Origin of the sequence: Rhodoferax sp., assembly GCF_028688795.1 — a bacterium.
GTDB lineage: Bacteria > Pseudomonadota > Gammaproteobacteria > Burkholderiales > Burkholderiaceae_C > Rhodoferax.
Map to the genome: position 1 here is coordinate 1 of NZ_JAQTXM010000004.1, position 57,671 is coordinate 57,671.

Below are 57,671 nucleotides of genomic sequence, written 5' to 3' on the forward strand. Positions count from 1 at the left end.
AGCAAGCGACCGCTGCCGCACAAACGGCCGCGCAAGCGGCCGTAGCTGCTCTGGCTGCCAAGGCAGCAGCGCCGGCTGCCGCACCGGCCGCTAAGGCCGATTGGCTGGACTCCACGCCGGTGAAGATCGGCTTGGGCGTGGCCGCGGCCGGCGTAGTGGTCGGAGCTGGGTACTTCGCGTACAACCGCTTCTTCGGCAACAACGCCGAGTAAGTGGTTTTTTGGCCAGGTGAGAAATCACCTGGCTTTTTTGTGTTTTCTAAGAAGGAGAGTTTCATGGCTGATTTCAACTTCACCACTCCGGTGGTGTCCCTATCGACCTCGGACGCTGCGTCCGAGGCAAGGAAATCGAAGTACGACGCGATTGCGTCGTCCTCTTTTGTATCCAACCTTGGCACTGCTGCCAAAGTTGGGTTGTATGTTGGCGTCGCCGTTGGCGTCGCCACCATCGTGGCAGGCGGCGCACGCTGCCTGTCAAACTCGATCTTCGGCAACGGCGATTGAGACACATTAGAATCGAGTAACCCAATTCGATTCTAAAAAACTACAGGAACATATCACTATGTTGGTGTAATAGGAAACACAGTTTCCTACTGCATCGATACGTGATATGTTCCTGCCTTCCTTTTATTTTTCTTTTTCTTTTTAACTCAATGAGAAAAATCAAATTCAGAGACCAGGAGTACGATGCAGAAATGCTAGTTCGCCTGGCACCTTTTGGTCGCCAAGAAACTGTGGAGACCGCCAACTTAATAAGTTCTTTTACTTGTAAGTTGGACGAAACGAAAACCGCCATACTCCTGGACGGTAAATACCATCTGTTGACCGGGTCAGTTGACCGTACACAACCGACCCACTCCCTTCGTGTATTCAGCAAAGTGATCATGAAAAAAGCGTTGGTGGTGAAGGCTGCGCCAGCACCTACCGTGGCGGACGTGAGTCGCACAGAGCGCAGAAAGCAGTGGAATAACAATAGCCCTGCGCGAGCGGCACATTACTCGCAAGGATACGACAACGAGTATTATTAAAAAACTCCACAACCGTATAGTCTGGTCGGGGATAGCCTAGCGGTTAGGAAACCGGACTGAATCTCTCAATTGTTATCAAAGGAAAACACCATGTCGAAAATCAATGAAAACGTCGTTGCTCTGGCAGACAAGCTCAAGGGCCACATCACCTACGCAGACAAGAAGCTGACTGTGTCTCCGGACGCGTACATCCAGACGCTGCCGGAAGGCCTGACTGCAGAGCACGTCAACGCGCTGCATGAGCACCACTCCATCCTGTTCCCTGCTGTCACATTGGCTGGCGGCCAGGCCGGTCAGGGTGCGATGGAGAAAGAAAAAGACATCACGGCTCTGTCGCTCGAGTTCCCGATGATCGGCAAGGACCACTTCGACGTCCATTACAACCGCGAGCAAACGTTCCCGAACCCCGCCGGTGGCGAGCCCATCACCAAGTTCGGCACAGTCCGCACTGCACTGACCACGCACTCCGCCATCTCTTCGCGCGGTGAAATGAACAAGGTCCGTGACTTCCTGAGCGCCGAAGCCCTCAAGGCATTCGCTGGCGAGTAAACACTCACAAACAAAATACACCCACACGACTTCAACGTCGTGTGGGTGTATGCCCTATCTATTTTTTTTGTTTTGGCAAGCGTCTCTTTTGTATGAGAAGGAGCGTAATCTTTCTCCCAGTGAACTTTCATTTACATTTAACGGAACTGCCTTGACAACCGAAATCCCGCTCTTTTCAGAAGAGCAATCCCATCTGAACATTTTTAGGCAACTCGATGAGATGCATACCAAACACGGGTATGGAAACTCACGTCTACTGAAGATGCGCAACTACATCCAATTCATCAAGGATGCAGCGCCTTCAGCAGTATGGTCTTGCCGTACCGGCATTGAAGAGAACTTCTTCAAAGAGGCTTGGGACATCACCATTGAAAACTATACGTACAGCCTTCTGGTTACCAGCCATAAGGCCACGAAGAGCCCTGCTAGCACCGTGCGCAACCCTGACACACCCAGGACCGTAGGGATCGTCCTGAAACACCTACAACACCATATTGCACCAGCTCAGAAAGAAATCGCTACACGACTGCTCAGCACGGCATTCAATTCACACTCTGCGGACTGTACTTACACCATCGATACGGATGACCAAGAATGGTCGCTGCTCATGTATGACAACAAGAACCACACCCATGCCATGATTGACGTGTTCATGAATCGTTAAATTACAGCATAAAGCCCTGGGGTTACTCCCAGGGCTTTATGCTGCAGTGATATGATCAGCTGCGGGCGACAGCAGTGGCACCCAACGACGTGGCGTTGTTCTCGTAGCCTTGTTCAGCACGAACCACATCAGGAGCGATTTCCTGAACGAAGGCCGGACGCAGGTACGGGTTGGCGTTGGTCATGTTGATGGTATCCAAGATGCGCTGAGCGAAGTCGCGCACACCTTGACCCGTTTGCGAAACACCAGCGAAAGTGATCGACAGTTCAGCTTGTTCACCGGCTGATTGCAGGTCACGCTTGCCAGTGATGTCACCAGTACCCTTGGGGTACATGTTGGTCGTCAGCCAGGCTTTTGACACACTGGTGTGGCTCGAGTCCGGCTCGAAGAACAGCATGGTGGCACCGTACATGTCAGCAGCCAGGTCCTTCGGACGAATGTCGTTACCGATAGTGGCAATGCCGGGCACCTTGGTGTCGGGGTCCATGATCAGCATAGTAATCCACTCGTGCAGCAGGTGCTGCATCGGGCGACCATACTTGTCAACCAAGGTGAAGACCGGTTCCGAGCGTGCGCGCGTCACGTTGGTCGGATCTTGCATCTTTTCACCGCCGCCACCCACGTCGGTTTCAGTCCAATCCACTTCGAGGCCAGCATTGAAGCCTTCGATGCTCTTGGGATGCAACTCGACCATGGACTTGAGTGCACCCACCCAGAAATCCGGATTGGGCAGGTACTGGAAGCCCTTAGGCGCTTCAATCAGCAAACACACCAAATTGCGGCGGATGTAGGCTTGGTTGCTCACCCATTCGGTCAGGTTGGGCGAGTAGCCGCCCATACCGCCGTACCGCAGGTCGAACATAGGTGCTTTGCCACTGGCATAAGCACCATTTAAAATGGCATCAGACAGTCGTGTCATGTTTTCTTTCTTTGAATTGATTTAACATACACTTTAGGGACAGCTGCCCCTAAAGTGTGCATGCATCTTAGGCATTCAGGTCAGAGCTGCGGTACGCCTCAATGGAGAGCAGCTGCACTGTCTTCATGTTGTTGGCGTACAGCTTGATCGGCAGCGTCCAGGAGAAGCCGCGCTGACCATCAGCTTGCGAAATGCGAGCTGCGGGCACCACCTTGAACATGTTAGCAAACACGCCGGCAGTGAGTTCTTCGACCTTTTGGTTGACCTTCTCAACCAGCTGCGAATCAGTCAACGTAGTGACGCCCGAGAAAGCGCGGTGAACGCGTTCACCCACCTTCTGGATTTCGATGCAGGCCATCATCACGAAGAAGCTGTTGAGGACCGAGGTTTCGTCTTCGTAAACCGTCTTCAGCGCAGGGAAGTACAGCGTCTTGCGAGTGTGCGACAGCGGATAGTTCAGACCAGCATCCCAGTCTTTGTTGCGTTGCTTGGACGGTGTAAACGCAATGCTGACATCATCAAACATGGTGATGACGTTATTGGGCTCTTTGTCGAAGATGAACTCTTCTTTCCACTGGCCGTTCGAAGCGCCCATCATTCGGGCCGCCTTGTAGGCCAGCTCAATGGTCAACGGCAGGCGATCGTTGTATTGGCTGTTGCGCAAGATGCCGTTACGGCCCATGATCAAACCACGGAAAACTGGGGTACCGAAGTAGTCCGATTCCGGGTAGTTCTGAAGCTTGGTGCGCAGCGTAACCGCCAGCGAGTTTTCCTCAGAAGCCGACAGCTGTCGACCGCCCACCACGTGAGGGCAGAGCACTACGCCAGTGTCTTTTCGCTCTGCGATGAACTTGCACAGTTCATACTTCGTGCTCACAGGAAAGCCTGTGTCGTAAATGATGGATTCAACGTTGACAGCAGTGTTCATCAGGTGACTGTCGGGGTTGGCATATTCAGCCACAGCCTCACTCACCAGCTCTGCAAACAGCGTGTCATTCATGGTGCCGTCGCTGCCGCAACGAGCCATCAGGTTGCTGCTCTCCGACAGCTGCGCGCCATCGATAGCAGCGCTGTCGATCATCAGCGAATAGTACGGCACACCAGTGGACGTCTTGGCGCTGATGAAGTTCATCATGTAGGCTTCGTCGTCGTTGCCGAACGTCAGGTCACTGGTGTCCCAGACATTGTTAGTGTCCAGAGCATCTTTCTCAGCCTCGTAGAACTGCTTGACCAGCAAGTCGATGTTGGCCTCGTAGACATAAATGCCATTGAGGTCGCCGTACTTGGGAGCAAAGCGCAGATCGGTCGTGGTCTGATACTTGTTCAGGTAGATGTCTTTGAGCGTGATGCGCGCATCCGTATCCGTGTTGATTTGGTTCGGTTTGAACACGAAATCAAAGTACGGTTCGCCCGATTCAGTCTCCACCACGCGCGGCGCTGTGTTGGAGCTGGTGCGTCGCACTGCAGCCATACGGAACGGGTAAGCCTTGTTGCGCAGCAGCACGCCCGAGTTGACACCACCTGCGCTGTTCTCAGTGGGCGCCCAGATGCGCAGACCACAGTTGTTGAAGTACGAACCGTACGAGTTGGCCCAGAACTGCAGAATGGGGTAACGCTGGGACTGGGTCAGGCCTTCGACCTGATCGCCAGCCATGACCTTCGCTAAGCCGAACAGACTTTCGTCAGGGGCGCCGAACGTGTGGGTTGTAATCGCCGAGATCACCCACTTGGCTTTGTAGCAAGTCGCAGTCTTGCCGATACCGGCAGACAGTGCGGTGCCAGCAGGCAGTTCTTCGCCGGTGGAGGCATCCAGAACGATCGGGATCTCAATGCCAAACTGATCCAGCTTGTAATTGCCAAAGCGGTCCCGATGGTACTGCTGCACCGAAGTGCGCAGAACATCCAGCGACAGCAAGAAATTGGCCTTAGGACCAGCGTCCTTGGGGATGACGCGCTCAATCATTTGAGCGTTCGCTGCCTCGTTGAGCTTGTTGGACAACGCGGTTTGGTGCGTAGCAAATGCCTTACGCAGGTCAAACGTGTCATCACCGTACATCTGGTTTCGGCCATTGCCAACAACCAGCTGCGGAAGGGTAGGACCTTTGGCGGCATACAGGTACACCTTAGGAAGGTGCTTCGGAATGGCCTCCGGTGTGATGGCTGGGACGCGCGTGGACTTGTCTTGAGTCCCGAGCAATATGGTCATGGGCGCGCCATTGACTAAACTGGTATTTGACATACGCTTATCAGTTCCTTAAAGTGGAGGGTGAGAATGACACACAGTGCATCAAACAATTTGCTTTTTAAGCAGGGATAATGTATTCATACACGCCTCCTTGTTCGATGATGATGACTTAACTAAGGCATACAATTGCACTACCCTACATGATGAAATAAAAAACATAATGTTGGTAGTTTATTTTTTAACACAAAAAGGAATTCAAAATGGCAATTTATAAAACCGCGTACGACACCACAGCCTGTTCTGGCGCCCGTGTACTGGACCTACAAGACAAACTGGCACGCAGTGTCTTGATGGGTGGTCTTGAATACAATAACATTAAGCTCAACGACCGCGATGAGCCCGTTACGTTAATGCTCTTACAGGGTGGCAATTCGGCCGCTGATGTGGTGCCTTATTTTAACCATCCCATTGAGATTAAGACCTCGCAAAGTAGCGTGAATGGAAGCACGTACAACTATGCAGTAGATGTACGTAACTTTGGCAAGTGGTACGCACCCAATCAAAAATTTGTAGTGCGCAATCGCCCTGAATTTGAATGGGCAATTAAGCGCGCGCTATTGAATCATGTTTGGCTTAATGCGCGTCCAGAACTGCTGCGTGATATCTCTGCTTTACCTGCCTCAGTATATTCATCCCTGATCAGTGAATGCATTGCGCGGCGTTTTGTACTGGATGCAGCAGAGCAAGCCACTGTTGCGGTGTTGGCCTGTTACTTCTACTACGGCTTGTTCACCAACGACACCGAGTTTGACGAGTTCCAGAAAAACAAGATTGTGGGCTCTATTTCCAGAATCACACGCATTCCTGCAGAGAAGGTCTTCTCCATTGTGGACGATTTGCCTGTGCTGTTTTCCTTAGAAGAGCTGTGCGATGCGTGCCGTGAAAAAACAGGCAGTGTTTCGTTAAACGACTTCAACGTGGGTGTGCTGATTGCAGTTGTGGCTGGCAATTGGTTTGGTACCAATGCCCGTGAGAACTTGGCTGTAGGTCTGGAACACATCCCTACCTGGATCATGATCGTCAATGCTTCGTTAACCGAAGCGACATATAAACGCAGCGTGCTGGCCAAAATCTCTGCACGCTACGACAAGAACAATGCTGGCGAGAGCATGAACCGGTCGTTAAACCTCTTGCTGGGCGGTGCCAACATGGTGGAAGAAAACTTCATTAACCAAAACTAAATAAGCGCTATGAACAACTACCTTGTATCCCATGCGCTGGAGCAAGTGTGGTGTGCGCCTGACCAGGATAACCAATACATCGTCAGGCCTATGCGCATCACGCCGAACAACGGCGTCATTAACAGCTATTCGTTTTTGTGGACCCATATCGACTTGCCGAAATATGGCACGCGGTTCCACTTGTACCAAATTGGACAAATCCACCCTGCATTTCTTAACCTCCCGCATAAGGACGGAGAGTGGGTATTGTTCTCCGAGGTAGTTGACAAGAGCAGTGTGATTTGTGATTTGTACGACGACGCAGGCATTCACTTGCCATTGTCGCAAACATGGTTCACCGTAACCAGAGAAAAAGCACTGATCATTGCTGTTGTACGTAACCCAAAGTTGCCACTGGACTTTGATAAGGCCCAGCTATACCTTCGGGTGTATAACAATGCCTATTTTGCCAGCCAACGAGCAGCTAACCTGTTAGACAGTCTGCAGGCTAGTGGCGGTGTGATGGTAGATAACGCTACAGTTGTTCAACTGCAAACGGACTACGCCGCCAAGAAAACGCAAGTTGGCGGACTGTTTGCGTTTGTTAATGGTTGGTGGGTGCCAGCAATTGATCTGGTCACAACAAAGCCTGGCGATATCGCGGAGTTTGTTCATGACAGTTCTGTGATTCGAACCATTGAATTCAAACTGACCACATTGCCTACGTTTGAATCCACGCTGGATAAGAAGAAAAAGTACCTGTTACATTACACAGGTGCTGACAACGACACAATTGACTACATAGATGACCTGGATCTCTATTTGGTCAGTAAGAAAAACCAGCGTGGCGTTTACGTGCATCGCAATGCCAAAGACGCCATGCGCATGGTCACGCACAGAGACTATGCCGTACCCGTAGACTATGTCAGTGCCTACCTTAAGCATTTTCAAAATACAGAAGGTGTGGTCGAACTTGACGATTTGTACTTGCGACTGTATGTGCGCAATTCCGGCTTTAAACGAAAAGTGCTCAATGGCATCTCACGTCTTACGGAGTTGTACAAACTGTCAGACAAACTGCTTCTAGAAGCTATGCGTGGTGTTAATTCCAACGTCAAAGTGTGGCAAGCTGCTTCGCTAGAGGCCTCTGCTTATTCGCTGTTGATGAGTGAACAAGCCACCGCAGTGACGCCAGACCTAGTAGCTCAGGCTTATGGTTATAATACCGTAGCAAAGCTCACAGGCAACAGTGTTCACCAGGTCAATGCCGCAGGAGCGATAAAGAGCGTTGCCGTGCCTGTGGTTTATCAAAAGCAGGCCACTGTATTTGAATACGATGCAGGCGGCTTGTTACTGGAGTGGCATCTGCACACAGACAGCAATGTGTACATCTTTAAAAACACAAATACCGCCTATGTGGAATTTGTGTACGGTCAAGCCAGCGAAGCATTAGACGATCAAACCTCGTTGTCCACAATCACGATGAGCAAGGACTCTCTGTATCGTGTCTACGTCAATGATTCTGGTTGGGTCGACATAACAGGGACAACACGTTACTTTACTGAAAATAATAAACTGGTCTGGAAAGACACCTTGCCAACCCAAGCATTGGTGAGATCAGATTCCAAGTTCTTATGCCGTTCACTGGACTTACTGCCTCAAGACGGAGTATTGTCATTCCATCTTTCCGAAAAGAAGTGGAACGGTACGCAGTGGGTGATTGATGATTTAGAAATCCCATTAGGGGAGTTAGACGTATTTCTCAATGGTAACAGCTTGATAGAGGGTTTGGATTACTTGGTGAAATTTCCATTTGTGGCGATTATCAACAAGAAGTATCTGAAAAATGAAAACAACGTACCTGAGAAGGTGGTGTTTCGGTTTATGGGATTTTGTAATTCGACCCTCCAGCGAACGGCGGTTAATGAAACTGGTTTTATCCGAAACGGGATAGTGTCGATGAACCAGCAGTACGACCTGCGTGACGAGGAGGTCATCAGGATCGTTGTTGATGGCAGGCTCAAACACCCTGCTCAACTCACCTTTGATGAGACAGGCATGCCACTTGGCATTCACTCGGTGGACAACGGAAAGGCGTACCTCATCCGTGAAATGGTCGTACCGCTAACGCCAGTGCTTTCAACGGACTATTATCAGTACAGAGAAAAATCCGTTGAGACAGACAAGCAGATTTCTGACTACTTAACACTGAAATACCCTAAAGTACCCTATCAGGTCAACCCGATTGCTGACCGGTACAAGCTGATAAGTCCTTTCTTCTCAGCATTGACTGAAGGTTTGATCAACGATGGGTTTGATGAAACTGCGCTGGCTCAGCCTTACGACGATGAGGCCGTGCGAACATGGTGTCAACCCTATGTATACTTGCTGGAGGTTGATCCCGTCAACCTAGTCTTCGTGCTGCAGGTCGACTACATTGTCATACATCCGCATCGATTCAACACACTGGTCGCGCTGACACGTGCCCAGTACCGTTTCTTGAACAATGCGGTTCGGCTGTATGGAAACAAACGTATAGACCTGTCTGCCTATTACACGATAAATTAAACGAAAGATCAAACATGAATACCCTGGTCACGCCTGCAGCAGGCATCGTGGGAACCGATAACATCGCTCCCATTTACAATCCGAACGGCCGTTATCAAGTCTGGAGCATTGCTGAGATTTTCTTCGGTAAAGAAGGTGCGGGAAAGTACGTACCCAAAGTCAACGATCTCGTCAGCGAGGTGGCTGACAATTCCATGACGTGGTACGTCGTGGTGTCGCTCAATCAGGCTACTCTGGTGCCTACGTTGCGTGAAATCAGCATGCAACTACAAACACCTCCGCTGAGCCAAACCGACATCTTGCTGGGTGCTAACTATTGGTCAGACCCTTCAACCTACCGCGTCTATGTTGACACGTCGGTTTACCCGTACCGCGTTGATGTGGACAGTCGACTTAAAGTGTATGGCAGCATGTGCCACCATGCTAAACTTTTCAAAGGCCCGTACATCGATAAGGACAGCGTCGTCGTTTCTGAGACGTACGACCAAAACGGCCAACTGACAAGCGAGAACGTCTTACTTGAAAAGGTGCTTTACAAGGACCATATAACCTCTGAGGTGCGCGTAATCGGTGCGTGCCATACCACCCAGTCACTTGACGACGGAGAGCTTATAACGGCCGTTATTTACGACGTCGCAGGTGTTGTGGTTTCTAAGCGACAGTTGCTGGTTGAGAACACTGGCTTTATCCGATCCGCAGATGCCGATCGCCGGTACGTGACAGGCATTTCCTTAGAAACGCCGTTCCTGAGTACGTCGGCAACCAAGACCATCAATTACCCATTGAACGTGCCATTGTCTGGCATTAACATGCTGGGTGTGGTGCACTACAGCGATGGCAGTAAGGTTCGGTTACAGGTTGACGGCAATCGCTTTTCCGTAGCAGGACTCGACAGCTTCGTTCCTACTATCGTAGGGTTGCGTAATCAATTGGTTCTGAAATACGTGTTCCAAGATGGAGAATACGCTTACGGCGTCTCTACAACGAACGACAATCACATCAGCGAAGTCTATGACATCGTGACAGTGAACTCAGAAGGCACATACGCGGTTCAGCTTTACGGCTATCCAGTATGGGTTGATCAAGTCAGCGGCTATCGCTTAGAGTGGTACATGTACGACCTCGATCGCAGTGTCAGCTACAACGTAAGCCAATGGGTCGCGATCAACACCAACAAGTCGGTGTATAAGCCCACCGGTTATGGCACAAAACAATCCCTCTCTGTCTCATTGGACTTGAGCAAGGTGGATGGTCGTTACAAGAAATTTACGCACGTACAGCTGGTAGAGATCACCTTAAATCGTTCAGGCGATAATCGACCTTTCGGTGAAGACATCGGTAACTGGACAACCTGCGTGACAGACGGAAAGCCCGTTGCGTTTGGCGCATTGAGTTATGCCACTTTCTACAGAGAAGCCACTAACAAGTGGTTGGTCAATGTGGACGCCAATATCGCTTCACAAGGAGATTGGTTAGACCATGTGTACAAGCGGACTTACCCGATGTACGACAACCAAGTGGAGTCACAAGCACCACAGCCTACGCACTTCAGGCTCATTGCAGGCGGTAACATCGTGACGTATGCACTCAGTGAGTGGAACTCCCAACTCGTCTTGAGTCAATCACTTACGAATGGCAGTATGGTTTACTTGAAGTTCATCAAGCGCACAGCAGATGTGGATCTTCAATTGAGCATTGCAGGTTTACAATTGTTCCAAGTGGATCAAAGCGGTAACTTTGTGTAACAGCAAAAAGCATAAAGAGAAAGGGGAAACCCTTTCTCTTTATGTCGTATGTTAAAAAATATCAAACACGTATAAGAATATAGAGAGCCAATACTCCTAAACTACTAAATACTAGATCAATACTACGTATTTATACCCGTAGGGTTTATAATCTATTATTATAAGAAATAACACATCTACTACTAGCCTGGACTACTCCAGGCTCTTATGCTGTAAAAATATATGTATGATAACTCCTACTCACCTTCTCTTAACTCTTTAACCTGTTCCTTATGATCCTACATGAAGACGATTGGAAGAAATATCCCAGCTGTATCATCGATTACGAAACCCGTAACCGCAGTGCTTTAGCGATGGCGGTGAAGTATCGCAAGATGGGTGTTAGAAACAATGCTTTCTTCTTAGCGTTACACAATCCCTTACTGCAAGGGATTGACCCACATGACGACAACTTAAGCCCTGAAGTCATGCGGGCTATTGGTACGGAATGTCGGATTAACCCCTGGTATGTATTCCGAGAGGTGTTCAGAGCTCCTGCGCTCTCTGGCACAGGCTCTAGCATGGTAGAGTTCAACCGTGCTAACATCTCGCTGTGGTGGTGCTTCTTTAACCACGTCATCTACGTCCTTATCCAACCTCGACAAACGGGTAAGTCCTTCAGTACTGACTTGTTGATGACGTGTTTGTTTAACTTCATTTGCAGTAACACACAGATCAACTTGTTGACAAAAGACGACAAGCTGCGTACTGAGAACATCAAGCGACTCAAGAACATCTACGATGAATTGCCTGTTTACCTGAACTTCAAGACACGCAACGACGTCAACAACACGGAAGAGATATCCATCAATGCGCTGGGTAACTCTTACCTCACCAACGTGCCACAGCTCTCTCCTAAGCGCGCATACAACATGGGTCGTGGTCTGACCACTGGCATTGTGCACATCGACGAGCCACCTTTCCAGCCTAACATTGCGATTGCCATGCCCGCTGCATTGGCTGCCATGGGTGCGGCAATTGACAAGGCTAAAGAGAACGATGAGCCTTACGGCGTGATCCTCACTACCACTGCGGGTAAGAAGGATGACAAAGATGGTCGTTATGTATACAAGTACGCCAACGACTCTGCCAAATGGAGCGAGCGCTTTTACGATGCAGGCAATCAAGACGCACTCGAAGCAATGGTGCGTAAGAACTCCAGAACGGGCGTATACCGCATTTACGGACTGTTCCACTACCGACAGTTGGGTAAGGATGAAAAATGGCTTAGAAGCCAGCTAGAACGCACGGAAGGCACACCCGATGATGCCAACCGAGACTACTTTAACGTTTGGACCTCAGGTAGCCAACATTCACCCATTCCTACGCATCTGGCTGAACAGTTGTCTAAGTCGATTGTGGATGAAGACTATCAGCAAATCAATACACTGGGCGCTTACATCACTCGGTGGTATTTGCCAGAAGAGCAAATCCAGCAATACATGAAAGACAACAAAGTCGTTGCTTGCGTGGACACAAGCGATGGCGCAGATGGCGACTCCATTTCGTTTGTACTACTGGATGCGCGCACAGGTGCTGTCCTCGCAGTGGGGGAGTTCAACGAAACCAACCTGATTACTTTTGCGCAATGGCTGTTGTGGTTCTTGTGCACGTATTTGAACACCACCATGATCATTGAGCGACGCAGCTCAGGTGTCACGATTATCGACTACTTGCTCATGTTCCTGCCACAAAAAGGAATAGACCCCTTTGTGCGATTGTTTAACTGGGTGGTCAATGATCCTTTGGAACACAAAGAGCGATATGCGGAAGCCAAAACACCCTTGTCACGCCGCAGGGATGACGTGTATGTCAGGAGCAAGAAATACTTCGGGTTTGCTACGTCAGGCAGCGGTCAGACTTCTCGGTCGGAGCTGTATTCTACGACCTTGCAAAATGCGCTTAAGCGCTGCGCTGACAAGGTTAGGGATCGTGCGCTGACTGAACAGATGCTGTCGTTGGTGATCACAAACGGACGTGTTGACCATGAGGTCGGTGGACATGACGACTTGGTCATTTCGTGGCTGTTAGGTCACTGGTTCCTCAGTATGGCAAAGAATTTGTCCCATTACGGGATTGACTCTCGTTCAGTGCTTGTGGATACCCGACCAAAAGAAGAAGTACCACCAGCACAAGTGTACTTCGAGTACGAACAGCAACAGATTCGACAGCGAATTGAGAGGCTGTTTGAATTGCTGTCTAAGGAAACAGACCTGTTCATGCTGGAGCGGTTCGAGCGAGAGCTGCGTCACTTGGACAGCCGGATCGTACTCAAGGACGGAGAATATTTCTCTATTGACGCATTGATCAACAATGCAAAACAAGAGAAGAAAAACTCACGTTACTTTGGCGCTGCTCGCACGGAGCGCGGCTACTACGAGCGATTGGGTTACACCAATCCTGGAAAAACTACTGACGGATTATCTTCCTCACCCCTGGTGCGTTTCTAATGCGGCATAAATCCCACTGATACGGAGAACACTTACGTTCCGTATCAGTGGGATTACTAGCCTTGTGTTTTTTCTTCTAAGTATTTTGAAATCATCAAATCCACGTAGGCTTCAATGATGCTCCTCTTGTGCGAGGTCCTGTGTGACAAAGGGTGCAGCAGTTGCGTGAGTACCAAGTCTTCGCTCAGTTTCTCTCTCAGTTCAGTGGGGACGTCATTGCCGACATTGCAATATACGTGGTACATGACCACGCGCCTGTCACGCACCCACCAGTTTTTATAAGAAATCAAATAAACGATTTCTTTGCAAAATATCTCAATTGTCGCACCGGTGTTGATACTGATGCGGTAACTGTCTTGAGAACCGTCGTGGGAATACAGCAGCTTGAGCGTACGTTCTCCTTTTAGTCTTTCGTACGTCTCTAAGCAGTGTGCCATGTAAACGCGTAGCATTAAAAGCATGTGCCGTCAACTGGAGTAGTGGTGCATCGAAAACATGCGAACCACGACATAAATCATGACACCTGTCCTGGTTGCAGCAATGACGCTTTCATTTCTTGACCGCGTGGCTTCGTAAACGATATCCTCTACAAGCTCTCTGACTTGCAAGAGTTTCTCGTCAGAAGCACGTGAGCTCATGTAAGTCCCTCGCAGTTTGCTGATCAGTCCAGCAAGATCGCCTTTAGCCCTGAGCAATCCTTGGTTGGCACTGAGGTAGTCAAAAGCGTGCTCAGTGATCATATCCAGAGCAGTCTCCACTACCTGTTCTTTGGTGTGGCCAAAATTGTGACACATCCATTTCAGCGAGGTCATTAGCAGCTTCTCTGGCATCGTGTGCATCACTTTAGCAATGACATCCACCAGTTCTTGTCGAATGAACGAGTGTTCATCGCCCACCACACCTTTGATGTATCGAGTGTAGGTCGCTAAGCTGGCTACCTTGTCTTTCAGGATGACTTCCCCATCCATCTCTACCAATGCGCTGGTGCTGCTGATGCGCATGCCTTGTGTATGCGTTTCCATGAACACTGCGTAAATGTTCTTGAACGTGTCTCTGATACGGCCCTGGGTGTCGTTCAAAAACTTGACCACCTGGTTGTCATCAGCACTGTCATCGTCTTGATCTAAACGGTCAATCCGTTTGGCGTGGATGCCGTCAGTGGCTACTGCTTTAGCGGCGAACTCACGGATTGTTGCGCCCCAGCTGCCGGTTTGTTTCAATATGAACTTGTAGTTCAATTGGGCATAAGTCGCTGCACAAATCTCAGGGTCTGCGGGGTACTTGAAATACCACGCCAGCAAGCTGGTGAGGTACTTGAACATCAGGTAGGTACAAACACGGATCTTGGCTTCTTGCTTGTGTTTATCGTCCAAGTACGGCGAATGATGAATTGCGTGGATCAGCCAAAAACACGAAATGTTAAAGATGTCAGACGACACGTGCCGCGACTGCACAATCATGGGATTGCCGCGCTTGTCCTTGACCGCATAGACCTGTTCGGTTAACGAGTGGTCATCCACTTGCATGATGTCTATCAGCAAGGCGTCAGAATCCTCTTGGGTGAAACGCACTACGTGTGCCCCAGTGAGAGTACCTCCAAAGAACTCAATGTGTTCTTGTTTCTTGTTAACAAAGCGTGCTTCTAAGTCACAGATTTGTTTGAAGAACTTCAAATCGATCTTCAAGTGCGAGCACTCGCGATCATAAACTTCCTTGATGCTCATGCAGCGTCCTTTTTGTTTGACTCAACGAAGTCTTCCAGACTGTGAAAAACAGGGACACGATGTGCAATGCACATGGCTTCCAAGGCCGCTTCATACGGGTTGAAGGTTGAAGCGCCGATCTCGTAAGAGTCGCCCGTGTTGTTGGTTTTTACCTTCACGTCAACCACTACTGCAGTGTTGCGTTTTTGTTCATCCGTCATCGCGCTCAGGGTGTCGGATACGTTAATGACGTCTTTTATTTCCACTTCTTGTTTCGCTACGCCGTAGAGCATGCCCACGTCTTCGCCCTGATTGGCAAAGTTATTGGTCTTGGATTGTGTTGCCAGCCACCAGTTTTTGTCAATGGCTGCATCCAGCGCTTGAGTCTCCACCGCGATGCCTGTGGCTTCATCTACTTCTTTGGCGTACAGTTCATTGAGCGCATCGGTGTACATCTTGCTCAAAGGCCCATCAGCAATCACGCCTTTTTCATTGCTCAATTCAATGAAACGCTGGAACTCATTCTTAGGCTTGGTTTGTACAAATTGGTTCATGATAAAATAAATTAACGGTTGCCGCCTATCACCAGTTTCATGAAACGGTGGTAGGAAGTGTTGTCTGACATCAGCATGACCTGTTGCATCACAGTCTTGAGGTAGTCTTGGTAGTTTTCTTCTGCTTCAGAATACCCTTGAATGATCTCTTTAAAGATACCCAGTGTCTGACCGCCCACCAGCTCACCTTGGTCAATCTCCACGACCAACGCGTTGTAGATATAGGCCTTTACCGCATACTCGATAAGGTTGCAGAAGTACCGGTAACTGCGAAGCGGGATGTTGCTGAAGTTCTCGTCGTTTGACAGAACACACCGTAAAAAACAATTGGAAGACAAATTGATTGTATCGGTGGCCAAAATCGTATTCTCTGCAATGAGCTCTACTCTAGCGGTAGAGACCATAGGGATTCGATCAAAAGCCGCCATCATGCCGTGGGCTGCACCCATGAGTGCTGTGTTCTCTTGACCACCGTAAGCGCCTGCTGTGCCGCCGGAGTTTACGCCCGCCCAAGCGCTTAGGGCGTCAGGGCTGATGAACGAGATGTTCAGTACGGAGTTAATGCTTCGCCCCTGGGTCCTGTCCTTAGGAATGTGCATCACTGTAGTGTATTCCGTGGGCTTATCTTGAGGCAAGCCGTTCAATGGAATGATGGCCTGGGTGCCACCGATCAGGTTGCAATCCGTCAACACACGAGGCTTTATCACGTTGTTGATAATGAGTTCATCAATCCCTTGGTAGTTGGGCTTCCAAGCACCGTAGCGATTGACAAACGCTTTCTCTAATATCTGCCGAGGGATTCTGAATTTCAAATCACTGACAGCGTGTTGTATTACATTCATGGAGCCACCTACATCCTAACAAAAGATAGACATATATCATCACAGTGTATTTGCACCTAGTGCGTATACGCTTTCACAACATTTCATGGAAACCATCATGCACCATATCGGTTCTGAAACAGCCGGCGTTCCCGCCTCGTCGTATAACGATGCTTCGTCTGGCGTCACAAATCAAGAAAAGACCATTGCGGAGCGCTTTGTTCCTTCTTCGACGTACAAGAAGCTGGTCGTGGCTATTTGCAAAATGCAAGACCTGTTCACCACGGTTCATGCGTCCGATTCCGTGAACCCTGAGCGCAAGGAACGCCAGGTGTTTTATGTGCTCAGCACAGACAAGAATTCCATTTCTCTGTATGGGTATATCGTACATCCCGCAGGTACACCTCATGCGGCGCTCACGGAAGTCCATCCGGAACGAGACTTCTATCTGAAACAAAGTTTCTGGATCGGTGCGCCTCAGCACATCTTCAAGGATTATGATCCAGTCAAAGACAAGAAGCTGGGTCACTTGGCCTGGGCAGCGGCGTACGACCGTGAGCCGATCAATGAGACGTTTTGCGTAGCATTGGCGGACCCTGTGCTCATGCTGACCTTCAACCGACCGTTCATTGAACGATGGATGGAGGAAGCACCGTCGAAGATTGTGGACATTTCTGTCACCACCGACGACGTTCCCAAGGACACGCCTCCGCTGGGCACTGTGCCTTACTTTGGTCCCGCTGCAACAAGGACCACGGTGGCAAGATGATAACCGATGACATCAGGCAGCTTCTTTCTTGCATCGAAATCTACATAAAGACCAGTGTGCTTGCTAGCGCGTGCGGTAGAGATTTGGTGTACCTGTACCAACAGGAAAACGAAATGTCGCGTTTGACTATCTACCACAACCACTTACTGCCAGACGTGCCTGAGGTCGACCCAGGGTTCGATTGGCATGTTAAGAATAAGTTGTGGTTTAGAAAAAACTTAGTGCAATCAGAACGAGAAAAGTGTTTTTTTGAACCACTCATTGCCTATCTGCCTGAATACGTCCCAGTGGTCACAGTAAACACTAGCAATCCATTGGCCAGTGTGTTGACCAAACTTCCGTTTGCCCCTCATCAATCTTTTATTTCCACGCAACCCCAAGGAGTCCGACTATGAAAAAGACCAATGAAATCCGCATCTACGCCGCCGGCGGTGGTGCATGCAACATCGTTTCCGAACTCGAAGGCACGCGAGGCGAAGTGGCCGAAGGCTTTGCCACTGCAATGCCGTGCTACATCGACACGTCCCGCTCCAATCTGATCAACAAAAAGATCGACGAAGCGCACACCTACTTCTTCGAAGGCATGGACGGTTCCGGCAAAGTCCGTGCTGCCAACTACGAAGAGATCACCAAGAACGCGCTGGCCATTCTGCAGAAGTTCAAGCCCACTGCGTTCAACCTGGTGGTTCACACTGCGTCGGGTGGCAGCGGCAGTGTGATCGCTCCGGTGCTGGTGTCTGAGCTGAAGTCGCGCGGCGAGCAAGTGATCGTGATCACTATCGGGTCCACGGATACCCGCATCGAGATCGAGAACACGATCAAGACCCTCAAGTCCTACGAGAGCATCGCAGGCTTGCGCAAGTCTCCGGTGGTCATGCACTATGTGCAAAACACCGAGCACCTCTCTCGCCAAGCAGTGAACAAACAGGTCAAGACCGCCATCAGCTTGCTGTGTGGTTTGTTCTCTGGTCAGAACGAAGAACTGGATACTGCCGACCTCAAAAACTGGATGGAGTACCTGAAGTTCTCCAACGGCCCCGCTCAGCTCGCATCGTTGAACTTTGTCACGGACCAAAAAGATGTCGACTCCTTCGGCACCGTGGTGTCGGTGGCAACGTTGGCAGTGCCCAACATGAACACGCGACTGGCCAACACCGTGCCAGCTTATCAGTGCGTGGGCTACGTTCCACAACTGTGGCGCATGGGCACTGCGGACAGCGTGCAGCTGATTGGCGAGGAACCGATCCATTACACGATCAGTACCGACTTCATCACCAAGGCCACCAATGCGTTGAATACCACACTGAAAGACGTCGATGCGGCTTACGCATCCCGCGTGGCACGGACTTCCATCCTGGACCGAGACGACACAGCCACTGACAACGGTTTGGTTCTGTAAGCCCGGTAAACGTCAATAAGAAATGATAAGAGCCCGACATACTCTGTGGAGATGTCGGGCTCTTTGACGCCTTCTTATTTTCTTGTTTAACTACCAAATCTGCAATGATCGATACCAAAGACCTCAAACCTGAAGCGATATTTTGCATGGACATCAGCGAATACGCTCAGCAGATCGAGCTGGTTTTACATGATTTTTTGCTTCCACCACCCGCAGGTATCTACGTTAAAAACCGACTGGCGCCCGTGATCGTTCCTGGCGCTGAGTATTTTACGGACGTCATTGAGTACGGCAAACTTCGCTACGTCCCCATCAAAGACATTAACGAAGTCAAGGGCGGTGTCTACGACGTAAATTTCAAGCTGATTATCCCTAGTGCTCTTATGAAGCATCCCGACCGATGGCTGAGTAACAAACCTTTCATTCCTCACAACGGAATGAAAATCCTAGAGCTGCTGGTTCGAAATCAGCTGGACACATTTGTACAATACCGAAGGACAGGTTCGTACTACCTGGATAAAATCTATAGGTACACAAAGCCCACATGTAGTCCAGAACAACAACAAAAACTAGAGGAGGCGATTGATTTTGTTTCCACAAACGTGTACGACAGTTTGTGGAACCGAATCAGTGAGTTCTTCGACGGGTTGTGTTGGAACATGTATTACATCAGTATCAAAGACCGCACGTTGACAATTGAACGACATTGCGACTGGCGGATCTACGACTGGATACGACGCATGGAGTCCGGAGAATGGAAGTAACAAGATTGATTCAAATTGTCATCCCGCTCAAGGAAGTCAGGGATGCTGTAAAGTCTATGCTTCCGATCAGCTTAGACAACAAGAAGATACAGCTGATGCTGTTCGATCTGGCCAATGTGACGCTGGCCAGTGAGAGTGCGGTGTTCTTTTACGACTCAGGGTGCTACTACGACATCCTCACTGATGGAGGTATGGATGATTCGGACATCAATAACTTCATGGACGACATGTACGGTGTCTTCTATGGCTTGGTAAACCCCTACTTGCAAGAGTTTGACATCTACAACAACTCCGAAATAGATTACTATTTTGACATGTGCGGGTTAGACACCATGCTTTTTTGCATAGAGCCCAGTCGGTTGGAGTTGCGTGATTGTGAGCCAGCGCCATGACACTGCCACAAAAGCGTGCGGTGGTCATCTACTCGCTAAGAGAAGCACGTGATTGTCTTAGGCACCACACCGATGCCATCGACACCGACGACTATTTTTCATTTGCAATATTGCAGATCATCAACAATTCCGTGATGTCGGATGAGTTGTGCAGTGAACTCAATGAGGCCGTGCAAGAGCTTACACGGTACGGTATCCCTGAACAAAAAGCGTTTGCTATCTGCAGTGATGTCACAGACCTGATCATAAATCAGTTAACCACTTTTGTCCCTGACTACAATGACCAGCGGTATTCCAGACAATGCCACTGGGACCTTAAGGAAAACAACGATGTCATCCTCACCATTGCCGCAGACGCATTCGAGACGACCCAGCAATGACTCAATCGTGCATGTGTCTATCGACTATCGGGAAGTGTTGTCTCTGATCAAATCGCACGCGAGCGTGCCGCAGCGTGAGAGAAACAAAGAAATCAACGAACTGCTGTCCATTTTGGTGTTGCAATATTTCGATTTACCCGTAGGTGGACGCCCTCGTGAAATGCTTCAGCGGTACAATGACCTGCTGGAAAACATGTCAGATTTAATCAAGCAGCCATCTGTTATGCAAACGGACGTGGGTTTGATGCTGACTACCATCAGTCGGCAATATCTGCCACGATTTCGCGCCTACTCCACCGAAGACTGCCAAGCCATTTGCAGCAGTACAATGGAAGGCACCACCCTTATTTTGGCAATGACCTATGGACATTTTAAGAAATTCACGGCCGCGCAGAAGAAGTCCGATAATCCATTCTCCTCAGGAACTGGACTTTAATGAAGTAACCATAATACTGCCTATCTTAGACAGCACATATATCGAGAAGCTGGAGCGATACGTGCCCTCTGAGATACTGCCCTCTGGCGTTAAACAACTTGCGGCCATTGCATTGGAGCACCCTGCTGATCAAGACCAGTTCTTGACTGAGTGCTACAAGTCCTTTGACTGCTACATTGACGAAATGCATGCCGGGGGTCAGATTGCCTATGCGGGTTATTTCTGGGATCTTCTTGCGGGCGAAGACGAAACCGAAATCATCGACATTGGCTTATTGGACTTCCATCGACACTTTATCGCCAGTGTCAACGCACTGTTAGGCAAACCTAACTTCAAACTCAATCGCATTATCAGCATGAGGGTATGCAATGCCATATGCGTGGAACTCAAATGGCCCGACCACAAACAACCCAAGTTGTTTGCAAGTACCGACGTATTTGGTTTTGAATATTGGTCCGACCATTCAACTACTTAACCGCCTGGCAAGTATTGGGGATATTCCTACCATCGACACTGAGGCCGTGCTTTCTGGGATGGTAGAACTATTAGAAAAACCAAACTTAACCGGCGTTACATTGGACTTAGCTGTGAACTGGATCTTGCATTCTCACGGTCTAACGCACGCCGACTTAGCACCTTCAGTGAGAGAATGTGCCAGAGGTTTGGTTTACGCGGGTCTAATGACACTGCAATGCCAATTGACAACAGTGAATCCATATATTGACGGCATGTTACCCTACAGGCTAAAGAAAATTCACGGACAACACAATGTCATATTGGAACACAACACTTTATCACCTGCCAGCCATGGTCATCCTGGACGTGTCGGGATGCAGCTGCGAACTGGCAGAACTAGAACTTGAAACGGATTTGGAGATAGACCAGCAAGAGATGGTCATTGATTTGATCAGTGTGCTGGCTCAAGAGAAGGATGCGCAACTCAACTTAGACTACCACTGCATGCAGTTGATCTCCAGATGGTGTGTCTTGGTCAGAAGGGACGAACACGAAGCCGTGTATAACTATATGCGCTACTTGGGTTTGCGCCTATTAGCCATGATAAAAGCCCATCGCCTATACCTTGACGGCAAGCTGCCATACCGTTACCATGAAGTCAGACCCAATGGACTCTACCTGCTACGAGAAGACTTGTATCGTCGAGAACGACAGCGCGAACTCGACGAGAGTAGCTGATTATTTGGTGCTAGACACGCGAGAGATAGTCACGCACTTCAGGCAGGCCGTGACGCTGCCTGAAGATGACGTTGTGGAGTGTGTTACTCAAGTGCTCGATAAGCTGTTGCACTCTGGGCTTAATTCCCTGATCCCTGTTTACCCTGTCATGGGCATGCTGCGCTCTGAGCGGCGCCTGTCGCCACAACAACTGGTTGATCTCAACCACGCCTTCATAGGCCTGTATTGTGCCCTGTGCCACCATCTGCACGGCATCAAAATAACCGATGAGCTTGGAGGCTTTAATTATGGCTTCCATGAGCTGCGGGACAATGTTCTTGTATTGAAACACTTTCCTTATTAGGAGTAAGCATGAGTTATGTCTTGGAAATTAAAAGCGTGTACGACATCAAACTCAAGGCCACCAGTGTCTTGGGTTATGGCTATCACTCTGCAACGGTATTGGGTCTGCTGGACTACGACTCTGCCAATCTGATTGAGGACGTCGCACCGATTCATGCCAGCATCTATTCGATGCTTCCTTCAGGCACGCCGATCGATCCTGCGGATTTGACCTATGTAAAGATTAAAACCTCCACAGGTCAAATCCGTGTGATTGCAATGGATTGGATTGATACGCAACCAGAACTGATCAACACACGACAAGTTCGGATTGTGATCAGTAACCTCAGCTTGTCAAAGATACCTGAACTGCAAAAAATGCTACAGCGAAACGGCTTTACCCAATTCACCATCGATACCATCTCAGGGTAAATCTCCTATGGTATGTAAAACGCCTCGGGTAGGGATGGTTGAGTCGGGTTTTACATGGGTGCTCCTTAGTAAGGCGAATCCTCTCTTTGTTTAGTGCTACAATCGCATGGGTCTAAACCGTGTCAATCTGACATTATCACCTGGCAGATTGGGAGCATTGACAAAGAGAGGCCTAGCTTATTTTTTTTTTTGCTTACTATTATATGTAACAGGCACAGACCGCGAATCGGCCTGGTACATTTGACTGATGACAACTGTCTTATAGCTGTAATTCCTAACGGGTGTTTCTTCCCTTTGACCCAAATGGTGAGCTGGAGATGGGCTTTAAACCGACTAACGTGTTTAAGTGCGCTATTGCTTAGGCGTTGAAGTAAATCTTCACCATACTCGATACCGTTGTTATTGGTCAGTCGTTGAGAGAAAAGCCCCTGCGCTAAGCTTCTTTGAGAGAGGAGCTTGCGTAGGGGCTTTATGCTGTCGACATAAATGATCGACACCACAGATACTTTGTAGAAGTGCTAAACTTCCATGACACCAATTTACCGGAGCACCTCATGTCAGGCTTTGCCAATCCTTTTGTAAATCCTACGGAGTCTTACGTTCGTGACATCGACATTCTTAAACACTATGTCGAAGACAGTGCCAAGTACCTGCACCTTTCTACAAACAGACCCCTTGAGCAATGTAAAGCATTTATAACTGCCAACCTTAAAAAGGGTGGTAAGTTTGAATTCAAAGACCCTAAGACCATTTACTTGCAGCGCAATGATTCCGGGGATCGTGAAAAAGTAGAAACTACTTTGCATCGTTACGTTTCGGATTCAATCAATAAAAAAGAACTAATCGCACCCACGTTTACGACGTACGTGCATCCTAATAAAAAGAAATCCTTGTTATCGGTGTATATCGATAACAACGTCAAAGCACGCAGTGTGGCAAAGAAAGCCATGTTCGCGGCTAAGTCTGCCGGAAACAAACACCTGCATGCAGTTAAGAAGATTGAGCAGACCAACCGAAAGCTCAGCAACAACGCTATCTCGGGTGCACACGTTTCTCCTTCTACGCCTTTGTTCAATAAGACTGCTCACGCGACACTGACGTCAAACTGTCGCAGTACCAGTGCTTATGGGAATGCCAACAATGAAAAATTCCTCAGTGGTAATAGGCATTATTTCAATCACCACATCGTACTGAATAACATTGTCTCAATTGTTAACCACACGAACTACGACCAATTAAAAGCCACGATAGAGAAATACAACATCCATTATCCGTCGTGCGATGAAGTGATGGATTGCATTAAGTATTCCACTTCGTTTTATTGGCGCTCCCCGCTGTACATGAAGAAGATTGAGCGTTTGGTGCACTCGCTCGATCCCCTTCAACGCGCTGCATTCGTTTACACGGGGGACTTCCACCATCTGAAGAAACACAATAACGCGCTGGCTTTGTCCTTTGTCAAAACGCTGAGCACTAAGGTAGTGGGGGTTTGTGAATCGCCACTGAAGGTCATCCTGGACGCACCAGAGGACCATGTAAACCTGGCGCATCAAATCTGCTTAAAGGAAACCGCAGGCATTGGTAAAGAATACGAGAAAATTGAAAACACCCCCGCCATTCACACACTGGCGCTGACAGTGCTCAATATCGCAAACACGATCACTCAGTATGCTGACCTGATCCAAACTCTATGGGTCACGGGAAACATCCCTGCTTCTGTTTCGCATTTCCCTGACAGCATCCGCAGAAGCGCACTGACGTCGGACACTGACTCGACCATCTTTACTGTGCAGGATTGGGTCTTTTGGTACAAAGACAAATTGAGCTTTGATGACGAAGCCATGGCAGTTGCTGCGACGATGATCTTCCTCGCGTCAGCAACCATCACTCACGTGCTTGCAATCATGTCGGCTAACTTTGGTATTGTGCCAGAGCGTTTGCATCAAATTGCCATGAAGAACGAGTACAAGTTCGACGTGTTCGTGCCCACTCAATTGGGTAAGCACTATTACGCCACCATGAGCTGTCAAGAAGGCAACGTGTTCACAGAACACGAGACAGAAATCAAAGGGGTGTACCTCAAGTCGTCGAATGCGCCCAAGGAGATTGTCAACCAAGCAGCAGCTATGATGGAAGACATTATGCAGTCTGTCATGACCAAAGGCAGCTTGTCAATAATGAAATACATCAAGGAAGTGGCAGATACTGAAAGGAAAATCATTGCTTCCATTGAAAGAGGAGAATCCACTTACCTGCGTGCTGGCAGCATCAAAGAAGCAGACAGCTATACTGCAGACGAAGAGCTGTCACCGTATCAGAACCACAGGTTCTGGAACGATGTGTTTGGCCCCAAATACGGCGTAATGCCCGATCCGCCTTACTCTACGGTGAAAGTGTCCATGGTGACCAGCACGCCTAAGGCATTTAAGGCTTGGGTGAATGGGCTGACTGATCGTGATCTGGCACAGCGACTGCTTGATTGGTCGGCGCGTTGCGATAAGAATAAAATCACAACCATCCACCTGCCTATTGATGCTATCTCTAGGGGGCTTCCTGCGGAGATCATTCCAGCCATTAACCATCGCAAGATTGTTACAGACATCGTCAAGATCATGTACCTGATTTTGGAGACGCTGGGTGTGTACACTATGGAGAAGAAGGTTTCTCGATTGATGAGCGACCAATACTGACAGCATAAAGGCTGGTGGGCAACCACCAGCCTTTATGCTGCTTATATGGTAAATGCAGGTTCTAGTTCAGCGTAGGTCTCCAAGTATGGAAACAGCTCTCTTTGCACATCCGCAGGAAATCGGGTACGGAAGAGCTGCGTAGCTCCACTTGTAGAGAACGCTCGTTGCATTTGATTTAAGTGTTGTTGGTTCTTTGCTTTTGTTTCTGGTTGACAGATGCGCATGAGAAAGTCCATGGCTTTTAATCTAGCAGCAATCAGGACGTAGTTGATTTGCCTGGTAGGTGCGATGTCAGGCATCATCAGCGAAAGATGCATCGATTCGTTTTGTACTGACGGAATATTGTTTAATACCGCGTTGAATTCTTTCTTAGATTTACTAATGGCTTCTAAGACTTTATCCAACGTATTGTCTACAATTGCGTCGTAGTTTGTCAAACCAAATGAATGACGTCTAGTAGGGACTGCTGAACCGTCGTCGATGGCATATGCGCGCTTATGTAAGCGATTAAACACAGCTATCTCCAAATGGGTGTCTAACATGTTTGTTAAGACATGTCCCGCAATGAACTGCATGATGGTGCGGCTGCTGTTGTCTGGGTTCTTTAATTGTTCTAACACAAACGCACGATACTGCACCGCGAGCATGGTGATGTTAATCAGGATAACACAAAGCCCTCGCTCAGCGCTGTAACTGTCCCCGTTGGGCAAGTGAATACCTAAGTCAGACTTAGGGTGCGTCAATACTGTCACTGCGGATGTGGTTCGCCAATTCAGATGAACATCCTCAAAATCAAACGGATCGTCTGTAGCAATTAAGAGCTCAGGCATCCCTGCACCATAGAACACTCCTCGAAACACGACACCTTCTCCAATGGAAGAAGACATCCCCATTCGCATGGAGTGTGTCAGGGCGATAGTATCCACGTTTTCGTAATACCGCTCCAGCGGTAGGCTTTGTGGCACTGCTAATGACTGAAGGAGTCGAACCAAGAAATGCTCGGCGCGCAGCGTGGGGTTATAAACACGGTAGTATTGTTGGACTTTGTGTAGGTTGTTTTTCAATCCGCGTTGTAAGTAAGGCCACTGGCCCGGAATGGTCTTACCAGTATCAGTAGCTGGTCTTGATCTAAATAGTTCAAACATGGTTTTGGATGTTAGTAAAAGACAGAAAGGTCACACAGCATTGCTTAAAAACTAAATGTGTAAAAAAAGATAGAGCTACCCCTATAGTGTAGGAAACGACAACACGTCACGTCTTCACTAAGTAGCTAATCCCTGCTTGGCGGAGTACCTATGATGCTGGTGTTATGATCCAAACCCTAGAAACTCTTAAGTCTTCGTTAACTTGTGAGTCAGTTGGATTGTAGAAAAATACAACCACTCATTATTACTTTGACGATACGCTACGTAGAGTCGCTAGTTTTGCAAAACTTGCAGTTTACCACAACCAAAGGAAAAATCAATCATGGCTATCAAAGACGACAACATGGGCACCGCAACCCAAGCTGCGTTTCAGCAAGCTCAACAAGCCCAGCAGAACCGTCAAGCGCAAGACCAACAGCCGCAGTCCTGGGGCTTCTTCTCCAAGGGCAACCTGGGTGGCATCAGCCGTAACCCCACAAGCGAAGTGCTGCTCAAGGCCATGAACGTGCTGCAGACCACCTACAAAGAGAAAGTGACGATCGAGCGCCCGTACGAAGCTGTCGTGCTGCCGGTGGACAACAGTAAAGAAGCACGCCTGACTCTGTCGGGCATCGTGGTCTGCGTCCGCATCCCGGACAACAAGAACCTGGGCGTGAGCTACCACACGCTGCTGCTGGAAGGTTCCAGCGAACCGCTGCAACCGCGCGTGCTCAACTGGAACAACCAGACCGTCGTGGAAGACCGTACGGCAGCTGACGTGAACAACGCCACTTACGCCGAGGCCGTCCATGGCATCGTCCAGCGTGCGTTCCCTGGCATGGTTTGCCGCCCGACCAGTGCACAGGTAGTGCATCGAAAGTTCAACTTTGAAGATGAAGAAGCCGTGCGAAACCTGGCGATCAACGCCGTGTTCCCGTGCATCTCTGACTTGGAAGTGAACTTCCCGAACTTCCGCGACATCAACCTCGTGCGCTGGAACCGCGACAGCAGCCTGCAGCTGCAAATCAACTTCAACGAGCCGGATCGCCTGGACTACGCTTCTCTGCCGGTGCGCAACAACATCGCAATCACACTGACTGCGGTGGACAACAGCAAGCCGCAGCAAGGCGCCCTGGAGAACAACCAGGGCAAGTCCATGAAGATTAGCCAATTGGGTGGCTTCATCGACCTGATCTGGGCACCTGAGGGTCAGACGAACCAGTACGGTGTTCAGCAAAAGGGTCCGCGTTACCTGTACTCTCCCCGTTTCGTCATGACGAACCTGGAGAACGTGATGCGCATGACGCCCGCTTCCCAGCTGCTGGCGCTTCAAACCGCAATGGTTCTGCGTGAAACAGCGACTTCGTGGTACCCGTACTGCGATCCGCGTCCTCAAGTCGCTGGCGCTCGTGGCGTCGATACCCGCAACATCGGTGCCCTGAACATCGAAGCCAACGTGTTCGAAGATCCGTCTGGCTACGGCGAAAAGATCGACACCAAGCTGGCGACGTTCACGTCCTTTGAGCAAGGCAAGCTGCTCAGTGCAACGATCCGTCCGGTGATGTACTTCAGTCTGGACGTGAGCGAGTGTGGCTCGGATACCTGGTACAACGAAGTCTTCAGCGCTGCGGCTGCTGGTAGCGTTGCTGCACAAGCAGCAATTCTCGAAGCTGCCAACGAGCTGACTGGTGGCCATTTCATGAACATCTACAAGAGCAACGAGTCTCCTGTGACTGTGAACGATGACCGCATCCACTTGGGCTACTACAGCGGCGCTGATGGCGCGCGCCACGATATCCGTGACATCGACTACTTGGCCGTGTTGAACCTGCTGGGTGAAACTGACCATGACGCTGCACGTGCTTGGTCGGACACCTTCGCTCAGACGGCCTACCCGCTGAGCAAGCGTCTGCAAGAGCGCAAGAAGATGATCATCGAGATGGTGCGTGGCGATGTGATCTTCACCGGCTTCGCACGCCGCGTGACGCTGACGTACAAGTTCCTAGAAGCACTGGACATGGGCTGCCGCGAAGCAGGCCTAGTGACTCGCACCACCAGCCCGAGCTTCGGCAACGAGTACACCAACTCGCGCGCAATCATGAGCTTCCTGCCGCAAGGCGCGGTTGCTCCTGGTGTCAGTGGCGTGTTCCAAAGCGGCTTTGGGCCTGCACCGACCAACAACATGGGTGCTAACCGCGGTTACAGCTCGCGTTGGGGTTGATAATCCTTACGCTGTTAATTCAGTGTAAGTGATTCAAACTTAAAAGACCAGCGCCCTAAAAAGCGCTGGTCTTTTATGACTTTTGTTGTTTTTTGTTTTCAAAGGGAAATTGAAAATGGGCATCCATCTGCGTTTGGTGAACTTCACCAAGCTGCTCTCTAGCAGTGAAACTCAACCGATTATCATCAATGACATCAGCACTGCCACGGAAGAGAACAAACAATTCCTTGACAGTCTGATCTCCGTCAAGTACGACAAGACTGATCTGTTCAGCAACGAGCCCACTTGCGAGTGTGGCCGAACGCGAGGAGGATACAAGCTCAACGTGACGTGCTACAACTGCAACACACCAGTCAGAGAGTTGTTCGATCAGCACCTGCGACCTCTCGTGTGGATGAGAGCCCCTAAGGGCGTAGAGGCCTTGATCAATCCGATGATCTGGACCATGTTGAACCAAAAGTTCACCAAGTCCAACTTCAGGATTATTGAGTGGTTGTGCAATACAGATTACCAAGTCAACGTGGTGCGTCCTCCAGAAGTCGACGAACTGCTGATGATGGGTGTTGATCGCGGGTACAACAACTTCGTCAGAAACTTCAACAAGTACATCGGCTTTCTGTTTTCACTGAAGGGCTATCGTCCAAAGAAGGGAAAGGAAGACCCGCTGCTGGCACTGATACAGCAACAAAGTGACTGCATCTTCAGTCAGTATTTGCCACTACCCAACAAGAGCTTGATGATCATCGAGAACACCCAAGTAGGGACATACATCGATCCGATCATCATTGGTGCCATTGACGCCATTCGCACCATCAGCAGCGTAGACTCGCCGCTGACTAACCTGACCTTGCGACAGAAGGAAAACCGTACAGCTAAGACGATCAACATGTTGTCTGAATTTTATTACAACATGTACCACGCCATTCTGGCCAGCAAGAACGGCATCTTCCGCAAACACGTGTACGGAACGCGTAATCACTTCTCTGCGCGTGCGGTGATTTCGTCGAACACCAAAGCACACAAGTACGACGAGTTGCACATCGGCTGGGGACACGGTGTAACCATGCTCAAGGTGCATTTGACCAACAAGTTGCTCAAACGGGGCTATACGCCCAACCAATGCACTGCACTGTTGCAAGAATACACAGTGAAATACCACCCGTTGCTCGATATCTTGTTCAATGAACTGATTGACGAGTCACCAGAAAAGGGTTTGGTCTGTACGTGGAACCGAAACCCTTCCTTGAGTCGCGGCAGCGTGCAGCGCATGAGGATCACTAAGGTCAAGACAGATCCGAATGACCCCACAATCACGATGAGCATCATCAGCGTTCGTGGGTTCAATGCTAAATAAATTGGCCACTATGGTTGAGAGACCATACGTGAATCTTATTGAATTGCTGGGACATCCTTATAGCCTTGTTACCACTGCGCGTCGAAAGACAAAGCCACGGTTTGAAAAAACAAGGATTGGGTAATCAGCAGCCAAGACGCTACAGACCGCCGTGAGGCAGGGCTACGCGTAAGGTTCATCGACTAGAGCGAAAGCTCGTAGGGGATAGCATCCACCGAAGCAGTAAGCTACCTACTAAAACAGGTAGAAGATATAGTCAGTTCCACAGGGAAAGCCTGTGGCGGGTGTCTGCGCACACCGGCATGGGGTATAGGTAGGCATTTTGCCGAGCGACCTCATGTGGACAGTAAGGATTTCGACGGTAGTTCATTGATTGCCGTCGCTAAACTTTTCTAATTGCTGGGACACCCTTAGAGCCATTTCACTACAAGTGCCGCGAAAGCAGGCATTGAAAGTACGAAAACGAGATGGATTGGGCAATCAGCAGCCAAGACGCTACAGACCGCCGTGAGGCAGGGCTACGCGTAAGGTTCAACGACTATCGAAAAGCGCTGGGAAGCGAACTGAGTAGAGTAGGGCACCAAGCGGACCCCAAATGGAAAGCCTCCTAAGACATAGGAGTGAAGATATAGTCTCCTCCGGTATGAAAGTATCGGACAGTTAGTTATCTGGACAATGACTAACGCCCAGGTGTGGCGATCTGGTTAAAAGCACCGCAAGGTGTACAATGTTATTGGATCAAATGAATCTCGTCTTAGCCAATGACAACCAAACCGCAAGGCAGTTGTTGCATTTGGCACCACACAAGAACTCACTGGAGCTCAATAAGCTCATGAGTCTCTCTAAGGCCTCCAGCATCCCTAAGCCAGTGGCCTCTACCATCTCAGCGTGGTTGAGCAGCGAACGCGATTCGCCTATCTCACCTGAGAAGCAAGCTTTCTTGCAATCCATCAGCATCTAAGGTGCCGATGAGAAACACCTTTTTAAGGAGAACATTATGAGCTATGCATTCAGTGCAGCCGATGCATTCGATGCATTGGTCTATCCACAACAGCACCCTGGCACTGTCCAGTTCTTGCAGAACCAGGTCTCCAGCCTTACTCACACGCTCACTGATGCGGGTCGGGCCTTCATGCAACGAAGCCGTGATGTGTTTGAGCAATACAACAGCTCCGCAGCACTGAAGTTTGCTCGCGATGTGATGCAGGCGGTCAAGGGGGCTTTCTCAGTGCCGTGCATCAAGCCGCTGTGGGAAATGGAAGAGCTGCAAAATGCAGACCTGTTGATGCAGCGATGGATCATGGCCAATCCTTCAGTGCGTACGCTGTACCATGCCCAACGGTGTGATGGCTACAGCGATACTTACATGGACATGGCACCTGGCCTGAAAGCTGAGGACCACTATGACTACCGACGGGTCATGGATGGTGTCTTTGTCTATGATGACAACGGAGATTGGAAATCGACGCAGTACCTGGATCAGTTGGTAGAAGGTGACCGTGACTTGCTGTTTGAGGAAAAGGTAGACATCCTGAACACCTGGAACGCTACCGACATCCTGATTGCGATGTCAGGGCAAGATCCTACATCACCCAGCGGTGGAAGCCTGTAATCAATAAGGCATAAAAATACCCAGGGATTGTTCCCTGGGTATTATGCTGCAAAATAGTTTTTACGGAGAACCTTTATTTTTTGTCACAACACACAGAAAGTCCTTCATGGTAACTCCCGTACCTACCCTCAGTACCTATGGTTTTGTAAAGGACCAAGCCAGCAAGATTGATTACTTGCTTTCCCATTTCTTTTTATCGGACTACAACCAAACCTACCTCTATCCTGGCAGTGTGATTTCATTGCCTGAAATCATACAGAAGCATGGGGGTGAAGTCTCCGGAGTCATCTCGGAACTCAACCGCAGGTTGCGTGACTATTTGTTGCGTTACTATATTGATGTTGATTTGGAGATACGCACTGCTGACGGCACAGATATGGATCTGTCTACTAAAGCCGAACTCATTATCAGCGTCAACGTAGTGGATGAAGGTGTAAACAACCAATTCATTCGTTTACTCAGGTCCAATGATTCCAGGTTGAGCGAAATTGTGAAGTACAACAACGACGGGACTGTTAAAATTTAATAAAACCCCTTATATGTGAATAAACACACCACAATCCATATAAAAAATTAAGGTAGGGTTTTATATGTCTAATCAGGAGTTAACAATGCAAGACAATCCCATTCGTACCCATCAGCGTCGTGAATTTCAAAAACGCATGGAGCGCCTGCAAAGCGAATTCAATGCACTCGATAAGGAAGATGTTCGCAGTCTTCCTGAAGGTATCTTTGTTCGCGATTTCCTTCCTTTGTTCAGCGGTGAATCGGTTGAAAACCGAGAAACCCTGTTGGGCTACTGGTACCTGATTGCAGGTACGCCGTATCATCCTGTCAACCTCGTGGATGAAGCAGGGCGTGTGGTGGTTCAGGTGCCTCCGCTGCAGGACCGAAACGTGCTCAGCGCCAAACCCAACAGCGCCAAAGAACTTAGCGTGGTGTTCGAAGAGGCCAAGCAAAAGTCTTCATTGAGCCCTGCATTGGGACAACAAATGATTGCAGCAGCATTGAACAGCCAGTTGCAAACCAAGACCACAACAACCGTCAACGAGACCTGGTCTAAGCAATGGGAAACCGTATTGTCCCGTTATGGCAAAACGCTCAGTAAATCTGCGGCCGGCGTAAATGCCAACCAACAACCTGGTGAATCGGACTTTGAAATCGAATAATGCTTTCCCGCACCCTTCGTGTTTCATGTATCTCCGATATCCATCTCGGTAATCGGAATAACAAAACCAGGTACATCATCGCCAATTTAGATAAGTATTTCAGCAATGACGAACACCTGAGCAAAGTGGATTTGATCCTCTTGGCTGGCGACGTCTTTGATGACCTGCTGTCTTTGTCAGGTGGAGATGTGCAGTATATCTACGCCTGGGTTGCCAGACTGCTGCGTATTTGTGCTAGGCACAATGTCATGGTGCGTGTGCTTGAAGGCACGCCTTCTCATGACCGTGGACAGTCCGAATGCTTTACGGTCGTCAACGATATACATGAAAAGAACAACGGCAAGCGTGTAAACCTGAAACACGTCAAGGAACTCTCCATTGAACACATCGAGGAGTTCGATCTGGATGTGCTGTATGTGCCTGATGAGTGGTGCCATACCACTGAAGCGACTTTAGAGCAAGTGCGCGACTTGCTGGCAGAAAAGAACTTAGACAAGGTGGACATTGCGTGCATGCACGGCCAGTTCAGCTACCAGTTGCCTGCACACATCCCAGGCATTCCTCGGCATGACGAAAATGCCTATATGGATTTAGTTCGTCACTTGATCTATATTGGACACATCCACGTACACAGCCGAAACGATAAGATCATTGCACAAGGCTCATTTGATCGAATCAGTCACGGTGAAGAAGGTCCTAAGGGATTCGTCACTTCTCTGATACACCCTGACGGCAGTAATGAGACTACGTTTGTAGTCAATGAAACTGCCAGAAAGTACATCACGGTCACGTGTCCGTACGAGGATGTTGAGGAAAATCTGAAGGTCATAGACCGAGCTGTCGAAGACCTGCCAGAAGAATCCTTTGTTCGGATCGAGGCGCATTACGCGAATGCCATCTTAACCAACTTAAACACCTTGCGCAGCCGATGGCCGTTGCTGATATGGTCGTCAATTGCACGAGACAAAGACGAGAAGAAAAACAGCCAAATCACCCTAATACAAGAAGAGTCGCTGTATGTGCCCATTCACATCGACCGCCATAACTTGTCGCAATTGGTGATGCCTAGGTTAAAAACCGCCGGTATTGCTGATGACATTCTGCAGCGTTGTGCTGCTAACTTACTAGAAATGCAAAAGGTGTAAACTATGACAATGGGAACCAGTGCTCTGTCGAATCGGACCATGTCCGCATTCCCATGCTCCATCGCTACATCACTGGCCCTGGAGTCCATGTTTGAAGGCGTACAGCCACCTTACGACCCCTTGCGGGAAATCCCCCAAAAGATCGAGGTCTCTGACTATTCGGTGTGCTGGATCAACTTGATGACGTTGTTTCGCAACATCATTGGTGCATTGCCTCCCAAAGAAGAAGCAGGCGTGATGGCAGGAGAAGTCAGTGACGTGCTTCAATTTGAAGTGGACCTGATACGCCAACTGATTAACCAAGCCACACAAGGGCAGACCAAAGCAGTGTTTTATGCCAGCAACTACAAGAAGCTGGAACAAAAGCATCCACATGCCAAACTTCGCACACCGCAAACAGAGAAACAAAAGCAATACAAGAATCTAATGGAGCTTACATTAGACGATTACTTCAAGCAGCAGCCTAAAGGAGGAGATTCTAGGCTCTTTGACTTACACCTTAAACCCAAACCAGGGGAAGATAAAAAGTGTTTGATTCTGACACACTTTGCTTATGACTTGTTGTCAGAAGGCGAGTTCGAAGAATTGGACTTGATTGAATCACACACTGGCGTTTTAAAGAAGCGCTCTATGTGGCACACCAAGCTGCTTAACGGCAAAGACTTGATGATACCGCTCAATGCGTGCACTTTGCAGGTGTTCGGAGACAGCCACACTTTTTCTCCACAGCCCATGAAGCTGCGCGAGCAAGTGGTAGAGTTGTCTAAGAAATTTCGCTGGCATGGTGCTACCACCAAAGACAGGCTAATCTTTAGTTTCAACGCAATGAATGATAAATTTGCTGCGATGGTATTAAAAGATATGCTGTCTGAATACTAAAGTAAAAATATCAAACCGCTACATCTAGTGTAGCTAACCTCAGAAAAGAACCCATCATGTCTGACAAACCAGTAAAAGTTAAGCACATTCTCAACAGCCCCAAGATCCGTCTGAATGCACCGTGTCCGACGGCACGTGGCAAGATTTCTACGCTGTCGTGGGATACCTACATGAACAATCCTCGGATTGTCGTCAAGGTGAACGATCCGGCTTTTGCCAATCCAGAGAAGAGCTACGGCAACATCCAAGCTGCCATGGAGCCGCCGACGTTCTATTTCTTCTTGCAGCTTCTGGACATGGCCATCGTGTCCGAAGGCCAAACCAAGAATAAGCTGGAGCTGCGCTCCACCAGTCGTGGCAATCCCAACGAAACCGTCGTCACAGCAGATGTCTGGATTGGCAAAGACGGCGAGGGTTGCGTGTTTGTCTCAGTGATCAAGCGCGACCAAGAAGGCTGGCCCGTCATCAAGTTTGTCTTCGGTCCTCCCGATGAGCGCTTCGTGAAGGTGTTCAAGGCTGATGGCACGGAATACACCAAGGCCGAACTCTCTGTGGGCTACGGTCGTGCTTACTACAAGCTGCTGGAAAACGCCATGGCCAACGTCCTGGACAGCAAGTACGTTGAGCCGCCGCCTTACATCCCTGGCAACAAAGGTGGCTACAGCGGCAACAACAATCGCGGTGGCTACGGTAACAACCGTAGCCAGAACAGCAACTACGGTGGTGGTGGCGGTAATTCGCAACCTCCTTCTGACGACTTTGGAGGTGGCGACAGCCTGCCGTTCTGATGTGAAATAAAACGCCTTGTCGGTTAAACACCGCCAGCAGCTTACTCTTGATTGAGTGCTGCTGGTGGTGGACAAGGCGCGTGTTGAATACGAGGAAGTTTACAAGCACAAAAACTTCTAAAATATTTTAAACACACATTACTATATTGTCATGATCATTCGATCACGACTAACTCAAAGGTGTAGCAATGAAAATGAGCATCGTTACTTCCGCTGGTGTGCCTGCACGCTTGGAAGCAGAACTGGAGCACAGTGGCGAGATCCTTAAATGGAACGTCGCGTGTTTCGATAAGCGATCTTTTGCCAACCACGATGTGTGCAAACACATCAACAGCTTCTGGGAAAAACTGCCTTACTTTCGGCAAGAGAAAGTCTTCGGCATCTACAAAAAGATAAAGAACGTCTTTGACAGCGTGTTTGAAACGACGGACCTGATTTCTCACCTGGTCCCCATCGTGACGGAACTCTGTGATGAGCATCCTGTCGACGAGTTGTCACAATGGATCGCGTTTCATGCGGGCGACATCATCATCCCTGACAAGTTTGATGAAATCTACATTGCCAGTGACGAGAAGCCTGGAAATCGCGAGAAGACCTACACGAAACCTGATTACCGCCAATTGGTCAGCATGACACTGGCGCTTCGCATCATGATCCCGGTGTGGGGTGAATTCATCTACCGCACAAAGAGCGAAACGGGCACCAACTTCAAGGAACTCTTTGCTGGGCAGTTGCTGATGATGTCCAAGCTGTGCCACTCTCCTCCGATGGAGAAGCTGCGCACGTACGTGGAGAGCAACATCCAAAATGACAAGCCAATGTCCTCTGCGATCATTGGTGGCATCAGCAGCGAGGACTATGGCCAATGGTTGCTCAATCTGGTGCTGGTGCGGCGCCTGTGCGTGGGTGACATCAGTGGACTGGACCCACTGACGAACCTGGTCACGTTCATCTACAACTTCATCGTGCAGAAGTTGTCTGGCAATAACAACGCCAGCTTTGGCGAGATGATCAAGGACAAGAGCTTTGAGTCTGGTGATTCGTCCAGTGACCACAATGCCTCACGACTAGAAGGCTACAAGATCAAGCAAGAAGCTCCTATCGGGGACATGGTCATCTATGATTACTACATGGAAGATCCATTGAAAGTCGTCAAGCTTCTGATGCCTGACGTGGATGAACGGATGTTCTGGGAGTTCTACAACAGCGCCCAGGTGCTAGAGCGGGAAAACATAGCGTCCGCACAAGTCATCTTGGCGCAATGGATCTTGGCGCCTGTGCTGTCGCCACGCGGGATTGTTCACTTGAGTAAAAAGAAAACAATCTCGGCCATCATTGTGGCACAAACTGTGTTGTGGCAAAAAGGACACAAAGAACTGGCTGCGCTGATTGGTGCAGTGGCCAGTACCAATGACAATGAAATGCAGCTGGGTGGCATAAACCCCAGCGCTCGCTTGAATAAGGAGCAAATCGATGAGTTGAATAAGCTCTATCCTTACTACAGGGTCATGTCGACCAAACAAAAGACAAAGCCAGTAAATGCTGCTGTTGCAGCAATAGACTCGGTAGTGAACATGCTGAGTCAGCGGGATTGGATTCTCACACTCCCTGACCAGTATGCAGAAACACTGCTAGGCAATCAAAACACACGGCGTTACACCTGTCCTTACGACATCAAGGTGATGCTGGGCAAGCTTGTAATTGAAATTGCCAACAGGCCTTCTTTGAAGACTCCTCACGACTTCGCTCATCTTGAGCCCTCTAACAAATTCTAACTTTTCTAAAGGAAACAATCATGATCCCGAACATGTATGGCGTCAAGAAGATGCGCATTGCTCGTTTCATCGTCCAAGAAACTGGTACGTACAACACGCAGTATCGCCGACCCTTTGAAGCGGAGATGAATGCAGATGATCGCAACTTGATCCTGGAGACGATCGACCGCGCCAAGAGCATCACGCCGCTGACCATGGCGGGTGTCGCCAATGCAATCATCACACCACCTGCCACCCCTGAGTCGCAGATCATGATTCCTAATGGTTGGTCAACCCGCCGCCTGCGCTTCTTCCTGGAGGTCGTGACCGAAGACCGCACCGGGCTCATGCAGACTAGCGAGTACATCGTGGGCTACACTGATCACTGTGGTGCCATAAACGGGTATCTCGATCCCAAGATGGTGTTCTTCATCAATGCAGTCAACATCACGCGCACACAAACCCGCGAGACCCCGTTGGGCACGCAGGTACACCACAATCTAATCGATGCGTCGCATGTCCTGGTCAACAACGATTACCAAGGCATCTATCACCAGAACCAAATTTACACCATGCGTCCAGAGGACGTGTATGATCACATCGATCACCGTGAGCTGGCAATGGGTCTGGATGGGTTTGCAATGGATGGCCGTACCAAGCTGACAGGCAATGCCACCAAGTCACAACGCGTCAACGGCATCGCTTCGGCTTACATGGCAGACTTGCTGAACTCGTACCTGCAAGTCTCTCGCGATGGTACCCAGGCAGACCAACGCACCATGCTGCAAAATGCGCGCATGACGGTCGAGAGTGCTACGGTGAGCTCTGACCCATTCATGAGTTTCATCCGTGGAAAGTACGGCATGACTGGAGGTGATCATTTCACTTACCGTGACCTGGTTGATCTTGATCCAGGCGTGGAGCAAATCAAATACGTGGCACCTGTCGATCAGATGCAACGAGGCATGATGCACTACACGGGTCAAACGGCTGACTGGGGTTCGTCTGATCTGACAACGCAAGCCGCTACGGTACTTGCGCAGTCTGTGCCAGGTTATCTGTTGCAGTTTGGTATCAACAAGATTCGCTTGTTCTCAACCAACATGGATTTGGGTATGAATGTCACTACCAGGATTGGTGATGCCAAGTCCTTCAACTCCGGCGAAGACCTCAGTCGAAACATCCAGGCATTCTTGTTCCGCCTGGAGAATGAGCTGCTGAAAAACATCAGCATGAGCAACGGCATCAGCTTCTCTCTGGAGCTGGTGTGCGACTTGCTGGGCGAGACCTGGATCACACTGGGGCTCAATGGAGAACCACCCACTTGTTACGTCACGCCGTCGTTCTGCGATGCGCTGATGGCACCTGTGGTCACCAGCAACTACATGGTGCTCAACGCCATGGCCAATGACTTTGACACGCTCATGCAAGACGTGGTGGATCGTGACTCGACGATTCGCTACAACTCAGCTGCGCGCGCAGGAGTTCTGTAAACCCTAAGCGGGGATTCGTCCCCGCTGCCTATTTGGACCTAACATGAAAATCATTGAACTGTACAAGGAAATTCTTGCAGCAGGCTATTTGTTTGCTGACAAAGAAGGCATGATCAGTGCCAAGGTGAAAGGCTCTACCATGCCTTTCTTGATCGATGGCAAGCGACTCGTGCTGCCTACCAAGGAACACCTGAAGAACGGTGACTGGAGCAACCGCGTTGTTTTCCATCCGCTGTCGGAAAACATTCTGCGTGGTGAATCCAAGGTGCTGGAGCGATTTCGCAACAACATCAACATGCGGTTGAACTATGTGCTCAGCATGGTGGCCGACCAACTGTTCAAGCTGGTGGTCAACGTAGGTGGCCACAAGCACTTGTCACCTGACCAGTCGGTGATTTTGTCCAGTGTCAAGAACGCTGACGAGAAAGCCTACACGGCATTTGGCAACCTGGTCGAAGACATGGGTCTGACCAACAAGACCAAGTGCATTGTGCACATCTACCTGAAGAAAGGTGGCGTTGTCGATGGCAAGAAATACAACCGCGCGGCGATTGTCACGTTCCCGCTGTATGAAGAACTGCTGAAAAACCAAAAGCAAGTTTTCGGTGTGACGATTGCCAGTGCCAAGCATCGCGAGTCGATCAAGCAGCTGCTGGAATACATCCTCCCCGGTATCGAAAAACCGCACTACTTTGATCGCGGCAGTGAAAGTCAGATTGCGCCCTATCTGGACTGCTTGATGCAAGGTGTGTTGGGGATCGCTAGTCGCATCAACAACATCATCGACGAGTACGGTCAGTTCATGGACTCGACGGATGACCTGCGTTACACCGACGGCTGGGTTGAGGTGTTCGAGAACCTGGAGCAACTCAAGGCCGAGATCCGCTCCATTCCCATGCAAGCAGGTAACGAAGGCAGCGTAGGCGATCCTGCCGTCCCGGCTCAAGCAGCAGTTCACGCAGCGCCAGCAACTGCACCTGTTGCCCAGGCTGGACTGCAGATGCCACAGTCGATTCCATTGCCACCTCCTGTACAGCAGGCCCCACCTGCTTATTACAACGCTCCAATGCCGCAGGCACCACAAGGTGGTGGTGTCGTCAAGAGCCCTTCCGGCGGTATTGACTTTGCAGCTTCGATCCGCAGCAATCCGCAGTCTGTCGCCAACACAGCCTACAGTGGCTATGCGCAGTACGGACACCCTCCGCCGCCGCCAGGACCGATCTCTGCGCGCATGGGGCCGCCTCGCTGGGATCGTCCTGATCAGTATCCGCAACAGCAGCAAAACTACCAACAGTACCCACAACAGTCCTATCCACAACAACAACAATATCCTCAGAACTACCCGCAAAACTATCCTCAGCGCGGCTACTAATCCAGTAACAGCATAAAACACAAAAGGACTTAACGGTCCTTTTGTGTCTAATGTTTTTTCTTTTTCTTGGCGTTACACCTGAATGGAGATGTTCGTTTTCTGAATTTGTCTGAGTTTGTCAATCTCACCATATTCGGGAATTACAATGAAATCCGTTTCTGGACCGAATTGGAAAGGAGAATTGAATCGATTCAATCGCATGACTGACCAATGGTACTGCGGAGGAATTCCAATGCTGAGCAAATAACCGAATAAATCACCTTGATAGACCACTGCTTTGTGGGCATCAACGCCCAGGGTTTGGGTTCTGTTTGATTGCCTTAAATTGTCCATATTTGCTTCTAGCGCATCACGAAAAGATTTTTCGTAATACACGTCTGCACCGGGATTGAACATTAAACTGTTGATTTTCATGGCAGTGTCACTTGACTTGATTTTAACCACATATTACTAACTTGTCTGCAAAGACAACTCTGAAGCTTCGCAACCTTCTCAAAGGAAGAAAATGATCAATCAACCCTGTCAGCTCGACGGCGGATTGCTGGGTAGCAATAGCCTGAATCCGTATCACCGGCACACTTCCTCCAACCGTGGCGCCATGTACTCTAACCACCTGGGTCAGATGTTGGTGCTCAATGGTTCTACTGAGCGCCGCATACAAACGGGATACGAGCGAGAGTATGCCAAGTATACGTTTAACGTGAAAATGCCGTGCAACGGCTTGATCATCGACATCATTGAGCGTTATCGCAAATCTCTGGGCAAGGACTCGATTGAAGAGAACCCTCAAACCATCTTGGTCTATGAGGACATGGACACCAAGCAGATCGGTATCGTCAACCTGACAGCCTACTGCTCGAATCACCAGTATTTTGGCTTTCGTTACAAGACCGCAGACGGCTACAAACACATCCGCATAGGTGCGATGATCAAGGAAGGTACGGTGTTCCTTGACTCGCCATCTGTAACGACTAGCGGCGGCTACAAGTACGGCATCCAGGCAAACATCTGCTACATGACGCATCCCGCTACCAGCGAGGATGGCATCTTGATCTGCAGAGACTTCCTTCCTAAACTGGGATTCAACACCTATGAAACCCGTGTGGTGGAATGGGGGTCGAAGAAGTTCGCACTGAACTGCTACGGTGATGAGAACAACTACAAGCCTTTCCCTGACATTGGGGATCGCATTCGTCCCGATGGCGTGTTGATGGCATTGCGCCCATACGATCCTATCGAGCTGGCTGTGGTTGAGCAAAGTGTACAGGCCACCATGAATGTGGACTACACTTTTGATACCACAGTCTACGTCAATGGTCCAGGTGGGCGCGTGGTGGATATCCGAATCCACCATGACTTGCACAACTTCAACCATGCTGAGTCGCACATGGACTCGCAAGCGCAGCGTTACGACACGGCACGCCGGCAGTTTTATAAGCGAATTGTGGATGTGTGGAAGCGCCTCTACAAGATGCGCGGTGAAGCACTTCAGATCACTCCCGAGTTCAGCCGATTGGTGGTGGAGGCACAAAGCGTGGTCAGTGAAGGGATTGGACAGCGTGTGTCCAAAATTTACAGACAAGAGCCCTTGGATGATTATCGCGTGGAATTTGTTGTTGAGTACGACATCGAGCCAGGGATTGGCTTCAAGCTGACAGATTGCTTCGGTGGCAAGGGGGTTATCTGCCAAATTGCCGAACCTCACGAAATGCCTGTGGATGAAGAAGGCAATCGAGCCGATATCGTGATGGACCCCAACTCCACCATCTCTCGACTCATTCCTTCGCGCATGTACGAACAGTATGTGAATGCCTCTTCGCGCGATACCCACAAGCGGTTGTGTGCGATTTTGGGTGTGGCGCCGGAAACACCGGAAGAATACGCGATGGATGTGGTGTCGAGGAAACCACAACACGAGCTGGATGCAGCGTGGAACTATCTGATGGGTTTTTATAAAATCGTATCGCCACAGATGCACAGTTGGTTTGCTGATGGGATAGTCAAAGCAGATAAGGACCAGTACCTCAGTGAGATTGTGGAGAAAGGCATCACGCTGTTCATTCCTCCGGACAATCCTCGTGAGACGGAAGACATTGTCCTGGATCTTGAGCAACATTACCGCCCTGTCTACGGTCCTGTGACGTATGTGGGCAACTCAGGAAGGCGAATTACGACAAAGAAGAACATACGGATCGGCAGCATGTATGTCATCCTTCTGGAAAAGATCGGTGACGACTGGTCTGCGGTGTCCTCTGGAAAACTCCAGGTCATGGGCGTGTTGTCTCAGCTCACCAAGACGGACAAGTATTCCAAACCTGCACGAAATCAAGCAGTGCGTGGTGACGGCGAGGCCGAAGTGCGTATCGGCATTGCGTATGTTGGCTCAGAGTACATTGCTGAGCGAATGGATCGCAACAACAATCCACAAACCCACAAGATCATGACCAAGAACTTGGTGGCTGCGGATAAACCCACAGACATCGAAAATCTGGTCGATCGCTTGGCACACCCATTTGGCGGCGCTAAACCACCACAACTGGTTAGGCACTTGGCAGAGGTCTCTGGATTCATGTTTGAATATGCACCGTACCATCCGTACAACAGCGTGACGAAGTAATTCACCCAAGGAACAAGCTATGAAAAATCGTGTGCCTGCAAGAGTGTTATTGTCCTACACTACCGACTACCTGTGGGACCACCTGGAAGGTGATTTCATTCTTGTCATGGATGATGGAGAAATCGAGACAAACGAAAAGGAAGTGTTGTATAGCTCCTATGTTTGGGATTACCACCGGCGTTTCCCCAATACGCCGTTGTTGCTCAAGCACCACGTCAAGGCGATTATCAAGGATGATCCATCTGGCACTGACACCCACTTGGATCTGATCAACAGCGTGCTGTGGTCGTTTGTGGAAGCTTATCGTCCTGACTTTATCAACATCGAAGAGCTGATTGACATTGGTGCGCTGATGTCGTATGAGGTCAGCAACACGATGTACAACGACCTAACGTATCGGTTGGAGCCCGACGTTACAACCTTGGACATTCTTGACTTTATCCAATTCACCAAGCATCCTCGTTTGGTCAAGGCGATTGAGCAGATGGAAAACACCGACGAAGGTGTTGCCAAGGTCAACAACGTGGTGCTGGAGCTGTCCAAGTCAGCGGAGTTCAAGAACAATGCCATGGCGTCTGTGATGCGGTCTAAGATTGTGTCTGAAGGCCAAGCGTTGCAGTGTTTGGCACCTTTGGGATTCCGGACCGACATCGACTCTGACATTTTCACCAGGGCCATTATCAAACGTGGCTTTACCCAGGGCTTGAGCAGCCTTCGTGACAGCATGGTGGAGTCACGCAGTGCTGCTAAAGCACTGATCTTCTCCACCGATCCCCTTCAGAAGTCGGAATACTTCTCTAGGCGCCAGCAGTTGATTTGCCAGAACGTCAGACATTTGCATCGCGGTGACTGTGGAAGCACACACTACGTGCCCTGGTTGATTCGCGAAGAGCGCATGGACAATGCCACCAAGCTCGCCAGCGACCTCAAGACACTGGCAGGTAAATACTACTTAGATGAAGGAACTAACACCCTTAAGATCCTCAAAGAATCTGACAAGCATCTGATCGGCACGACGCTGAAGCTTCGTTCTGCAGTGGCAGGATGCAACCACCCTGACCCTTACGGCATTTGTGAGGTGTGTTACGGCGCCACATCGCTGGCAATACCTGCCAACACCAACCTGGGCCACATCACTTGTGTGGCGATGATGTCGGTGCTGGGTCAGTTGATCTTGTCGACCAAGCACTTTGAGGGAAGCTCCGCAGTGGAAGGCATTGCACTCAAAGCTCACGAACGTATCTACTTGTCTGCGGTAGTCAATGGCAGTAGGTACTACCTCAATGAGCGACTGATGTCATGCAAGGTGAAGCTGGTAGTAGCGGCTTCCCAAGTTCCAGGATTGACTGACATCAGCCTGGTTGACGATATTGAAACGCTCAACATCAGTCGAATCTCTGACTTCGACACAATCTTGTTGATGGTGGAAGATTCCACAGGGATCGAAACCATTCCTCTGACAGTGAGCGTCAACGGTCGTTTGTCCAACATGACACACGAACTTCTGAAACACATCAAACGAGTAGGATGGACAGTAACGAAGAATGACAACTACATCATCGACATGGCAGGATGGAACTTCGCTGATCCTATCCTGGTGCTGCCGATGCGCCACTTCAACATGAGTGATCACCAGCAAGAAATTGCTGACATGCTGGAAGCCACGATCAAAGACTTGGACTACCGCAGCAACGTGGTCAATCCTTGCAACATGCTGGTAGAGTTCCACGACCTGGTCAACAGGCGTTTGTCAATTAACTTGGCAATCCTGGAAATCATCTTGTACAGCAGCATGGTGGTCTCAGCAACTGAAGAAGACTACGGGCTGCCCAAGCCATGGACTTCGTCAGGTGTTGGCGTCAAGCAGCTCCTGCTCACACGCCGCAGCCTGTCCACCACGATGGGCTTTGAGCGCCATCGTGATGTACTGACCGATCCGTTGAGCTATACCTTGACCAATCGGATGGACCACATCATGGACCCGCTGATCATGCCTGAGCTGCTTAACAAGCTGTAATAGGACCTTACTCCGTCTCCGGTGCCTAAGTGGCATTAGGAGACGGAGTAAGGGTTTTATGTTATCTCTTTGTTCACAGCTGTTGTTTTATGTATGTTAATATAAATTCCCACTATGACATGTAGGCGTTTGTGCCATGTCGCTCAGGGGAAAACCATGGATTCTATTCACCTTCAGGTGACAATTTACTCGCACCATTTCTCTGTGGAACGATTAACACCCAGAGGAAGATGGCTGTGCACCGAGTTTGCAAAGAAACACGTCCAGTACGGATGGGAATCAGCAAGGGGGTTTAATCGACGTGTGATGCTGCGCGTGTACGCCGCAGCGACAGAAGACAGGTTGTCTTACCGTTTTCACATCAACTGCTTAGCTGACTTTAAACTCTTTATAACCGAACGGTTCATCACCGACGACCTGATCCAATATGTGCACGAGCCCTTACAGGCTGGTGCTCCTGTGGAGTTTAAGGTTTTTGACAAGTGGAAGCTTCGTGATGACCAGCTCCCTGCGGTGGAGTATCTGGATAAGCCAGAGCCGATGAGAAAGTTTGTCGACTTACAAACAGGGTTTGGTAAGAGTATTATCTCATTGATCTCGATGGCACGCTACGGGAGGCGTATTTGCATCGTAATCAAGCCTACTTACATTGACAAGTGGGTAGGAGACGTAATGGATGCTTACGACATTGACCCTAAGGATGTGATTGTAGTGCAGGGTTCTGCCTCTTTGATGGCATTGCTTCAATTGGCTAAGGAAGGCGCGCTTACTGCAAAGGTTATCATCATCAGCAACAGCACCTTCCGTAACTGGGTAACAGCTTACGAGAAGTACAGCACTGGTCTGCTTGAGATGGGGTATGCTTGCCTACCGCATCAATACGGACAATTCTTAGACATCGGTGTGCGCCTGATTGATGAGGCACACCAAGACTGGCATTTTACGTTTAAACTGGACGTTTATACGCATGTGCCAAAGGCTATTTCGTTATCGGCTACCCTTATTCATAAAGACCCCTTTATGAATAAGACCTATGAATTAGCTTACCCAATGAGTGAGCGATTCACAGGTGTTCCTTTATCGAAATACATCAACTCATATGCAGTACATTATCGGTTCAATAAGCCTGAGAAAATCAGGACAGTTGAATACGGTAGGACAACTTATTCGCACAATGCCTTTGAAGAGTCTGTAATGGCTAATGAAAAGGTATTGCAAAACTATTTGAATCTATTGGATTACATAATCCAGATAGGTTATAACGCAAACGAAAGAGAAAAGAAAAAACTGCTAATCTTTGCAAAAACTATTGCGCTATGCACCATCATCAAAGACTTCCTTAAACAGAAGTATCCTACCACAGATGTGAGACGTTATACGGGAGATGACCCTTATTGCGACTTAATGGATTCGCAGATTTGCGTATCTACGCTGGGTAGCTCAGGGACAGCTCTGGACATCCCTAATTTGACGAACGTGATATTGACGGTAGCTATTTCGTCAGCGCAGGGTAACATCCAAGGTTTAGGAAGGCTGAGAAACCTGAAAGATGGCTCTAAAACAGAGTTCCATTATCTGGTTTGTAACGACATAAAGAAACACATTGACTACGATGAGGAAAAGAAAGAAATGCTAGAAAAGAGAGCCAAATCGTTTTCACGAATACACTCAGGGTTTGTGCTATGACACCTAACGAACTCGTTAGGTGTACGATAGACTTGGAAGGAATTGAATTGGAGATGATCCTTCCTAAGTCTATTGCTATCGCGTATAACAACATGCGATCAGATGAAATAGCGGGTTTATTGCCATGTATCTTCTCGCACGACTCCATGGCAATTGTACCGCGCGAAAAAATACAGAGGTTTAGGGAATGTGCGGAACTAATGTCACTTAGTCCAACGCCTGCTGTGATTCGCAATTTGCGACCATATCCAAACTGATTAATAGCCTGTCCAAATGGACAGGCTATTATGTTGTCTCTTTTTATTTTGTTAATAATTAGAATGCAGAATATTTCAATCACATATTAGTAATTCGAGCCTACACAATCGCGTATAGACTTAGGTGTTTAAGCTACCTATTTTAAAGTGCTTTGTTTCTTTTGGAGATTATCGTGGCCAATTACGCACTGACCCCTAATGGGGTTAAGCTTGTAAGTGTCTCTTCGGAGACACTCTTCTTCGGTGGTGGCGCCATGGCGCTGCTGGGCAAGGAAGTCGCCAAGTCCTTCGCGGACATAGACACTAGCGAGTTCGGCTTCATCGAAGCTGACGAGGCTTTTGTCGCAGTGCATCCGGCACTGACGGATGCACTGCGCGGCATCAATCCTAGCTTCATGGAGGCCATTGTCCTCCACGAGGAAGGACACTGCCTGCTGGGACACTGTGTCCCAGCAGAGGAATACAAGGAAATCGTCTGCCCCAACGGGGCAGTAATTTTTGATAGCCTTGCAGCAGAGCTGCAGGCCGACAAGCATGCAGCCGATGTGGTTGGTTCTGCCACCTTGGTGGCTGCATTGACCACGTCGATTGACGTGATCCTTGACCTGTTCAAGGATCGGCTTGGTGAAGAGGCCCTGGTGGGCCTTCGCGAAGGCATTTATCAGTCCATCCAGCCGCGTCTTGACGCGCTGGTGGGCTAATAGAGTAACTACTCCTGCACTGCTTCGGCAGTGTTTGGGGTAGTTATTTTTTTTTTTTTGCTTACAGCATAAAAGCCAGGAATTACCCTGGCTTTTATTATTGTCCTCGTGTGCTATTTAAGCTGTTGAGAACGCTGGCTTGCGCTGCTGCATCCCTGGATTGCTTTTTGTCACACCGAATTAAGACTTGCTCGCAGACATCGTGAGGCAGTTCAAGAAACTGCTGCAAGTTCAATCCGGTGATTCCGTGTACGTTCTTGTCGACGAATATATCGATCATCTCGTACAAGCGACTAGGGGCACAATAGTCTTCAGCAAAGTGCAGAGCTACTGAAGAAAGAGGACGCTTGTTGTTGGGGTCAGTCTGTGCAGTTTCCTGCATTGCTTGTCCCAGGTAGTCATGAATCCCATAATTGGTTTCATATGCCTGGTACAAAATGGATTTGGCTGTCATCACATCAGTCTTCTTAGACCGCTGCAAGACCTGAATCAGTAGCGCATCATCCGATAGCTCTAAGCCAAACCCTACGTCGCCCACGTGCGTTCGTGTTACCTCTCCTCGATCTTGCGCAGTTTCTGCACGAGTAGTTGAAAAAAAGTTTGTGTCACATCCAGAGGAATGAGGTTCGGATGCTTCTTCAAATCACTTTCATGATGTTGTTCGCCACCGCAGTTCGGGCACTTGTAAGACGGGATGGCAATCAGCGACACCACCGAGTCATCCAAGTAAGCCCGCGTCTTCTCCATGAACTTGTTGCGGATCTTGTCATCGGCTGTCAAGTCGTTGAGCGTTTCTTCGATGACTGTGAGTTCATCGTATTCTTGCTCATTGGCTTCTACGGCTTTGACAAAGTGGGTGTACTGGCGCATGGCCGTTGCTTTGCCTTGCGAGAGCAAGTAGTCGTTGCGACTGCCTTCTTCAAGGGACAAAGCACGACTGTAGGTCTCTTCAATCGTGTTGATCCAACGATGGCCTGCATCAATGTGTTCCGTCACATTGGGGATGCGAAGAACCATGGACAGAGTAGGTGTCACTTCAACCTTACTGTCTTGGCCGCGAATGAATTCATCCACGTAACGTTTGACAGCGTCCGTCGTCATGCTGGCGCGCTGCTTAGACGCCATGTGCTTGATCTGGAACTGCGTGAGAGCAGTCGTATCGGTCCACAACAGCTTGCTGAGGTTGAGCTTTTCTTTGACCACATGTTTGCACTTTTCCGGATCGGAAATACAAGCACGCTGGTATTGGAAGCCACCTGGCCAAGTGGCGCAAGCCATGCCCCAAATCAACAACGGCAGATCAGGAACACGGATGTATTCGCGGATATCTTCGTCTTCTTTCAGAGCAAGCGAAGACTCGTACATGTTTTCCAGCACGAAGTCCAGCAGGATTCGGCTGGTGTACGAGGTGCCGTTGGAGAACATGAAGCCGTAGCTGCTGCGACCCAAGATCACTTTTTCTGCTGCAATCTTTCGGTACAGTTCCAGCAGTTCGCCTTCCGGAGGAGCCTTCAGTGTGATCCAGAAACCACTGTGCCATAACGGCACTGTAAAGACGGTGCCCAGGCCCATCGCTGCGCGGATCTGGAAGCGTGCGGATTCACCAGTGGGCTTGACGCCTTCACGAACACGGAACTTCGGTGTGAAGCCATGGAGTGGGCCCGTGGGCGCAGTCACTGTTTGTTCAAACTGTGCTTCTTCACGCGCTGTGGTGTTCACGAATCCGTCGGAATACGGAACCGAAGTAATACCGCCGTTCAGTACACCAATCCAGTTCTGACTGTTCTTGTCTGCGCCCAGCGGAGTCTGGGGCAGGTTTTCCAGCGTCTTGCGTGTCTCTGCAATCGTGGCAGACGGCATGAATGCCGTTTCTTCTGTCAGATCAAACGCAGAATACCCTTCAGAGCTGTATGGGAAGCTCTGGTTGTAGTTGGGTTTGCCTTGGATTTCCTGAGTCTCTTCAGGCAGGTTATTTTCTTGATCAAGCATGTGCAGTGCTTTCTTCAATGGCAACGATGGTCTCGACAACTTCCACATCAGTCACTTCTGGTTGAGTGTCTTGAGTAGGTGTTTCCGGTTGCGCTTGTTGCGCTTGAATGAACTCGTCGATCAAACCGATTTGCTCAAAGATGTGAGTGACTGTCGGCATGATGGTGCTTTCGTAGATTTCCACAGCGTCATGGTACATGCCATGGATGCGGATAACTGCCATATGTTCATCCGGTGTTTCAGAGCCTCCGGATTTGTGAGAGTGATGTGCGTAGATGCCCTTCAGGCGCTCGGTGTGTTCGCCGATGTCACGGGTCAGCAAGTTGATGTTGCTGATCAGCTCAGGGTTGCTGTTCATCTTGGCGTATGCTTCCGGATTGGTGAGCATGGCCTTCAGGTAGTTGGAGAGGTGACCGTGAGTGTATTCAACAGCCCAGATGCTCTTCTCGTACAGAGCACGTGCGTCGTCCCAGAAGGTGTTGGCAACCATTTGTACTTGACCGACAGTATCGCTGCGGCCATTAGCCTTGGCCAAGGCCTTGGCTTCGCGCTTTTCCGGATTGCGGTATTTCTTAGAGCCCATGATGTTTCCTTTGATTGAAGAAGATGAATTCATACTTATTGCCAATGTTTTGACACTGGCAAAACCTTTATTGTGTCACGAGTGTGACTCTGACGCCAAATAATAAAGTGCTTTGTTAATTTATTTATGTTTTCGTGCTCGCACGTAAAGGACCCCATTGTGATTTATGATGAACTTAGGAACTATTTGGTTACGGTTTCTGATCAAGAAACTGTAGAGTTTTTCGACAGTGCCGTGGAGCTTTTCGACGCTTACGATGTTCCTGACTATCTGGATACTTTAGAGAGTATCTTGACCTTTGACAGCAAGCGGACCGATACAGAGATTGTCGATCATTTAAAGATCGACACGCAAAGCATTCTGCGCTATTTGCTGACGATGCAAGGCATCGAATTGATCGATGACATATTACCTTCTGAAATAGTGATCTTGGTTAAAGGGATGTTTGATCTGCGCTACTACGAAGACCAAGACAACATTCTTTCAATCATCGGCTCAGAGCAGACCAGTGAAGAAGCAGTTGCTGAACTGCTGCAGCTGACCACCCCACTGGCTATAGAGAAAACCTTGTCGTTAATCACACAAGTTCAAGATGGCTTTTTCATGGGTTTGAAGGAACGTCTGAAAGACCTTCGTCAATCGGTTGAAGATGAAGTCAAAGATGTTCAGGTACAAATTAAAAAGTACATCGATTACAAGAAGCATTTGCGCAATGCGGGTATTTACTCGGATCGCTTTTTTGCACACCTGGGCTCTATTGGCTTACCATTCCAGTCGTACCTGAAGTTGTTGCAGAATGACAACCTGAACCAAGGTGGAGAGTTCAATGTTGCACAGCTTGCGCAAGACCTGATAGGACTCGCCTTCTTGTCGGAAGACGGCCATGACCAGCCCTTGATTCAAATCAGGAAGCACTTGTCTTCATTGATAGGCGATGTCAATGTAGCCACTAAGGTAGACATTGCTGTTTCTAAACTCGTGATCGGAGTTGACAATGCTTAAACAAGAGTTTTTCCATGCTGCAATGAAGGCAGGTGTATATAAAAAGTTAGCATGGAGCATCAGCGCATTCTCATTAATTTCTGAAGACCCAGAAGCATATAAGAGTAATCCCTATCCCTATCGGATCGTAACGGGTCCTTTGGGTTACAGCTTCTGTGATCCTGACAATGCGGGCGAGCTGATCAAAATCGACGACGGCGTAGCGGGTAAGCCCCTGTTCCGCTTCTTAGAAGAGGTGAGAGTAACACCGCCGGACATTCCCAACCTGGCTCAAGAAGCTACTACGACCTATGGGAATGTGCTCTTTAACTGGATTGTGATGGTGTACAGCTTTGGCAACAAGCTCCCCTTTCAAATAGGCAGAGTCGATGTAGGGGCAATTGAAAAAATGATCCTTAAAAACTTCGAAGACACGCCCAAGTCAGAAGAGGACAGAAGACCGGATACTATTTATGTTGATGAAAATCTTCGTTTTACTGAAGGGTTGTATTTCTTGACGGGATTGAGTCAGTTGTGTACCTGGGGAATTACGAAGAAAGTGATGCTGCCTCCTCCAGGTATTGCGGAGTATAAAAAGAAGCTACTGGATGAGAACCGCGAACACTTGCATGAAATGGCTACTGTCGCAAAGATTGATGCCAAGTTAGTGGAGTACGATGCACAGTACCTTAAGGGAGACCCAGGTGAAAACTTCCTGATTGATAAAAAATCCAGGAATGTGATTAGGAAGAAACTGTACTTAATGAACGGCTCAGAAGCGGGACTGAGCGAGAACACCGTTAACGCCACGCTGATTGAAAACTCGCTGTATGAAGGTTGGGACATCAGCAAGTTCCCTGACATGAACAACAGCTTGCGCGCTGGTAGCTTTAACCGTGGCTCTCAAACGCAGCTCGGCGGTGTGTCGGTGAAGTGGCTGCTTCGTGCTTCGTCTAACTTGAACGTTACAGTCGATGATTGCGGTACTCGACTAGGCAACGTGACGTTGATAGATAACGACAGCACCAAGCGCCTGGTTGGCTTTAGCATGGTCACTAAGGAGGGCCATAAGCATTTTAAGACTGAAGAGGACGTAGGTGTCTATTTGGGCAAGAAAGTGCTGATGCGCAGCCCAATGTACTGCAAGTTAGAGCGAACCGACTATTGCAAAGTCTGTGTAGGAGACAGGCTTTCCATCAACCCTGATGGTTTGTCTTTGGCCGTTTCCGATTACGGCTCTACGTTCTTAGGCATCTTCATGTCCAAAATGCACGGCACACAGTTGGCATTGGCTAAGATGGATTACAAGAAAGCCATCTTCTAAAGAAAAATAAAAGGGAGGGCGACTATGCGTTAAAAACAATAAACAAAAAAAGATTCTAATAAAAAGTAAAGTAAGGAGGTTTAACGTGTTTGAAATGCTTCTTTTGAGTAAGAAAAAAATAGCTGGTGTTGTCCCATTTGCTTGGTTTGCCGGTGGTTATATGGCAGACAGTGTCGACATAAGTACATCAGAAAAGTACCTGTACGACAGCAATACCGTGATTCCTGGTAATTCGTTGTCGCTGGCGCGATTTTGCATGACCAGTTGCGGCAATGCGGTAGGTGGAATTGCTACAGGCGGTTTCACTATGTCAGACCAACAACACCAAGCGGTCACAGACAAATTGAACTATGCTACAGGTGTAGTTTCGATGGGTACAGAACTATCTGAACCCCTAGAAGGACCTGCAGCCGCAGGTACGGTGCAAGTAGGACTCATCGCTGCTGGAGGAAACAACGCCGGCTTTAGGCTGTATTCGAAATGGTACACCTATTCGAATGACGTCATGACATCTGGAGCCAACTTAATCACGCCTAGGTATTTACTCGGAGCGGTGGGTAACTCTACTGTGGCGTACTTTGCTGGCGGCCACATGAAGTCTGCAAAAACCACGATTCTGACCAGTGCCGCTGAACGCTATGTGTACGCAGGTAATGTGGTCACATCGTCAGCGTCCCTCAGCATTGCGCGCTCCTTTATTGGTGCATGCGGAAATACTGAGTACGGAATACTGGCTGGCGGCTTTAACAACATTGCAGACCATTCAGTCACGGAAAAGTACACATATGCCACCAACACTTTGACACAAGCTACAAGCTTACCGTTTTCGATCAGTTGTTTAGCGGGTGCTGGGAATACAGAATTTGCCCTGTTTGCAGGTGGTGACAGCAGCACCGTTGTGTCTAATCAAACACTTAAGCGTGCCTATGCAACTGAGACATATGTCGCAGGGAGTTCTTTGTCAACTCCTCGCGCTAACGCCGCACCATTGAGCAGTACACCAGGATGGATAGGATAACTACAGACTAGTGTAATCAGCATAAATGCCTGGGCATCACCCAGGCTTTTATGCTATGGCTTATGTGACGCTGTCGCAAATTTACAAATATCAGAATCAGACAAACTGACTTTTTGGTATTATTGATTTTATAGGAAATTGGAACATGTTTGAATTATTGTTGTTGAAAAGAAGAACGAGCGGCACCACGTACAGTGGCCCTCACTACGCGCTATTAGCCGGTGGCGCAGGGTATCCGTATGGTTTAAAGTCTTCGCAAAAGTACTTTTTTGATGCAGATAACATAGTAAGCGCAACCTCATTAATCGCCGAAAGGTATGGACATACTGCCACCAGTAGCATCACTGATGCGTATTTTCAAAGCGGGCGCGCTGCGAGTGGTATTCTCAATACTTCTGAAAAATTTTCATATTCTGCAAACACAGTCTCGCAAGCAGCGCTGCTTGCAATCCCGAGATACTATGCTGCTGGAGTGGGTAATGATAGCGTTGGAATCATAGGCGGAGGGCAAAACGGAGTAGTGCGTTTTTCCAGCACTGAAAAATACACGTACTCCAATCAAAGCGTTTCTCCGGGCGTGAGTTTATCAGCTCTCAGAGACGCGCCTGCCGCAGTAGGTAATTATAATTACGGATTATTTTCTTTAGGTAACAACCCTACACTTCTAGTCACTTCAGAAAAATACCATTATTTCACCGACACGCGCACAATGGGTGCGTCGCTGGCAGTGGGGCGATCATGGGCTGGCTGCATTGGTAATAATTCTTTTGGTTTATTTGTTGCAGGATCGAAAAGCTATTCGAACGGCCAGGCTTCTGTAAAGAACGTTGACATTTATAACTATGCGAGTGATGTCGTTTCTGTTGGTAGTTCAGCCGCAGTCGCCCGCTGCGCACACGTAACTGCCAGCACACCCACAATGGGACTAATCACACTAGGAAGCAACGGGTATGTGGTCATAAACACCACTGAAAAAATAAACTTTTCGTCAATGTCGTGGTCCGCTGGTACCACTATGTCACCCTCTAGAGAATCCTTAGCTGGTGCATCCAGTTTACCCAGCTGGACAGCATAAATCCCACGCAACGACTAATACCTTGTAAGTCAATGTAATCAGCATAAATGCCTGGGCGTCACCCAGGCATTTATGCTATGTCTTGTTTGGCAACATTAAAGAAAGAGAATTATGCAAATTTATGGACTCAATGACCGAGGTCATCCTGTCAAGCTTTTGCAACGCGCACTCAATGAGAAACTCAAACGTAATTTGGTCTGTGATGGTCACTTGGGCAGAGTAACGCAAGCAGCCATATTACAGTACCAGGAACAGCAAGGCATCGATGAAGAAGATGCGGACGGTGCCTGCTACGGTGAAAAGACACAAAGCTCAATAGGTCCATTTATCGAAAAGCGATACCTTCAAGAAAACGATTTCGAAAAAGCAGCCAAAGAATTGGGTGTGGACATCGCCAGTGTTAAAGCCATAACACAGGTTGAAGCTAAAGAATTCGGCTTTTTGCCGAATGGCTTTCCTGTAGTGCTTTTTGAGCGACACAAGTTCTATCAGATGTTGGCCAAACATCGTGGAGCTGGTTTAGCGGCTGCTATGGTCAATATCAATCCTGGTGTTTGTAATCCGCAAGCCGGTGGCTACGTGGGCGGAGCAGAAGAAGTCAAACGGCTAGACACCGCTCGCACTATTGACGAAACCTGTGCTTACCTGTCGGCTTCCTATGGCTTATTCCAGATCATGGGCTTTAACTATGAGGCTTGCGGATTTGCCAACGTACACGCTTTTGTGGATGCGATGAAGCGCTCGGAAGATGATCAGCTGATGGCGTTTGTCAACTTTATGAAAGCAGACAAGAAATTGCACTCAGCCGTTAAAGACAAAGACTGGACAGAGGTTGCCAGGCGCTACAATGGTCCAGCCTATGCCAAGAATCAATACGACGTGAAATTGGCTGCGGCTTATAGTTCATTTAAAGGTTGAGCTATGTTTGAATTGCTATTGTTGAGAAAGAAGAAAAGTACCCAATCCAGTGGTCCTTATACTTTAATTGGGGGATTGAATTTTGCGGATGTGAATGAATCCAAAAAGACTTACAAGTACTTTTATGTGGATGACGTATTTTCCACAGGTACTTCACTTAAGACAAAGCGTTGGGTTTGTATGGCTACTGGAAACCTTAGCGTCGGTATTTTCGCTGGGGGGTATGGGACAAATTCTAAAGAATACCTTAGCTCTACTGAAAAATACCAGTACGATAATAACACAACAATTGCGTCGTTTAATTTATCAACAGGTCGATCCTATGGAGCTGGGATAAGTGATAACTTAAATGCTGTTTTTTTCAAGGGAGAGGAGTACGATGGCGTCAATGGATGGCCTAGAGGAACGGTAGAACGTTATACCTATTCCACTAATAGTAAGATCACAAACTCTTACATCACTCATCGCGCCCAACACTGTTCGGCAAATAACGATACTTTAGGGATAAATGCCGGCGGCACTTATGGAACCGGTCAATACCCTTCCAGTACCACCACGGAACTTTATAGATTTTCAAATAACGTGCTTTCTATGGGCGCTAATTTGTTGGCGAAGCGAGATATCGGTGCAGCGGTGGGAAATATTGCATTTTGCATAATCGCTGGGGGATCTACGTACAATTCGGCTTCTGCCGAAAAATATACATTTAGTAATAACGCCATCGCCTCAACTACTTCGTTAACAAAGAAAAGAGCAGGGTGTTCTGGGTCCGGTAACTCAGAATTTGGATTATTTGTCGGAGGCGGGGGGCAAACTGGCTCTAGTAATTCCATAGATAGGTATACTTATGCTACCGATACTTGTTTAAGCACATCAACCCTGATGACCGTGGCGTTGGCCTGGCAGTCAGCCACCTCATCCTCTCCTGGCTGGGCAGCATAATTAACATTGCTCCAACACATGGTTTGACGCCCTCTGTCGTTTTGTCAACTCTTACATATCCGGATTTTACCATGTCTGAAAACATCGAATCTAATGCCGTCTCTGAATCCAGCGGTCAAGTCATCAACAACACTGGCGCTGTTGGCTCCAAAGACAGCTCGAAAACGAAAGAGCAACCGAAACAAGAAGCAGCACCAGCAAATTCCAGCACTCTGATTGAACAACTGAAAAAGCTGGGTGATCGTGCAGCACTCAATGCCATCGACGGGATTAACCAATACATCGATGCCATGAAGCCCGGCAAAGCGGTTAATCCCACTGAAGGCGCACACCAGCAAGTGGTGTTGTATCGCACTCTGCAAAACATCATCAATGGTGAGCAACCCAACTTCAAGCTGCTGTTTGCCACTGTTCTGAAAATCATCGATGAGAACAGCAAGACCGTTTTCAGCGGCACGCACATCTTCCGTTTCATTGATCAAGTGGTCTTGAATGCAGAAGACCGTCAAGCCTTCCTGCGCATTGTCAACCTGTTGATGACGGGTGCTGCGGTTGAAGGTCGCCAATCGGCTATGCGTCATGTCGACTTCCAACGCTCGCTACAATACGGCGTCACTGAAGAAGGGCGTGTCCGCATTCATTCGTTCTTTAACCGTTAATTAACGGCATAAGCACTACCCGGAATGGACGCAATTCCATTCCGGGTAGTATGCCGACTGTATTTTTATAAAGACACATATTACTTATATGGCCCTTCAATCAATCCTCTTAGGAGAAAACATGGATAATGTTGTTAATGAAGTCAGCGGCGTAGCCGTTGTTATGACTTCTTTGAACCTGCACAATACCTTGCGGCTTTGTGGGCACTTTGCGCCGCTAGATGCTGACCCCAAGAAGACGGCACATTTGCGCTTTAGCAAAGAAGACCTACAGGCTGCTTTTTCAGTTATCGACGACCTTATCGCTGCTGATCGCAAGCGCGTAGCGCTCAACGTAGCCAGCAAGCTGCGTGAAAGTGACATGACACAAGCGCAAGCTGATTTCTTCTTGCGAGAAGCAGTAAACAACGAACACTGCCTGTTTAGCCTGAATACCTATTGCAAAGATGACAAATACGCACTGACCATCGCTGCGCTGGGCTATGAACCATTGCGCGTGATCATTTTCGCAACTTCTGCTGACACCCACGAGTTTGTGTAATGAACAAAATTGTCCTACCACCGGGCCCTACACCTAAAGCTCTCACTGCCAAGTCTGCGCTTCGCACGTTGTTGGAACACCAGCTGGCCTTCATCAACACCAACAACAAAAGCGGCTTCCTAGAAACCGATCACTTGGACGACGAACAAGTTGCTGGGATTGCTACCGACTTATTGGCTATGGCCAAATTGGAGGTAGTCAGCCTCACGGCTATCAATGAGCTGGTTAAGA

Annotated in this window: 56 protein-coding genes (1 of these 56 running past the window's edge); 43 read left to right on the forward strand and 13 right to left on the reverse strand. The window is 48.9% G+C overall.

The genetic code is table 11. The annotated features are described in order from the left end of the window. From PHQ58_RS04115 to PHQ58_RS04135, 5 genes are all read left to right on the forward strand, one after another. Positions 1–212: hypothetical protein (locus PHQ58_RS04115; RefSeq protein WP_300107307.1), on the forward strand; the 212-nt coding region annotated here is incomplete at its 5' end. Between the two features lie 63 nt (positions 213–275). Further along, positions 276–503 (forward strand): hypothetical protein, encoded by a 228-nt coding sequence (locus tag PHQ58_RS04120; protein WP_300107310.1) that lies wholly within the window; start codon positions 276–278, stop codon positions 501–503. Positions 504–652: 149 nt separating this feature from the next. After that, positions 653–1,027 (forward strand): hypothetical protein, encoded by a 375-nt coding sequence (locus PHQ58_RS04125; protein WP_300107313.1) that lies wholly within the window; start codon positions 653–655, stop codon positions 1,025–1,027. A gap of 90 nt (positions 1,028–1,117) precedes the next feature. Next, the gene (locus PHQ58_RS04130) at positions 1,118–1,576 is read left to right on the forward strand and encodes a hypothetical protein (protein ID WP_300107316.1); all 459 of its coding nucleotides are present in this window, start codon (positions 1,118–1,120) and stop codon (positions 1,574–1,576) included. 151 nt (positions 1,577–1,727) lie between these two features. Further along, the gene (locus tag PHQ58_RS04135) at positions 1,728–2,240 is read left to right on the forward strand and encodes a hypothetical protein (protein ID WP_300107319.1); all 513 of its coding nucleotides are present in this window, start codon (positions 1,728–1,730) and stop codon (positions 2,238–2,240) included. A gap of 55 nt (positions 2,241–2,295) precedes the next feature. Here PHQ58_RS04135 and PHQ58_RS04140 read toward each other — a convergent pair whose 3' ends face one another. Together PHQ58_RS04140 and PHQ58_RS04145 are read right to left on the reverse strand one after the other, a co-directional pair. Next, positions 2,296–3,159, reverse strand: coding sequence for a hypothetical protein (locus PHQ58_RS04140; RefSeq protein WP_300107322.1), 864 nt, complete (start codon positions 3,157–3,159; stop codon positions 2,296–2,298). A gap of 67 nt (positions 3,160–3,226) precedes the next feature. Then, positions 3,227–5,365, reverse strand: coding sequence for a hypothetical protein (locus PHQ58_RS04145; RefSeq protein ID WP_300107324.1), 2,139 nt, complete (start codon positions 5,363–5,365; stop codon positions 3,227–3,229). Between the two features lie 239 nt (positions 5,366–5,604). On the opposite strand from PHQ58_RS04145, the gene PHQ58_RS04150 reads away from it, so the two are divergent. The 4 genes from PHQ58_RS04150 (at position 5,605) to PHQ58_RS04165 (ending at position 13,366) form a co-directional block, all read left to right on the forward strand. Continuing rightward, positions 5,605–6,585 carry a hypothetical protein gene (locus PHQ58_RS04150; protein WP_300107327.1) on the forward strand — a complete coding sequence of 327 codons (981 nt, stop codon included), beginning with the start codon at positions 5,605–5,607 and terminating at the stop codon, positions 6,583–6,585. 9 nt (positions 6,586–6,594) lie between these two features. Further along, positions 6,595–9,132 carry a hypothetical protein gene (locus tag PHQ58_RS04155; RefSeq protein ID WP_300107330.1) on the forward strand — a complete coding sequence of 846 codons (2,538 nt, stop codon included), beginning with the start codon at positions 6,595–6,597 and terminating at the stop codon, positions 9,130–9,132. A 14-nt stretch (positions 9,133–9,146) separates the two neighbouring features. Next, positions 9,147–10,877: a hypothetical protein gene (locus PHQ58_RS04160; RefSeq protein ID WP_300107333.1), complete on the forward strand. Its 1,731-nt coding sequence runs from the start codon at positions 9,147–9,149 to the stop codon at positions 10,875–10,877. Between the two features lie 272 nt (positions 10,878–11,149). Next, positions 11,150–13,366 (forward strand): hypothetical protein, encoded by a 2,217-nt coding sequence (locus PHQ58_RS04165; protein ID WP_300107336.1) that lies wholly within the window; start codon positions 11,150–11,152, stop codon positions 13,364–13,366. A gap of 56 nt (positions 13,367–13,422) precedes the next feature. Here PHQ58_RS04165 and PHQ58_RS04170 read toward each other — a convergent pair whose 3' ends face one another. From PHQ58_RS04170 to PHQ58_RS04185, 4 genes are read right to left on the reverse strand one after another with little or no spacing between them, the layout of a single operon-like run. After that, complete coding sequence (locus tag PHQ58_RS04170) at positions 13,423–13,803, reverse strand: hypothetical protein (RefSeq protein WP_300107339.1); 381 nt, start codon at positions 13,801–13,803, stop codon at positions 13,423–13,425. Between the two features lie 30 nt (positions 13,804–13,833). After that, positions 13,834–15,090 (reverse strand): hypothetical protein, encoded by a 1,257-nt coding sequence (locus PHQ58_RS04175; RefSeq protein WP_300107341.1) that lies wholly within the window; start codon positions 15,088–15,090, stop codon positions 13,834–13,836. Further along, entirely contained in the window at positions 15,087–15,623 is a 537-nt protein-coding gene (locus tag PHQ58_RS04180; RefSeq protein ID WP_300107344.1) for a hypothetical protein, read from the reverse strand. Before PHQ58_RS04180 ends, PHQ58_RS04175 begins: the two co-directional genes overlap by 4 nt. Before the next feature lie 11 nt (positions 15,624–15,634). Further along, positions 15,635–16,465, reverse strand: coding sequence for a hypothetical protein (locus PHQ58_RS04185; protein ID WP_300107347.1), 831 nt, complete (start codon positions 16,463–16,465; stop codon positions 15,635–15,637). Positions 16,466–16,550: 85 nt separating this feature from the next. Between PHQ58_RS04185 and PHQ58_RS04190 the strand changes: the two genes are divergently transcribed. From PHQ58_RS04190 to PHQ58_RS04225, 8 genes are all read left to right on the forward strand, one after another. Beyond that, positions 16,551–17,213, forward strand: a complete 663-nt coding sequence (locus PHQ58_RS04190; RefSeq protein WP_300107350.1) for a hypothetical protein — start codon at positions 16,551–16,553, stop codon at positions 17,211–17,213. 391 nt (positions 17,214–17,604) lie between these two features. Beyond that, the gene (locus PHQ58_RS04195; RefSeq protein ID WP_300107352.1) at positions 17,605–18,612 is read left to right on the forward strand and encodes a hypothetical protein; all 1,008 of its coding nucleotides are present in this window, start codon (positions 17,605–17,607) and stop codon (positions 18,610–18,612) included. A gap of 104 nt (positions 18,613–18,716) precedes the next feature. Then, positions 18,717–19,376 (forward strand): hypothetical protein, encoded by a 660-nt coding sequence (locus tag PHQ58_RS04200; RefSeq protein ID WP_300107355.1) that lies wholly within the window; start codon positions 18,717–18,719, stop codon positions 19,374–19,376. 56 nt (positions 19,377–19,432) lie between these two features. Continuing rightward, a complete protein-coding gene (locus PHQ58_RS04205) occupies positions 19,433–19,768 on the forward strand; it encodes a hypothetical protein (RefSeq protein ID WP_300107358.1) in 336 nt (111 codons plus the stop codon). Next, complete coding sequence (locus PHQ58_RS04210; RefSeq protein WP_300107360.1) at positions 19,765–20,148, forward strand: hypothetical protein; 384 nt, start codon at positions 19,765–19,767, stop codon at positions 20,146–20,148. Before PHQ58_RS04205 ends, PHQ58_RS04210 begins: the two co-directional genes overlap by 4 nt. 7 nt (positions 20,149–20,155) lie before the next feature. Then, positions 20,156–20,584, forward strand: coding sequence for a hypothetical protein (locus tag PHQ58_RS04215; protein WP_300107362.1), 429 nt, complete (start codon positions 20,156–20,158; stop codon positions 20,582–20,584). A 61-nt stretch (positions 20,585–20,645) separates the two neighbouring features. After that, entirely contained in the window at positions 20,646–21,059 is a 414-nt protein-coding gene (locus PHQ58_RS04220; RefSeq protein WP_300107365.1) for a hypothetical protein, read from the forward strand. Positions 21,060–21,391: 332 nt separating this feature from the next. Then, positions 21,392–21,778, forward strand: coding sequence for a hypothetical protein (locus PHQ58_RS04225; RefSeq protein WP_300107368.1), 387 nt, complete (start codon positions 21,392–21,394; stop codon positions 21,776–21,778). Between the two features lie 10 nt (positions 21,779–21,788). Here PHQ58_RS04225 and PHQ58_RS04230 read toward each other — a convergent pair whose 3' ends face one another. Then, positions 21,789–22,076: a hypothetical protein gene (locus tag PHQ58_RS04230; RefSeq protein WP_300107371.1), complete on the reverse strand. Its 288-nt coding sequence runs from the start codon at positions 22,074–22,076 to the stop codon at positions 21,789–21,791. Between the two features lie 53 nt (positions 22,077–22,129). On the opposite strand from PHQ58_RS04230, the gene PHQ58_RS04235 reads away from it, so the two are divergent. Further along, the gene (locus PHQ58_RS04235; RefSeq protein WP_300107374.1) at positions 22,130–22,531 is read left to right on the forward strand and encodes a phage DNA polymerase-associated SH3 family protein; all 402 of its coding nucleotides are present in this window, start codon (positions 22,130–22,132) and stop codon (positions 22,529–22,531) included. A 554-nt stretch (positions 22,532–23,085) separates the two neighbouring features. Further along, on the forward strand, positions 23,086–25,221 hold the full coding sequence (locus tag PHQ58_RS04240) for a family B DNA polymerase (RefSeq protein ID WP_300107377.1): 2,136 nt from the start codon (positions 23,086–23,088) through the stop codon (positions 25,219–25,221). 41 nt (positions 25,222–25,262) lie between these two features. Here PHQ58_RS04240 and PHQ58_RS04245 read toward each other — a convergent pair whose 3' ends face one another. Then, on the reverse strand, positions 25,263–26,366 hold the full coding sequence (locus tag PHQ58_RS04245) for a hypothetical protein (protein ID WP_300107380.1): 1,104 nt from the start codon (positions 26,364–26,366) through the stop codon (positions 25,263–25,265). A 322-nt stretch (positions 26,367–26,688) separates the two neighbouring features. Here PHQ58_RS04245 and PHQ58_RS04250 point away from each other — a divergent pair, with 322 nt between their 5' ends. Then, positions 26,689–28,566, forward strand: coding sequence for a hypothetical protein (locus PHQ58_RS04250; RefSeq protein ID WP_300107383.1), 1,878 nt, complete (start codon positions 26,689–26,691; stop codon positions 28,564–28,566). A 73-nt stretch (positions 28,567–28,639) separates the two neighbouring features. On the opposite strand, the gene PHQ58_RS04255 is transcribed toward PHQ58_RS04250, so the two are convergent. Further along, positions 28,640–28,942, reverse strand: a complete 303-nt coding sequence (locus PHQ58_RS04255) for a hypothetical protein (protein ID WP_300107385.1) — start codon at positions 28,940–28,942, stop codon at positions 28,640–28,642. Between the two features lie 45 nt (positions 28,943–28,987). Here PHQ58_RS04255 and PHQ58_RS04260 point away from each other — a divergent pair, with 45 nt between their 5' ends. The 10 genes from PHQ58_RS04260 (at position 28,988) to PHQ58_RS04305 (ending at position 40,132) form a co-directional block, all read left to right on the forward strand. Then, positions 28,988–29,920 (forward strand): hypothetical protein, encoded by a 933-nt coding sequence (locus tag PHQ58_RS04260; protein ID WP_300107388.1) that lies wholly within the window; start codon positions 28,988–28,990, stop codon positions 29,918–29,920. A gap of 997 nt (positions 29,921–30,917) precedes the next feature. Next, on the forward strand, positions 30,918–31,532 hold the full coding sequence (locus PHQ58_RS04265; protein WP_300107391.1) for a hypothetical protein: 615 nt from the start codon (positions 30,918–30,920) through the stop codon (positions 31,530–31,532). 106 nt (positions 31,533–31,638) lie between these two features. After that, positions 31,639–32,058, forward strand: coding sequence for a hypothetical protein (locus PHQ58_RS04270; protein WP_300107394.1), 420 nt, complete (start codon positions 31,639–31,641; stop codon positions 32,056–32,058). A gap of 85 nt (positions 32,059–32,143) precedes the next feature. Next, the gene (locus PHQ58_RS04275; protein WP_300107397.1) at positions 32,144–32,701 is read left to right on the forward strand and encodes a hypothetical protein; all 558 of its coding nucleotides are present in this window, start codon (positions 32,144–32,146) and stop codon (positions 32,699–32,701) included. Next, positions 32,701–33,846 (forward strand): hypothetical protein, encoded by a 1,146-nt coding sequence (locus tag PHQ58_RS04280; RefSeq protein ID WP_300107399.1) that lies wholly within the window; start codon positions 32,701–32,703, stop codon positions 33,844–33,846. Before PHQ58_RS04275 ends, PHQ58_RS04280 begins: the two co-directional genes overlap by 1 nt. A 3-nt stretch (positions 33,847–33,849) precedes the next feature. Further along, positions 33,850–34,725 carry a hypothetical protein gene (locus tag PHQ58_RS04285; RefSeq protein ID WP_300107402.1) on the forward strand — a complete coding sequence of 292 codons (876 nt, stop codon included), beginning with the start codon at positions 33,850–33,852 and terminating at the stop codon, positions 34,723–34,725. A gap of 56 nt (positions 34,726–34,781) precedes the next feature. After that, complete coding sequence (locus PHQ58_RS04290; protein WP_300107404.1) at positions 34,782–35,513, forward strand: hypothetical protein; 732 nt, start codon at positions 34,782–34,784, stop codon at positions 35,511–35,513. A gap of 188 nt (positions 35,514–35,701) precedes the next feature. Then, complete coding sequence (locus PHQ58_RS04295; protein ID WP_300107407.1) at positions 35,702–37,288, forward strand: hypothetical protein; 1,587 nt, start codon at positions 35,702–35,704, stop codon at positions 37,286–37,288. 20 nt (positions 37,289–37,308) lie between these two features. Beyond that, positions 37,309–38,760, forward strand: coding sequence for a hypothetical protein (locus PHQ58_RS04300; RefSeq protein WP_300107410.1), 1,452 nt, complete (start codon positions 37,309–37,311; stop codon positions 38,758–38,760). Positions 38,761–38,803: 43 nt separating this feature from the next. Further along, entirely contained in the window at positions 38,804–40,132 is a 1,329-nt protein-coding gene (locus PHQ58_RS04305; RefSeq protein ID WP_300107412.1) for a hypothetical protein, read from the forward strand. A gap of 72 nt (positions 40,133–40,204) precedes the next feature. Here PHQ58_RS04305 and PHQ58_RS04310 read toward each other — a convergent pair whose 3' ends face one another. Beyond that, entirely contained in the window at positions 40,205–40,546 is a 342-nt protein-coding gene (locus tag PHQ58_RS04310; RefSeq protein WP_300107415.1) for a hypothetical protein, read from the reverse strand. Positions 40,547–40,637: 91 nt separating this feature from the next. On the opposite strand from PHQ58_RS04310, the gene PHQ58_RS04315 reads away from it, so the two are divergent. The 4 genes from PHQ58_RS04315 (at position 40,638) to PHQ58_RS04330 (ending at position 47,410) form a co-directional block, all read left to right on the forward strand. Then, a complete protein-coding gene (locus PHQ58_RS04315; RefSeq protein WP_300107417.1) occupies positions 40,638–42,749 on the forward strand; it encodes a hypothetical protein in 2,112 nt (703 codons plus the stop codon). A 49-nt stretch (positions 42,750–42,798) separates the two neighbouring features. Continuing rightward, a complete protein-coding gene (locus PHQ58_RS04320; protein ID WP_300107420.1) occupies positions 42,799–44,766 on the forward strand; it encodes a hypothetical protein in 1,968 nt (655 codons plus the stop codon). 156 nt (positions 44,767–44,922) lie between these two features. Beyond that, positions 44,923–46,452 (forward strand): hypothetical protein, encoded by a 1,530-nt coding sequence (locus tag PHQ58_RS04325; RefSeq protein ID WP_300107423.1) that lies wholly within the window; start codon positions 44,923–44,925, stop codon positions 46,450–46,452. A gap of 430 nt (positions 46,453–46,882) precedes the next feature. Further along, positions 46,883–47,410 carry a hypothetical protein gene (locus PHQ58_RS04330; RefSeq protein ID WP_300107425.1) on the forward strand — a complete coding sequence of 176 codons (528 nt, stop codon included), beginning with the start codon at positions 46,883–46,885 and terminating at the stop codon, positions 47,408–47,410. A 97-nt stretch (positions 47,411–47,507) separates the two neighbouring features. Here the strand turns inward: PHQ58_RS04330 and PHQ58_RS04335 are convergent, their stop codons facing one another. The 3 genes from PHQ58_RS04335 to PHQ58_RS04345 form a co-directional block, all read right to left on the reverse strand. After that, positions 47,508–47,864, reverse strand: a complete 357-nt coding sequence (locus tag PHQ58_RS04335) for a hypothetical protein (RefSeq protein ID WP_300107428.1) — start codon at positions 47,862–47,864, stop codon at positions 47,508–47,510. 95 nt (positions 47,865–47,959) lie between these two features. Next, positions 47,960–49,399 (reverse strand): hypothetical protein, encoded by a 1,440-nt coding sequence (locus PHQ58_RS04340; protein WP_300107431.1) that lies wholly within the window; start codon positions 49,397–49,399, stop codon positions 47,960–47,962. Beyond that, positions 49,392–50,015, reverse strand: a complete 624-nt coding sequence (locus PHQ58_RS04345) for a hypothetical protein (RefSeq protein ID WP_300107434.1) — start codon at positions 50,013–50,015, stop codon at positions 49,392–49,394. Before PHQ58_RS04345 ends, PHQ58_RS04340 begins: the two co-directional genes overlap by 8 nt. Before the next feature lie 126 nt (positions 50,016–50,141). Between PHQ58_RS04345 and PHQ58_RS04350 the strand changes: the two genes are divergently transcribed. The 9 genes from PHQ58_RS04350 to PHQ58_RS04390 all read left to right on the forward strand — a co-directional run. Beyond that, a complete protein-coding gene (locus PHQ58_RS04350) occupies positions 50,142–50,984 on the forward strand; it encodes a hypothetical protein (protein WP_300107437.1) in 843 nt (280 codons plus the stop codon). Further along, complete coding sequence (locus PHQ58_RS04355; RefSeq protein ID WP_300107440.1) at positions 50,977–52,287, forward strand: hypothetical protein; 1,311 nt, start codon at positions 50,977–50,979, stop codon at positions 52,285–52,287. Before PHQ58_RS04350 ends, PHQ58_RS04355 begins: the two co-directional genes overlap by 8 nt. Positions 52,288–52,372: 85 nt before the next feature. Continuing rightward, the gene (locus PHQ58_RS04360; protein ID WP_300107443.1) at positions 52,373–53,305 is read left to right on the forward strand and encodes a hypothetical protein; all 933 of its coding nucleotides are present in this window, start codon (positions 52,373–52,375) and stop codon (positions 53,303–53,305) included. Positions 53,306–53,450: 145 nt separating this feature from the next. After that, positions 53,451–54,380 carry a hypothetical protein gene (locus PHQ58_RS04365; protein WP_300107446.1) on the forward strand — a complete coding sequence of 310 codons (930 nt, stop codon included), beginning with the start codon at positions 53,451–53,453 and terminating at the stop codon, positions 54,378–54,380. A gap of 111 nt (positions 54,381–54,491) precedes the next feature. Then, positions 54,492–55,298, forward strand: a complete 807-nt coding sequence (locus PHQ58_RS04370) for an N-acetylmuramidase family protein (RefSeq protein WP_300107448.1) — start codon at positions 54,492–54,494, stop codon at positions 55,296–55,298. Between the two features lie 3 nt (positions 55,299–55,301). Then, entirely contained in the window at positions 55,302–56,240 is a 939-nt protein-coding gene (locus PHQ58_RS04375) for a hypothetical protein (RefSeq protein WP_300107449.1), read from the forward strand. A gap of 71 nt (positions 56,241–56,311) precedes the next feature. After that, positions 56,312–56,899 (forward strand): hypothetical protein, encoded by a 588-nt coding sequence (locus PHQ58_RS04380; protein ID WP_300107451.1) that lies wholly within the window; start codon positions 56,312–56,314, stop codon positions 56,897–56,899. Positions 56,900–57,020: 121 nt separating this feature from the next. After that, entirely contained in the window at positions 57,021–57,440 is a 420-nt protein-coding gene (locus tag PHQ58_RS04385) for a hypothetical protein (RefSeq protein ID WP_300107453.1), read from the forward strand. Then, positions 57,440–57,671: the 5' portion of a hypothetical protein gene (locus tag PHQ58_RS04390; RefSeq protein WP_300107491.1), read on the forward strand. It continues 683 nt past the right edge of the window; 232 of the gene's 915 nt are visible here — the first part of the coding sequence; it begins with the start codon at positions 57,440–57,442; its stop codon lies off the right edge, out of view. The genes PHQ58_RS04385 and PHQ58_RS04390 overlap by 1 nt, the downstream gene beginning before the upstream one ends.

Coding starts and splice junctions, on each gene's coding strand:
- PHQ58_RS04375 (WP_300107449.1), top strand. CDS start 55,302: ATGTTTGAATTGCTATTGTTGAGAAAGAAGAAAAGTACCCAATCCAGT.
- PHQ58_RS04165 (WP_300107336.1), top strand. CDS start 11,150: ATGATCCTACATGAAGACGATTGGAAGAAATATCCCAGCTGTATCATC.
- PHQ58_RS04245 (WP_300107380.1), bottom strand. CDS start 26,366: ATGTTTGAACTATTTAGATCAAGACCAGCTACTGATACTGGTAAGACC.
- PHQ58_RS04345 (WP_300107434.1), bottom strand. CDS start 50,015: ATGAATTCATCTTCTTCAATCAAAGGAAACATCATGGGCTCTAAGAAA.
- PHQ58_RS04240 (WP_300107377.1), top strand. CDS start 23,086: ATGTCAGGCTTTGCCAATCCTTTTGTAAATCCTACGGAGTCTTACGTT.
- PHQ58_RS04235 (WP_300107374.1), top strand. CDS start 22,130: ATGAGTTATGTCTTGGAAATTAAAAGCGTGTACGACATCAAACTCAAG.
- PHQ58_RS04185 (WP_300107347.1), bottom strand. CDS start 16,465: ATGAATGTAATACAACACGCTGTCAGTGATTTGAAATTCAGAATCCCT.
- PHQ58_RS04250 (WP_300107383.1), top strand. CDS start 26,689: ATGGCTATCAAAGACGACAACATGGGCACCGCAACCCAAGCTGCGTTT.
- PHQ58_RS04340 (WP_300107431.1), bottom strand. CDS start 49,399: ATGCTTGATCAAGAAAATAACCTGCCTGAAGAGACTCAGGAAATCCAA.
- PHQ58_RS04370 (WP_300107448.1), top strand. CDS start 54,492: ATGCAAATTTATGGACTCAATGACCGAGGTCATCCTGTCAAGCTTTTG.
- PHQ58_RS04180 (WP_300107344.1), bottom strand. CDS start 15,623: ATGAACCAATTTGTACAAACCAAGCCTAAGAATGAGTTCCAGCGTTTC.
- PHQ58_RS04150 (WP_300107327.1), top strand. CDS start 5,605: ATGGCAATTTATAAAACCGCGTACGACACCACAGCCTGTTCTGGCGCC.
- PHQ58_RS04190 (WP_300107350.1), top strand. CDS start 16,551: ATGGAAACCATCATGCACCATATCGGTTCTGAAACAGCCGGCGTTCCC.
- PHQ58_RS04385 (WP_300107453.1), top strand. CDS start 57,021: ATGGATAATGTTGTTAATGAAGTCAGCGGCGTAGCCGTTGTTATGACT.
- PHQ58_RS04200 (WP_300107355.1), top strand. CDS start 18,717: ATGATCGATACCAAAGACCTCAAACCTGAAGCGATATTTTGCATGGAC.
- PHQ58_RS04280 (WP_300107399.1), top strand. CDS start 32,701: ATGCTTTCCCGCACCCTTCGTGTTTCATGTATCTCCGATATCCATCTC.
- PHQ58_RS04120 (WP_300107310.1), top strand. CDS start 276: ATGGCTGATTTCAACTTCACCACTCCGGTGGTGTCCCTATCGACCTCG.
- PHQ58_RS04315 (WP_300107417.1), top strand. CDS start 40,638: ATGATCAATCAACCCTGTCAGCTCGACGGCGGATTGCTGGGTAGCAAT.
- PHQ58_RS04265 (WP_300107391.1), top strand. CDS start 30,918: ATGAGCTATGCATTCAGTGCAGCCGATGCATTCGATGCATTGGTCTAT.
- PHQ58_RS04125 (WP_300107313.1), top strand. CDS start 653: ATGAGAAAAATCAAATTCAGAGACCAGGAGTACGATGCAGAAATGCTA.
- PHQ58_RS04210 (WP_300107360.1), top strand. CDS start 19,765: ATGACACTGCCACAAAAGCGTGCGGTGGTCATCTACTCGCTAAGAGAA.
- PHQ58_RS04225 (WP_300107368.1), top strand. CDS start 21,392: ATGGTCATCCTGGACGTGTCGGGATGCAGCTGCGAACTGGCAGAACTA.
- PHQ58_RS04335 (WP_300107428.1), bottom strand. CDS start 47,864: ATGACAGCCAAATCCATTTTGTACCAGGCATATGAAACCAATTATGGG.
- PHQ58_RS04175 (WP_300107341.1), bottom strand. CDS start 15,090: ATGAGCATCAAGGAAGTTTATGATCGCGAGTGCTCGCACTTGAAGATC.
- PHQ58_RS04305 (WP_300107412.1), top strand. CDS start 38,804: ATGAAAATCATTGAACTGTACAAGGAAATTCTTGCAGCAGGCTATTTG.
- PHQ58_RS04380 (WP_300107451.1), top strand. CDS start 56,312: ATGTCTGAAAACATCGAATCTAATGCCGTCTCTGAATCCAGCGGTCAA.
- PHQ58_RS04160 (WP_300107333.1), top strand. CDS start 9,147: ATGAATACCCTGGTCACGCCTGCAGCAGGCATCGTGGGAACCGATAAC.
- PHQ58_RS04285 (WP_300107402.1), top strand. CDS start 33,850: ATGACAATGGGAACCAGTGCTCTGTCGAATCGGACCATGTCCGCATTC.
- PHQ58_RS04310 (WP_300107415.1), bottom strand. CDS start 40,546: ATGAAAATCAACAGTTTAATGTTCAATCCCGGTGCAGACGTGTATTAC.
- PHQ58_RS04130 (WP_300107316.1), top strand. CDS start 1,118: ATGTCGAAAATCAATGAAAACGTCGTTGCTCTGGCAGACAAGCTCAAG.
- PHQ58_RS04270 (WP_300107394.1), top strand. CDS start 31,639: ATGGTAACTCCCGTACCTACCCTCAGTACCTATGGTTTTGTAAAGGAC.
- PHQ58_RS04170 (WP_300107339.1), bottom strand. CDS start 13,803: ATGGCACACTGCTTAGAGACGTACGAAAGACTAAAAGGAGAACGTACG.
- PHQ58_RS04140 (WP_300107322.1), bottom strand. CDS start 3,159: ATGACACGACTGTCTGATGCCATTTTAAATGGTGCTTATGCCAGTGGC.
- PHQ58_RS04300 (WP_300107410.1), top strand. CDS start 37,309: ATGATCCCGAACATGTATGGCGTCAAGAAGATGCGCATTGCTCGTTTC.
- PHQ58_RS04290 (WP_300107404.1), top strand. CDS start 34,782: ATGTCTGACAAACCAGTAAAAGTTAAGCACATTCTCAACAGCCCCAAG.
- PHQ58_RS04205 (WP_300107358.1), top strand. CDS start 19,433: ATGCTTCCGATCAGCTTAGACAACAAGAAGATACAGCTGATGCTGTTC.
- PHQ58_RS04295 (WP_300107407.1), top strand. CDS start 35,702: ATGAAAATGAGCATCGTTACTTCCGCTGGTGTGCCTGCACGCTTGGAA.
- PHQ58_RS04195 (WP_300107352.1), top strand. CDS start 17,605: ATGAAAAAGACCAATGAAATCCGCATCTACGCCGCCGGCGGTGGTGCA.
- PHQ58_RS04325 (WP_300107423.1), top strand. CDS start 44,923: ATGGATTCTATTCACCTTCAGGTGACAATTTACTCGCACCATTTCTCT.
- PHQ58_RS04355 (WP_300107440.1), top strand. CDS start 50,977: ATGCTTAAACAAGAGTTTTTCCATGCTGCAATGAAGGCAGGTGTATAT.
- PHQ58_RS04275 (WP_300107397.1), top strand. CDS start 32,144: ATGCAAGACAATCCCATTCGTACCCATCAGCGTCGTGAATTTCAAAAA.
- PHQ58_RS04230 (WP_300107371.1), bottom strand. CDS start 22,076: ATGGAAGCCATAATTAAAGCCTCCAAGCTCATCGGTTATTTTGATGCC.
- PHQ58_RS04155 (WP_300107330.1), top strand. CDS start 6,595: ATGAACAACTACCTTGTATCCCATGCGCTGGAGCAAGTGTGGTGTGCG.
- PHQ58_RS04145 (WP_300107324.1), bottom strand. CDS start 5,365: ATGACCATATTGCTCGGGACTCAAGACAAGTCCACGCGCGTCCCAGCC.
- PHQ58_RS04365 (WP_300107446.1), top strand. CDS start 53,451: ATGTTTGAATTATTGTTGTTGAAAAGAAGAACGAGCGGCACCACGTAC.